Origin of the sequence: Shinella sp. G-2 (assembly GCF_050172695.1) — a bacterium.
Taxonomy (GTDB): Bacteria; Pseudomonadota; Alphaproteobacteria; order Rhizobiales; family Rhizobiaceae; genus Shinella.
Genome location: NZ_JBBEYH010000031.1, coordinates 1 through 54,567 on the forward strand (window position 1 = coordinate 1; position 54,567 = coordinate 54,567).

54 protein-coding genes and 2 pseudogenes are annotated in these 54,567 nt (G+C 60.5%); 34 read left to right on the forward strand and 22 right to left on the reverse strand.

The genetic code is table 11. The annotated features are described in order from the left end of the window. The 15 genes and pseudogenes from V8U06_RS26345 to V8U06_RS26415 form a co-directional block, all read left to right on the forward strand. Positions 1-1,183: NAD(P)(+) transhydrogenase (Re/Si-specific) subunit beta (locus V8U06_RS26345; protein ID WP_427143197.1), on the forward strand; the 1,183-nt coding region annotated here is incomplete at its 5' end. A gap of 417 nt (positions 1,184-1,600) precedes the next feature. Continuing rightward, entirely contained in the window at positions 1,601-1,801 is a 201-nt protein-coding gene (locus V8U06_RS26350; RefSeq protein WP_427143198.1) for a LuxR C-terminal-related transcriptional regulator, read from the forward strand. A 286-nt stretch (positions 1,802-2,087) separates the two neighbouring features. Next, a complete protein-coding gene (locus V8U06_RS26355) occupies positions 2,088-2,264 on the forward strand; it encodes a hypothetical protein (protein ID WP_183940258.1) in 177 nt (58 codons plus the stop codon). Positions 2,265-2,436: 172 nt separating this feature from the next. Continuing rightward, positions 2,437-3,441: a DUF3991 and toprim domain-containing protein gene (locus V8U06_RS26360; protein ID WP_427143199.1), complete on the forward strand. Its 1,005-nt coding sequence runs from the start codon at positions 2,437-2,439 to the stop codon at positions 3,439-3,441. 122 nt (positions 3,442-3,563) lie between these two features. Further along, positions 3,564-4,169, forward strand: coding sequence for a DUF1419 domain-containing protein (locus tag V8U06_RS26365; RefSeq protein ID WP_427143200.1), 606 nt, complete (start codon positions 3,564-3,566; stop codon positions 4,167-4,169). 11 nt (positions 4,170-4,180) lie between these two features. Next, entirely contained in the window at positions 4,181-4,582 is a 402-nt protein-coding gene (locus V8U06_RS26370) for a DUF3085 domain-containing protein (RefSeq protein ID WP_427143201.1), read from the forward strand. A 116-nt stretch (positions 4,583-4,698) separates the two neighbouring features. Then, positions 4,699-6,477 (forward strand): annotated as a pseudogene (locus V8U06_RS26375) (lactate dehydrogenase); the annotation flags it as partial. Continuing rightward, a pseudogene (locus V8U06_RS26380) lies at positions 6,476-7,447 on the forward strand (lactate dehydrogenase); the annotation flags it as partial. The pseudogenes V8U06_RS26375 and V8U06_RS26380, both read left to right, overlap by 2 nt. Before the next feature lie 536 nt (positions 7,448-7,983). Beyond that, complete coding sequence (locus V8U06_RS26385) at positions 7,984-9,735, forward strand: ParB N-terminal domain-containing protein (protein ID WP_427143202.1); 1,752 nt, start codon at positions 7,984-7,986, stop codon at positions 9,733-9,735. Positions 9,736-9,830: 95 nt separating this feature from the next. Continuing rightward, positions 9,831-10,307: a hypothetical protein gene (locus V8U06_RS26390; protein WP_427143203.1), complete on the forward strand. Its 477-nt coding sequence runs from the start codon at positions 9,831-9,833 to the stop codon at positions 10,305-10,307. Beyond that, entirely contained in the window at positions 10,304-11,188 is an 885-nt protein-coding gene (locus V8U06_RS26395) for a DUF7007 domain-containing protein (RefSeq protein ID WP_427143204.1), read from the forward strand. Before V8U06_RS26390 ends, V8U06_RS26395 begins: the two co-directional genes overlap by 4 nt. Next, positions 11,188-11,550 carry a hypothetical protein gene (locus V8U06_RS26400; protein ID WP_427143205.1) on the forward strand — a complete coding sequence of 121 codons (363 nt, stop codon included), beginning with the start codon at positions 11,188-11,190 and terminating at the stop codon, positions 11,548-11,550. The genes V8U06_RS26395 and V8U06_RS26400 overlap by 1 nt, the downstream gene beginning before the upstream one ends. Further along, positions 11,547-11,996, forward strand: a complete 450-nt coding sequence (locus tag V8U06_RS26405) for a hypothetical protein (protein ID WP_427143206.1) — start codon at positions 11,547-11,549, stop codon at positions 11,994-11,996. The genes V8U06_RS26400 and V8U06_RS26405 overlap by 4 nt, the downstream gene beginning before the upstream one ends. Positions 11,997-12,474: 478 nt before the next feature. Beyond that, positions 12,475-13,062 carry a hypothetical protein gene (locus V8U06_RS26410; protein ID WP_427143207.1) on the forward strand — a complete coding sequence of 196 codons (588 nt, stop codon included), beginning with the start codon at positions 12,475-12,477 and terminating at the stop codon, positions 13,060-13,062. A gap of 293 nt (positions 13,063-13,355) precedes the next feature. Continuing rightward, positions 13,356-14,282 (forward strand): ArdC family protein, encoded by a 927-nt coding sequence (locus V8U06_RS26415; RefSeq protein ID WP_427143208.1) that lies wholly within the window; start codon positions 13,356-13,358, stop codon positions 14,280-14,282. Positions 14,283-14,285: 3 nt separating this feature from the next. Here the strand turns inward: V8U06_RS26415 and V8U06_RS26420 are convergent, their stop codons facing one another. Next, a complete protein-coding gene (locus tag V8U06_RS26420; protein ID WP_427143209.1) occupies positions 14,286-14,462 on the reverse strand; it encodes a hypothetical protein in 177 nt (58 codons plus the stop codon). A 490-nt stretch (positions 14,463-14,952) separates the two neighbouring features. Between V8U06_RS26420 and V8U06_RS26425 the strand changes: the two genes are divergently transcribed. The 4 genes from V8U06_RS26425 (at position 14,953) to V8U06_RS26440 (ending at position 17,035) form a co-directional block, all read left to right on the forward strand. Then, positions 14,953-15,261: a DUF736 domain-containing protein gene (locus V8U06_RS26425; protein WP_011427435.1), complete on the forward strand. Its 309-nt coding sequence runs from the start codon at positions 14,953-14,955 to the stop codon at positions 15,259-15,261. Between the two features lie 322 nt (positions 15,262-15,583). Beyond that, complete coding sequence (locus tag V8U06_RS26430; RefSeq protein WP_427143210.1) at positions 15,584-15,748, forward strand: hypothetical protein; 165 nt, start codon at positions 15,584-15,586, stop codon at positions 15,746-15,748. 334 nt (positions 15,749-16,082) lie between these two features. Beyond that, a complete protein-coding gene (locus V8U06_RS26435; RefSeq protein ID WP_427143211.1) occupies positions 16,083-16,574 on the forward strand; it encodes a hypothetical protein in 492 nt (163 codons plus the stop codon). Positions 16,575-16,861: 287 nt separating this feature from the next. Next, positions 16,862-17,035, forward strand: coding sequence for a hypothetical protein (locus V8U06_RS26440; protein WP_427143212.1), 174 nt, complete (start codon positions 16,862-16,864; stop codon positions 17,033-17,035). A gap of 33 nt (positions 17,036-17,068) precedes the next feature. On the opposite strand, the gene V8U06_RS26445 is transcribed toward V8U06_RS26440, so the two are convergent. The 3 genes from V8U06_RS26445 to V8U06_RS26455 all read right to left on the reverse strand — a co-directional run bounded on the left by V8U06_RS26445 (position 17,069) and on the right by V8U06_RS26455 (position 19,240). After that, positions 17,069-17,326, reverse strand: coding sequence for a WGR domain-containing protein (locus tag V8U06_RS26445; protein WP_427143242.1), 258 nt, complete (start codon positions 17,324-17,326; stop codon positions 17,069-17,071). 200 nt (positions 17,327-17,526) lie between these two features. After that, complete coding sequence (locus tag V8U06_RS26450) at positions 17,527-18,108, reverse strand: thermonuclease family protein (RefSeq protein ID WP_427143213.1); 582 nt, start codon at positions 18,106-18,108, stop codon at positions 17,527-17,529. A 391-nt stretch (positions 18,109-18,499) separates the two neighbouring features. Continuing rightward, positions 18,500-19,240 carry a carbonic anhydrase gene (locus tag V8U06_RS26455; RefSeq protein WP_427143214.1) on the reverse strand — a complete coding sequence of 247 codons (741 nt, stop codon included), beginning with the start codon at positions 19,238-19,240 and terminating at the stop codon, positions 18,500-18,502. A gap of 379 nt (positions 19,241-19,619) precedes the next feature. On the opposite strand from V8U06_RS26455, the gene V8U06_RS26460 reads away from it, so the two are divergent. The 3 genes from V8U06_RS26460 to V8U06_RS26470 are packed head-to-tail and all read left to right on the forward strand — an operon-like array spanning position 19,620 to position 21,611. Continuing rightward, positions 19,620-20,630 (forward strand): TerC family protein, encoded by a 1,011-nt coding sequence (locus V8U06_RS26460; protein ID WP_427143243.1) that lies wholly within the window; start codon positions 19,620-19,622, stop codon positions 20,628-20,630. A gap of 58 nt (positions 20,631-20,688) precedes the next feature. Further along, a complete protein-coding gene (locus V8U06_RS26465; protein WP_427143215.1) occupies positions 20,689-20,997 on the forward strand; it encodes a hypothetical protein in 309 nt (102 codons plus the stop codon). Further along, positions 20,994-21,611, forward strand: a complete 618-nt coding sequence (locus V8U06_RS26470) for an exopolysaccharide biosynthesis protein (RefSeq protein ID WP_427143216.1) — start codon at positions 20,994-20,996, stop codon at positions 21,609-21,611. Before V8U06_RS26465 ends, V8U06_RS26470 begins: the two co-directional genes overlap by 4 nt. A 100-nt stretch (positions 21,612-21,711) precedes the next feature. Here the strand turns inward: V8U06_RS26470 and traG are convergent, their stop codons facing one another. The 3 genes from traG to traC are packed head-to-tail and all read right to left on the reverse strand — an operon-like array spanning position 21,712 to position 24,137. Then, positions 21,712-23,628, reverse strand: a complete 1,917-nt coding sequence (gene traG, locus V8U06_RS26475; protein ID WP_427143217.1) for a Ti-type conjugative transfer system protein TraG — start codon at positions 23,626-23,628, stop codon at positions 21,712-21,714. Beyond that, positions 23,621-23,836 (reverse strand): type IV conjugative transfer system coupling protein TraD, encoded by a 216-nt coding sequence (gene traD, locus V8U06_RS26480; RefSeq protein WP_427143218.1) that lies wholly within the window; start codon positions 23,834-23,836, stop codon positions 23,621-23,623. The genes traG and traD overlap by 8 nt, the downstream gene beginning before the upstream one ends. Positions 23,837-23,840: 4 nt before the next feature. After that, positions 23,841-24,137: a conjugal transfer protein TraC gene (gene traC / locus V8U06_RS26485; protein WP_427143219.1), complete on the reverse strand. Its 297-nt coding sequence runs from the start codon at positions 24,135-24,137 to the stop codon at positions 23,841-23,843. Positions 24,138-24,391: 254 nt separating this feature from the next. Between traC and traA the strand changes: the two genes are divergently transcribed. From traA to V8U06_RS26515, 6 genes are all read left to right on the forward strand, one after another. Then, positions 24,392-27,703, forward strand: coding sequence for a Ti-type conjugative transfer relaxase TraA (gene traA / locus V8U06_RS26490; RefSeq protein WP_427143244.1), 3,312 nt, complete (start codon positions 24,392-24,394; stop codon positions 27,701-27,703). A 23-nt stretch (positions 27,704-27,726) separates the two neighbouring features. Further along, on the forward strand, positions 27,727-28,266 hold the full coding sequence (traF, locus tag V8U06_RS26495) for a conjugative transfer signal peptidase TraF (RefSeq protein WP_427143245.1): 540 nt from the start codon (positions 27,727-27,729) through the stop codon (positions 28,264-28,266). Continuing rightward, positions 28,256-29,419 carry a conjugal transfer protein TraB gene (locus tag V8U06_RS26500; RefSeq protein ID WP_427143220.1) on the forward strand — a complete coding sequence of 388 codons (1,164 nt, stop codon included), beginning with the start codon at positions 28,256-28,258 and terminating at the stop codon, positions 29,417-29,419. The genes traF and V8U06_RS26500 overlap by 11 nt, the downstream gene beginning before the upstream one ends. Before the next feature lie 17 nt (positions 29,420-29,436). Then, entirely contained in the window at positions 29,437-30,048 is a 612-nt protein-coding gene (locus V8U06_RS26505; protein ID WP_427143221.1) for a TraH family protein, read from the forward strand. 248 nt (positions 30,049-30,296) lie between these two features. Next, positions 30,297-30,713: a DUF6088 family protein gene (locus tag V8U06_RS26510; protein WP_427143222.1), complete on the forward strand. Its 417-nt coding sequence runs from the start codon at positions 30,297-30,299 to the stop codon at positions 30,711-30,713. Beyond that, the gene (locus tag V8U06_RS26515; protein WP_427143223.1) at positions 30,703-31,614 is read left to right on the forward strand and encodes a nucleotidyl transferase AbiEii/AbiGii toxin family protein; all 912 of its coding nucleotides are present in this window, start codon (positions 30,703-30,705) and stop codon (positions 31,612-31,614) included. The genes V8U06_RS26510 and V8U06_RS26515 overlap by 11 nt, the downstream gene beginning before the upstream one ends. A gap of 308 nt (positions 31,615-31,922) precedes the next feature. Here the strand turns inward: V8U06_RS26515 and V8U06_RS26520 are convergent, their stop codons facing one another. Next, positions 31,923-32,141, reverse strand: coding sequence for a helix-turn-helix domain-containing protein (locus V8U06_RS26520; protein ID WP_025582042.1), 219 nt, complete (start codon positions 32,139-32,141; stop codon positions 31,923-31,925). Positions 32,142-32,326: 185 nt separating this feature from the next. On the opposite strand from V8U06_RS26520, the gene V8U06_RS26525 reads away from it, so the two are divergent. Continuing rightward, a complete protein-coding gene (locus V8U06_RS26525) occupies positions 32,327-32,647 on the forward strand; it encodes a transcriptional repressor TraM (RefSeq protein ID WP_427143224.1) in 321 nt (106 codons plus the stop codon). Here the strand turns inward: V8U06_RS26525 and V8U06_RS26530 are convergent. The 13 genes from V8U06_RS26530 to traI form a co-directional block, all read right to left on the reverse strand. Then, the gene (locus tag V8U06_RS26530; RefSeq protein WP_427143246.1) at positions 32,640-33,353 is read right to left on the reverse strand and encodes an autoinducer binding domain-containing protein; all 714 of its coding nucleotides are present in this window, start codon (positions 33,351-33,353) and stop codon (positions 32,640-32,642) included. The two genes, V8U06_RS26525 and V8U06_RS26530, sit on opposite strands and share 8 nt — an antisense overlap. A 321-nt stretch (positions 33,354-33,674) precedes the next feature. Next, positions 33,675-34,970 carry an IncP-type conjugal transfer protein TrbI gene (gene trbI / locus V8U06_RS26535; RefSeq protein ID WP_427143225.1) on the reverse strand — a complete coding sequence of 432 codons (1,296 nt, stop codon included), beginning with the start codon at positions 34,968-34,970 and terminating at the stop codon, positions 33,675-33,677. A 12-nt stretch (positions 34,971-34,982) separates the two neighbouring features. Further along, the gene (gene trbH, locus V8U06_RS26540; protein ID WP_427143226.1) at positions 34,983-35,420 is read right to left on the reverse strand and encodes a conjugal transfer protein TrbH; all 438 of its coding nucleotides are present in this window, start codon (positions 35,418-35,420) and stop codon (positions 34,983-34,985) included. 3 nt (positions 35,421-35,423) lie between these two features. Next, positions 35,424-36,236 (reverse strand): P-type conjugative transfer protein TrbG, encoded by an 813-nt coding sequence (gene trbG, locus V8U06_RS26545; protein ID WP_427143227.1) that lies wholly within the window; start codon positions 36,234-36,236, stop codon positions 35,424-35,426. Positions 36,237-36,255: 19 nt separating this feature from the next. Further along, on the reverse strand, positions 36,256-36,918 hold the full coding sequence (locus V8U06_RS26550; RefSeq protein ID WP_427143228.1) for a conjugal transfer protein TrbF: 663 nt from the start codon (positions 36,916-36,918) through the stop codon (positions 36,256-36,258). 24 nt (positions 36,919-36,942) lie between these two features. Next, complete coding sequence (gene trbL, locus V8U06_RS26555; protein WP_427143229.1) at positions 36,943-38,121, reverse strand: P-type conjugative transfer protein TrbL; 1,179 nt, start codon at positions 38,119-38,121, stop codon at positions 36,943-36,945. Between the two features lie 4 nt (positions 38,122-38,125). Further along, positions 38,126-38,302, reverse strand: a complete 177-nt coding sequence (gene trbK, locus V8U06_RS26560) for an entry exclusion protein TrbK (protein WP_427143230.1) — start codon at positions 38,300-38,302, stop codon at positions 38,126-38,128. Beyond that, positions 38,296-39,099 carry a P-type conjugative transfer protein TrbJ gene (trbJ, locus tag V8U06_RS26565; protein ID WP_427143231.1) on the reverse strand — a complete coding sequence of 268 codons (804 nt, stop codon included), beginning with the start codon at positions 39,097-39,099 and terminating at the stop codon, positions 38,296-38,298. Before trbJ ends, trbK begins: the two co-directional genes overlap by 7 nt. Beyond that, positions 39,071-41,527: a conjugal transfer protein TrbE gene (locus tag V8U06_RS26570; protein WP_427143232.1), complete on the reverse strand. Its 2,457-nt coding sequence runs from the start codon at positions 41,525-41,527 to the stop codon at positions 39,071-39,073. Before V8U06_RS26570 ends, trbJ begins: the two co-directional genes overlap by 29 nt. Positions 41,528-41,535: 8 nt before the next feature. Next, the gene (locus tag V8U06_RS26575; RefSeq protein ID WP_427143233.1) at positions 41,536-41,835 is read right to left on the reverse strand and encodes a conjugal transfer protein TrbD; all 300 of its coding nucleotides are present in this window, start codon (positions 41,833-41,835) and stop codon (positions 41,536-41,538) included. Beyond that, positions 41,828-42,211, reverse strand: coding sequence for a TrbC/VirB2 family protein (locus V8U06_RS26580; RefSeq protein WP_427143234.1), 384 nt, complete (start codon positions 42,209-42,211; stop codon positions 41,828-41,830). The genes V8U06_RS26575 and V8U06_RS26580 overlap by 8 nt, the downstream gene beginning before the upstream one ends. Beyond that, the gene (gene trbB / locus V8U06_RS26585) at positions 42,201-43,178 is read right to left on the reverse strand and encodes a P-type conjugative transfer ATPase TrbB (protein ID WP_113334007.1); all 978 of its coding nucleotides are present in this window, start codon (positions 43,176-43,178) and stop codon (positions 42,201-42,203) included. Before trbB ends, V8U06_RS26580 begins: the two co-directional genes overlap by 11 nt. A 10-nt stretch (positions 43,179-43,188) precedes the next feature. Further along, on the reverse strand, positions 43,189-43,815 hold the full coding sequence (gene traI / locus V8U06_RS26590; RefSeq protein ID WP_427143235.1) for an acyl-homoserine-lactone synthase TraI: 627 nt from the start codon (positions 43,813-43,815) through the stop codon (positions 43,189-43,191). 359 nt (positions 43,816-44,174) lie between these two features. On the opposite strand from traI, the gene repA reads away from it, so the two are divergent. The 4 genes from repA to V8U06_RS26610 all read left to right on the forward strand — a co-directional run bounded on the left by repA (position 44,175) and on the right by V8U06_RS26610 (position 51,868). Further along, positions 44,175-45,407 carry a plasmid partitioning protein RepA gene (gene repA / locus V8U06_RS26595; protein ID WP_427143236.1) on the forward strand — a complete coding sequence of 411 codons (1,233 nt, stop codon included), beginning with the start codon at positions 44,175-44,177 and terminating at the stop codon, positions 45,405-45,407. 97 nt (positions 45,408-45,504) lie between these two features. Beyond that, positions 45,505-46,512, forward strand: a complete 1,008-nt coding sequence (repB, locus tag V8U06_RS26600) for a plasmid partitioning protein RepB (protein ID WP_427143237.1) — start codon at positions 45,505-45,507, stop codon at positions 46,510-46,512. Positions 46,513-46,698: 186 nt separating this feature from the next. Then, the gene (gene repC, locus V8U06_RS26605; RefSeq protein ID WP_427143238.1) at positions 46,699-47,913 is read left to right on the forward strand and encodes a plasmid replication protein RepC; all 1,215 of its coding nucleotides are present in this window, start codon (positions 46,699-46,701) and stop codon (positions 47,911-47,913) included. A 205-nt stretch (positions 47,914-48,118) separates the two neighbouring features. Next, positions 48,119-51,868 carry a hypothetical protein gene (locus tag V8U06_RS26610; RefSeq protein ID WP_427143239.1) on the forward strand — a complete coding sequence of 1,250 codons (3,750 nt, stop codon included), beginning with the start codon at positions 48,119-48,121 and terminating at the stop codon, positions 51,866-51,868. A 117-nt stretch (positions 51,869-51,985) separates the two neighbouring features. Here V8U06_RS26610 and V8U06_RS26615 read toward each other — a convergent pair whose 3' ends face one another. After that, on the reverse strand, positions 51,986-52,903 hold the full coding sequence (locus V8U06_RS26615) for a recombinase family protein (protein WP_427143240.1): 918 nt from the start codon (positions 52,901-52,903) through the stop codon (positions 51,986-51,988). Between the two features lie 518 nt (positions 52,904-53,421). Between V8U06_RS26615 and V8U06_RS26620 the strand changes: the two genes are divergently transcribed. After that, the gene (locus tag V8U06_RS26620; protein ID WP_427143241.1) at positions 53,422-54,552 is read left to right on the forward strand and encodes an RHE_PE00001 family protein; all 1,131 of its coding nucleotides are present in this window, start codon (positions 53,422-53,424) and stop codon (positions 54,550-54,552) included. Positions 54,553-54,567 lie beyond the last annotated feature (15 nt).

The window sequence follows — 54,567 nt, forward strand, 5'->3', positions numbered from 1 at the left end:
GCAGCTCGTCGCGGCGCTCCATTCCTTCGTCGGCCTTGCCGCCGTCTTCATCGGCTTCAACGCCCATATCGAGGCGGCGCATGTCGCCGGTCTCGATGAGGCCGCCCGCTCCGCGCTGACCGGGTTTGCGGCGATCCTCGCCCACAAGGAACCGGTCGAATTGTCGATCATGAAGGTCGAGGTCTTCCTCGGCGTCTTCATCGGCGCCGTCACCTTCACCGGCTCGGTCATCGCCTTCGGCAAACTCGCCGGCAAGGTGGACGGCAAGGCGAAGAAGCTGCCCGGCGGCCATGCGCTCAATGCCGGGGCGGCCCTTCTTTCGCTCGTGCTGCTGGTGCTCTACGTCAATGGCGCCGGAACCTGGACGCTGCTGGTCATGACGCTCGCCGCCTTCTTCATCGGCTACCACCTGATCATGGGCATCGGCGGCGCCGACATGCCGGTGGTCGTGTCGATGCTCAACTCCTACTCCGGCTGGGCGGCCGCCGCCATCGGCTTCACGCTCGGAAACGACCTGTTGATCGTCACCGGTGCGCTCGTCGGCTCCTCGGGTGCGATCCTCTCCTACATCATGTGCAAGGCGATGAACCGCTCTTTCGTGTCGGTCATTCTCGGCGGCTTCGGCGCAACCACGGGTCCGGCCATGGAAATCACCGGCGAGCAGATCGCCATCGATGCCGATGGCGTGGCCGCAGCCCTCAACGACGCCGACAGCGTCATCATCGTGCCGGGCTACGGCATGGCGGTGGCGCAGGCCCAACAGTCGGTCTCGGAACTGACCCGCAAGCTGCGGGCTGCCGGCAAGAATGTGCGTTTCGCCATTCACCCGGTTGCCGGTCGTCTGCCGGGCCACATGAACGTGCTGCTTGCCGAGGCCAAGGTTCCCTACGACATCGTGCTGGAGATGGACGAGATCAACGAGGACTTCCACGAAACGGATGTCGTCATCGTCATCGGCTCCAACGACATCGTCAATCCGGCGGCCCTGGAGGATCCGAACTCGCCGATATCAGGCATGCCGGTGCTCGAAGTCTGGAAGGCCAAGCAGGTGTTCGTCTCCAAACGCGGGCAAGGCACCGGTTACTCCGGCATCGAGAACCCGCTGTTCTACAAGGACAACACTCGCATGTTCTATGGCGACGCCAAGAAGAGTATCGACCAGCTGCTGCCGGCGCTGGCATGAGCGGGGAATTCGCGATGAAAAAAGGGATCCCCGAAAAGTTGGAGCTCGATACGACCGCCTTGTGGCAGGAAAGGCCCGCGCCAAACAATGCAAGCGCGGCACGCACCTCCAACGGGATCGCTCCCGCCACCTAGGCCATCTCGCTCGCGTCGTAGCCGCCCGCTACGGGCAGAGTCGAATATGAAGTTCAGAGGTTTTGGCAGTGAAACTTGGTGAGTGACTGAAAACTGCGCTTTGAAAGACGATGCTTCGACGAACTAGTTCGTTTGATTGGCCGTTGCAATTCCGAAAATGGGCTGTGTGTTACATTTTTGCTTTTGTGAGATCAGTTGTAGGCAAAGCAACACTGCTCAAATCACCGTCCAGTTCCATAAACTTGATTATGCGATATGATATAACATAACATGTGGATGATTGATGAAAGCAAGTATGCTTCCCCCTTTTGAAAAGGCCTGCCTTCGGTGGGTGGCTCAAGGAAAGACACTCGCCGAAATCGCCTTGCTTGAGGGCAAGAGCATCTCTGAGATCGAGCTTTCCCTTGAGCGCGCCCTTGTGTCGCTTGAGGCAAAATCAATTGCGGAAGCCCTTAGGAAAGCAAACCTTTCTGAGTCCGATTGATTTGACAGGATCGCGATGTGGGTACCGCGTGAATGTGGGGATTGCCTCAGGTCTGTAAGCGCGAAAGCCGTGCGGCGAAGGTTGGGTCCCAAACGGAAGCAAGCCAATCCCGCTCCCTTTTGATGGCGTCCTGGCCCGGTTCCGGATCTTCCACGATCAACCCACGAGGGGTCCGCTAGCAAGCTGCGGCCGCTTCCGCTTCGCGTCGCGGTGATCGCGCCCGGACCCCGTGCCTTTTGAGGAGCCATCGAGCGGGAATTGGCCCGCTCCCGAAGGAGCCTCTCACATGTCGCACGATCTCTCTCTCGCCCAGTCCCACGCCTTCCAGCTCTCCCGTGACCTAATGGTCCCGGTGACCCTCTTCGAGGTCGACGGCGAATACGGCGTCCTTCCGTCCGACGAGATCGACGCCGACGACGACCTGGCGGTCGTGCATGAGTACATGCCCTGGCCGGCCCATTGAGCCGGCTTTACGCCCTTGGCGTGCCGCTTGCGAGCGGCAGGCCGCAAGGGAAGCTCCGCCGCGGCCGAGCGCTGGCTTGCATGATCCGACAATTGCATGCCCGCGCCCTTGCGGTCTTTGCTCTTCGCGGCCTGCCGAAAGGCGTCGGTGAACCAACGGGCAGGCAAGGATTATGGAGGCCGATCGCTGGGCGATCGGAAGAAAGATGAAGAGAAGAGAGATTGAAGCGCTGCGCGAGCAGGTCAGTTGTGCGGCGGTGCTTGAGCATGCCGGGTTTGCAATAGACGCGAAGGAGAGCACGCGGCGGGCGGTCAAGTTCCGGCGCGGCGGCGAGATCATTATCGTCACCTATGAAGGGCGCGGATGGTTCGACCCTCTGTCCGAAGCGAAGGGCGATGTGTTCCGGCTCGTCGAACACCTCGATCATGTCGGTTTTCTCGAAGGCGCCGGGCGGGTTGCAGATCTCGTCGGGTTTCAGATCACGGAGCCGGAGTGGCAGCCCGGAAGGGATGGCGAAAGATGTGACCTCTCGCTTCCCGATCGTTGGCAAGCTCGCCGCCGTCCCTGGCCGGATTCATCGACATGGCGCTACCTCAACGCTGAGCGTTACCTTCCAACCTTTTTGCTCAAAGCGGCGATCAAAGCGAACCTGCTGCGGGAAGGTCCACAAGGCAGCATGTGGGCGGCGCACAGAGACCATGCCGGGGTTCTGACCGGCTGGGAGTCGCGCGGTCGGCAATACCGGGGTTTTGCCTCCGGAGGAATGCAGGTCCTTTTCCGTCTCGGTTCAGACAGCGCATTACGCCTGGCTGTCACGGAAGCCGCAATCGACGCCATGAGCCTCGCGGCGATCGAAGGTTTGCGGGAGGGCACACTTTATCTCAGCACTGGTGGCGGCTGGTCGCCGACCACGGAGGCGGCGATGCGGGAGTTGGCTGCAAGGCCTGGCGTCCAGATGGTTGCGGCGACCGACGCCAATCCTCAGGGCGACATGTTTGCCGAGCGACTGCGGGCGCTCGCCGAGGATGCAGGCTGCGACTGGGCGCGGCTTCGGCCGCCCGAGGAGGATTGGAATGAAACCCTGAAGATCAGGGAGGAGGAAAAGAGGGAAAGGAAAGAAGGAGAAGGCGTGCCGGATTCGCGCCGCCCGCGTCAAGGGAGGCTGCGCCCGGCTTAAGCCGGCCCTTGACCCCGGCAGCTGCGATGCCGGCGGCCCGGAAGTGGTCATGAAGGACTGAAGAGGATGGCAAGGTCGTAAGGACAGTGCTGCGCTTCGGTCCGCCTCCGAAGGAGCCGCAGATGAACCCCTCTCCCGCAGTCCGAAAAGTCTTCCAGGGCACCGCAAATCGTTCGCAGATGTTCCGCATGTTCGACCGTCATCACCAACGGCCCAACCGCTGGGACGACGACGCCACGCCGCTCTATGCCGGCGAGTGGTTCGAGATCGGCGAGGCCGAGCACGACTATATGTTCGAAATCCTGCCGCCGCTCTGGATCCGCGGTTCGATGTTCGCGATGCGCGAGTTCCTCACCGGCTCGGTCACGAGTGTCTTCTTTGCACTCCGGATTGACGAAGCGATCCGCTATTTCCACGGCTATTGCGACCTTGCCGATCAAGCCTCCGTCGAGGCCATGCGCGTTGCGATTATCGAGCGCGAGAGCCGCCCGGTCCGGGCCATGACGCGCGAGGAACGGCTCGAGCATATCTGGAGCAGCACGGCGGACGACTATCGCGGCTATGCCGGCGAGCGCTGGCCGGAGGCCTCGCGCGGCAAACGCACGGTGATGCTCTACGGCGGGAAAGGCGGCACGTTTCTGAAGCTGCTGGAAGACCTCAGCGACGACGAGATCGCCGCGAAGCTGCCGGTGCAACTGCGCCACCTCCCCGCGCCGATCGCGGCTTGAGAGGAGCAACCATGCTCACCTTTCCGGTTGCATCCGTGCGCGAGGTGATCGCGCGTGGCCGCGCCGATGCCGAAGCCAATGGCGGCTTTCGCAACCCCTATTATGGACTGAAGCCTGGCAAGGACGAACAGCCGGGCGTCTTTCTGGTCGGAGATCAGGGGGTCTATCTCCTCTCGAACGGCAAGCTTGCCGGCGGCCAGAAGCCCTTCGTCGTCTATGCCGAGGAATGCAATCCTGCCACCAACGACGACTGGTTCGAGGTCAAGCGCCGGACGTTCGGTGGCGACGACGGTGTCGATTTCCTCGACGCCGGCCAGCTAGAGGCGATGATTGCGGCAAGCCCCAATGCCACGCATCTCCGCATCGCTTTCGTGGCCGACACCATGCAGCTGTTCTTGATCGGGCGCGACTAGCACTCGGTCGACCATAGCCGCGCCGCCCATGCAGGCGGCGGCACCTTCCACCTCTTCGCGTTCCCTCGACCGTCCCTTGCGGCGGCTCGATGACGCTCGCTCACAAGGAGCTTTCGATGAGCAACGATCCCTTCGGTCTCGATATATCAGGCAGCAGCGCATTGTCATCAGGCCTTGGTCTTGGCGTCACCGCGTTCGGCGGTTTTGCCGCCAATGACGACGAGCCCGATCCGACGCCGCCCTCTCCTACGCCTGCGCGGGCTCTGCCGGCGGCCAACCGGCCGCTCCCGCGAAAGCAGGGCCAGCGCGCCAACTTCTATCTCGACGACGGTGATCGCAAACTTGCCGCGACCTGGAAGGAAAGGGCGCGCATCAACGTTGCCGCGATCCTCACGGCACACGAACTCGAGAACCTGGACTTGCCCGCAACTCCGGAAGCCCAAGTGAGGCTGATCCGGTTCACCGGCTTCGGCGCCGGCGAACTGGCAAACGGCATGTTCCGGCGGCCGGGGGAAACCGACTTCCGTGACGGTTGGGACGATCTTGGTACATCGCTAGAATCGGCCGTCAGCGAGGGCGAATACGCGTCGCTTGCCCGATGCACGCAATATGCCCACTTCACGCCCGAGTTCATCATTCGCGCGATCTGGGCGGGCTTGCAGCGGCTAGGCTGGCGTGGCGGCCGCGTACTGGAACCGGGGATCGGAACAGGCCTGTTTCCGGCGCTGATGCCGAAAGAGTACCGCGGGTTGAGCTACGTCACCGGTGTCGAGCTCGATCCCGTCACCGCGCGCATCGTCAAACTGCTGCAGCCGAAGGCGCGCATCATCAATGGCGATTTCGCGCGTACCGACCTCAATGCGATTTACGATCTTGCCATCGGCAATCCGCCTTTCTCCGATCGGACGGTTCGCTCCGACCGGCACTATCGTTCGCTCGGTCTACGCCTCCACGACTACTTCATCGCTCGGTCGATCGATCTCCTGAAACCGGGAGCCCTGGCCGCCTTCGTCACCAGCGCCGGCACGCTGGACAAGGTGGATAGCACCGCACGCGAGCACATCGTCAAGTCCGCTGACCTGGTCGCCGCGATCCGACTGCCCGAAGGCAGTTTTCGGCGTGAGGCCGGTACGGATGTCGTGGTCGACATCCTCTTCTTCCGCAAGCGAAAGGCAGGCGAGCCGGAAGGTGACCTCTCCTGGCTCGACCTGCAGGAGGTCCGGCCAGCGATCGAGGACGAGGATGCAATCCGCGTAAACCGATGGTTCGCCCAGCATCCGGAGTTGGTGCTCGGCGATCACGCCCTGACCTCCGGCCCATTCGGCGAGACCTATACGTGCCGGCCACGCTCCGGCGAGGTGCTCGACGCGGCGCTGACGGCAGCGATCGCTCTTCTCCCGGAAGACCTCTATGACGGCGAGCCGACCGCCATCGACATCGATCTGGAGGACGAGCTTGCCGAGATCGTCGATCTGCGCCCCGACAATGCCAAGGTGCGCGAAGGCAGCTATTTCGTCGATGTCAGGCATGGCCTCATGCAGGTCGTTGACGGCGCACCGGTCGCGACGCATGTGCGCAAGGCTCGAAGCGCCGAGGGACTTTCGGAAAAGCACGTCCGCATCATTCGCAAGCTCATCCCGATCCGCGATGCGGTGCGCGAGGTCCTGAAAGCCCAGGAACTGGATCGCCCATGGCGCGACTGCCAAGTGCGGCTGCGGATCGCCTGGTCGAACTTTGTCCGCGACTTCGGGCCGATCAACCACACGACCGTTTCGGTGACCGAGGATCCCGAAACCGGAGAGGTGCGCGAAACGCATCGCCAGCCGAACCTGCAGCCATTTCGCGATGATCCCGATTGCTGGCTGGTCGCCTCCATCGAGGACTATGACCTCGAATGCGCAGCTCCGGCTCAAGGCGTTGCATCATCTCGATGTCCCATGGCTGCCCTCTCACATCGAGCAGCGCGAGGGCCGGATCGTGCGCCAGGGCAATCAGCACGATGAAGTCGATATCTTCGCCTATGCCACGCAAGGCTCGCTCGACGCTTCGATGTGGCAAAACAACGAACGCAAGGCCCGCTTCATTGCGGCAGCACTTTCCGGCGACACCTCGATCCGGCGGCTTGAGGATCTCGGCGAAGGGGCGGCCAATCAATTCGCGATGGCCAAGGCGATTGCCTCCGGCGACGAGCGGTTGATGCTGAAGGCAGGTCTCGAGGCGGACATTGCCCGGCTCGAACGACTGCGCGCCGCCCATGACGACGATCAATATGCGGTTCGCCGGCAGATCCGTGACGCCGAACGCGATATCGAGATCTCGGAGCGACGGATTGCGGAAGTCGGCAAGGACATCGATCGCCTTGTTCCGACGGCGGCCGACGCCTTTGCCATGACTGTCATCGGTGGGCTCTTCGACGAGCGGAAGGCCGCCGGTCGCGCCTTGATGAAGGAAATCCTCACGCTGGTCCAACTTCAGCAGGAGGGCGAAATCGCCATAGCCGCGATCGGCGGCTTCGATCTGGTCTATTCCGGCGAACGCTTCGGTAAGGGCGATGGCTATCGCTACACGACCTTGCTTCAGCGGACGGGCGCCGATTACGAGATCGATCTGGCAGTCACGGTGACGCCGCTTGGCGCGATCTCCCGCCTCGAACACGCGCTCGACGGATTTGAGGAAGAGCGGCAGCGTTATCGTCATCGACTGGACGAAGCCCACAGGCGGCTGGCTTCCTATCGCTCCCGCGAGGGCGGCGTGTTCGCCTTCGCCGAAGAACTTGCCGAGAAGCGCCGGCAGCTTCGGGAGGTCGAGGCCGCGCTTGCCGCGGAAGCGCGCAGTAGCGCCGAGCAAGACGCGCAGGCTGCGTGAGGGCAACGCGACCACCAAGAAGATCGGGGATCTGGGTGCAGTGCAGCATGTGCATGGCTGCATTGCACAATAAATGTTTCCCCTCTGATCAATAATCAGGCATTGTGCATATAGCTGATGCACATGGCGGTTTTCCTCCCAGTGCCGCCGCACCAGCTGTTCCCCTCTGGAGGTTTATTGACCTTCACACTTCATGGGCCGCGGTTTCCGCTGGCCCATTTTTTTTTGTCCTATCCATCCAGCGCTGACGCGCTCATTTCCGTTCGCGACGCGAGAGGAAGGGAGAAAAGAAGGGGAGGAACCCGGTCGCAGATCGGTCCACCGGTCGCCGCTTCCGCTCAACCGCCGTCTCCGCATCCCGGCCACTCGTCCTTCGCAAGGCGCTTCGCACCCCGCTTGTCCTTCGCAGCCGGGATGCTCGACCGCAGTTGCACCCGGCCGCCCGCTCCGCGGTCCGGAAGGTGTCTTCAGGAAAGAATGAAGACTGGAAGGACCGGCAGGAGCCGCGTCCCAAATCCCGGAAAAAGGAGCATCCCATGTATCTCATGAAGGTCGATCCGCGTGCGCTGAAGGACAATCCCGACAACACGCGCCAGTCGAAGTCGACGCCGCAGGCGGACGCCCTGCTGCTGGCGACGATCAGGGCCGTCGGCATCATCCAGCCGCCCGTCGTCTTCCCGGAGCGCGACGGCGGCAATGGTTTCATCATCGAGGCGGGGCATCGCCGCCGGCGTCAGGCGGTTGCCGCGGGCATCGACGAGATCGAGGTCCTGGTGGTCGAGGCCGCCAACGACAACGGCGCCATGCGTTCGATGGTCGAGAATATCGCCCGCGAGCCGCTCAACCCGGTCGACCAATGGCGGGGGATCGAGCGTCTCGTCGCGCTCGACTGGACCGAGGAGGCCATTGCGGTCGCCCTGACCCTGCCGGTGCGTCAGATCCGCAAGCTCCGGCTCCTCGCCAACGTCCTGCCGGCCATGCTGGATCATATGGCGAAGGGCGATATGCCGTCGGAACCGCAGTTGCGCACCATCGCCGCTGCCGCGCTCGATGAGCAGAAGGAAGTGTGGAAGGCGCACAAGCCGAAGAAGGGCGATACGGCGTCGTGGTGGTCGGTTGCCAACGCGCTTTCGAAGAAGCGGATGTACGCCAGGGATGCCAGCTTCGGTGACGACCTGCGAGAAGCCTACGGCATTGAGTGGGTGGAAGACCTCTTCGCCCCGGCCGACGAGGACAGCCGCTACACCACCAATGTCGAGGCTTTCCTCGGCGCGCAGCAGGAGTGGATGACGATCAATCTGCCGAAGAAGGGCGCGATTGTCGAGGTCAACAACTATGGCCAGCCCGACCTGCCCAAGAAGGCCGAACGCGTCTATGGCAAACCCGGCAAGGGCGACAGCACCGCCATGTATCTCGATCGCGAGGGCAAGGTTCAGTCGGTGCACTACCGGATGCCGGAAGCCCGGAAGCCGAATGGGCAGACCGGCTCGTCTGCCGACGGTTCGACAGGGGCCGATGATGAGGAAATCTCGGTCTTGAAGACGCGTCCTGACGTCACGCAGAAGGGCCAGGACATGATCGGCGATTTCCGCACCGATGCGCTTCACGAAGCACTCGGCCGCGCGCCGATCGAGGACGACATGCTGATGGCCTTGCTCGTGCTCGCCTTCTCCGGCCAAAACGTTCGTGTCGATTCCGGCGCCAACGATACTGTGTTCGGGGCCAAGCGCATGCAGCGCCACGCTGCCCGGCTCTTCTCCGAAGACGGCAGGCTCTCGTTCGACATGGAGACGGTTCGCGTCGCTGCCCGGTCCATCCTGGTCGAGGTCCTGTCGTGCCGGCGCAACATTTCGAACAGCGGCGTGGTCTCGCGCATCGCCGGCGAGGCGATCGGCGCCGATGGCTTCCTGCCGAACATGGGCACAGAGGATTTTCTCGTGTGCCTGTCGCGGCAGGCGCTCGAGGCGGCGGCAAAGGAGGCGAATGTGTATCCCCGTCCGCGGGTGCGCGAAACCCGTGCGGCCCTTGTCGATCATTTCAAGGACGTCCAGTTCGTGCATCCGGCGGCTCTCTTTTCGCCCGATGCGAAGGACGTTGCCGAATTGGTCAAGCATGCCGACCATCTCGACGATGATCGCGATGGTGATCCCGCGGGTGGCTCAGACACCGATGACGGTATCTCCTCGTCCAACGTTGCTGATCCGGATGCCGAGCAGTTCGAAGAGCCGGCAGACGGGTCCGAGAACACAGACGCGGACGAAACCGCCTATGGCATCGCGGCGGAATAGCCGCATTTCCACATCCAGCTTCACCGATCCCGCCGCCGGCCATCACCGGCGGCGCTTTCGTTTTCACAATCCGCAAAACCTGAAGGAGAAAGCGCATGTCTGCGTCCTTGATCTATGATCTCGCCCCAATTGGCTCCATCGTCGCCTGGTCGGACGGCACGCCGCGCCCGCCGGAACGCCACAAGAAAAAGCTGGCAGCCTGGGAGAACCGTAACAGCAAGGGTCGCTTGATCCGCAAGCAGGGCAAGCGCGGCATCGGCAATGTCAGCCTGTCGCCGGATTTTACCCTTCATGAAGGCGGCTTTGGCGCGGGCGGCGTGATTGCCATCCGCATTCACCGGACCTTCTCGCTCGACAGCGATCTCGCCTTCAAGGTGATCGAGCGGCCCGCGCTGGGATCCGTCCGTGTGTTCGACCGCGCTGGTGCAAACGCGGAACTCGTCCATCTGGCGGACAATCGGCAGGCAGCCGAGGCATGGCTGAGCCGGCATGGCTATCCCAATGCCGTGCTCGAGGAGGTGACCGCCGACGAGGTTGCCGCCGATCATGTCGAAGGGAGGGCCGCGGCATGAATACGCTCGTCTCCCAATCCTCCGAACTCTCCACCCCTGAACCTTCAGGGGTGGAGTTTGGTCGAAGTGCCGATGGCTTGCCTGTTGCGCGCATCGGCGATCTCGTCTTCGCGATGGTGCCGGCGCGTGACGGCCACTATTTCCTCGCCAGCGCCTGGCGCATGACGCGGCCTCTCTCCGACCTAAAGCGCGACGACTTCCATTCGCACCACGGCTCAGTCGAGGATGAAACCGCCTTCCGAGACCGCATGGTTGAGCAGGCGGAACATTGCCGTGAGTTTCGGGCGCTTGCTCGCCAGTCCGTCCGAATGAATTGCAGCACGCCCTGGGGCTCTTCCCAAGGGGCCACTATCTATGCCGACGGGATTGTCTCCCACACCACGGCCGGACATGGCGGCTTCAAGTTGTCCGCCCCCCACAACGCCTCGGTCCACCCGACGCTGCGGGCGGATGATGGCTGGTACGAGGAAGACGCCGCGTGGGCGATCGTGGCGCTGACCTTTCCGGATTTGTTCACGCGCTATGAGCGGAAGTGCGCTGACAAGACGGTCCGGGACACCTGGCCGGACGCTTGGGAAGCGATCCATGGTCGCTCGCTCCTGCCTGGCGAATCTCACGAGAAAGACGGCCAGGCATTCGTGCAGGTGCATGCCGGGGACTGGATCGTTATCTCGGCACTTCGTTCCGACCATCATCCCGGCATGACCGAGGTAATTGCCACCATTGGCGGTAAGCGCGACGAACGGGCGGAAGAAGGCCGTTTCCTGGTGCCGAGCGACGATTACGCTGTCGGCCGGTTTGGTTTCGTCATCGATGAGACGAAGCATGCTGCCTATGATGGCCCATCCAGCTTCGCCAGCTGGCGTGGGAGGGCCGCGTAATGTTCGGTTTCGCAAAACACGCCTCACAGCTCACCCGCATGGAAGCGGCGCGGCGGCAGACGCAGCATCAACTGGAACTGATCGATCGCCAGATCACGCGCCGAATGACCGCGCTCCTTCCGCTGCTTGGCCGGCGTCACGCGGGCTACCGTCGAGGCAAGCCGCCAGAGCCAGCTGCTTTCCTCGAACGCTACCGGTCGAACCTGGCGGCGCTGACCGCCGAGCGTCAACCGGAGGTCGATGCGCTCACGCGCAAACTTGTCCGGCAGGACGCCGCCATCGCGGCCATGCGGGCGCGCCGTCGGCTGCCCTTGCATCGGGTACGGGGTGGGAGTGTCCCAAGAGGAGGTGACCGCCCATGAGCACGATTGGCGAACTCGAGCGAAGGGCCGGTATCGGCTCCTCGCCTGAAGATCGGACAGCGTTCTGGATCCGCTTCCATCATCTCGAAGGGGCTGAATGCCTGAGGGCCGGTGTGGCGGAGCTCAACAGGCTGATTGCCGAGAAGGAGGCAACGCCGGTCGCGGCAAGCAATGGCACTGCGACGCGACACAAGAGGGAGAGGCTTCCGCCCTTGACCGAAGGGGAGGAGGAGGCGCTTCAGGCTTATGCCGCCAAGCACGGCCGGCGATGGAAGAGCGTTCTCAACCATGTCTGGATGGGTGGCGCTCCATATGACGACGGGGGCACGTTGCGCCGCCTGCGCAATTCGCACGGTCCGTCCTGGCTTCACTCCTATCGTCTGCCGAAGCCGCGCCCCGGCGAAAAGGCGGGTTCAGAGCCCCAGCCGGACGTGCCGGAAACATGATTCGCCGGTCAGTGTGCAGGGCTCCGGCGTCCAGCCCAGCCCCTGCAATACTCAATGCCGCGACCGCCTCTCTGGCAGTTGTGAGCCGGGTCCGCGGGGTGGCACTCCTCGAGCGGCTGCCTGCTTCAGGTGGGATCCGAGGGCTGCGGCTCGCTGAGGGCTTCCTGTTCAACGACGTCCATCGCCGGACCAGTTCCTTGCCGGCCTCCCTTCGGTTTTGTTGCGGTCTGAACCGGCGGCCGTCAGTTTCAAGGCCGCTATCGCGCCGCGGGGCGGCCGGACCACGCCGTCTTCTTCAAAGCAGGGCCGCGCGCCGCGCGAGGTCAATTTGACCTGCTTGCGCGCAGCCCGGCTCTGCTCGTCCTGGCGGGTCCGGACCCTGAAACGCCCGTCTTCTGCCGGCTCCTTTTGACCGCACCGAAGGGCAGACCGGCAAGGGCCGGAACCGCTTCGGAGGACAGCATGAAAGGAACAGCCCATGGCAAAGCCCGCAACCCAATCCCGCCACTCCGCCCGCGTCGTGCCGCTTCGAAAGGGCGCCACACTCGAAATGGTCCGGCTCACCTGCCCTGACGCCGCCCAGGCGATGGCGATCGCCGAAAGCTTCGGCACGGCCGTGATCGACGGCGACGGGATCCGCGACCTGCACGAACGCCTGATCATCGAAACTGCCGAGAGCCTCTCGGAAGGCCTTGGCGAACGGGCGATGCAGATCCACCTCCAGCGCATCGTCGGCGCCTATGTCGGATCCGCCCATGGCGCCGGACAATTCTATTCCCGTGCCGTCAGCGAGGCACGCGACGCCACCGCCAAGGCAGCTAATGACGCACGCGACGAGGATCTCGATGGTCCGGTTGGCTACGACAGCGCCGCCCAGCGCAAGCGCGAATTCGCAGCCGACATGGGCGTCCAGGCCCATTCCCTTCGGATGGCCGCGGAAGGTGCCGTTGCCGCCTACGAGCAGATCGTTGGAGAGGTCTGGAAGCCCTTCGATCGCCCGGTTGAAAATCCCGGCGCATCGCTCGACCGCAAGGCGGCATCCGCACAGTTGGCGGCCTTCGACTGACCGCAACGGCGGGGCTTTGGCCCCGCCTCCTCTTCTCTTTCCGATCGACAGCTGGTCCGCCCGGGCCAGCCTTTCGCATGTCGAAGGCAAAGAAAGAAGATGATCAGCTTGCCCGCCATCACGGACCCGTCCGGCTTCGGTCCTGCCGGGGTCGGGGGATTGAGCCGCAAGGGCTTCGCCCTCCTCCACATACGTTCCGGCGCGTTCGCGTGCGCCCTCCCCTCGGCCCCGGCCCTTGGACCGCCGTAACGGGGCCGCGATCGGCGCGGCCCGGAAAATGGAGGTATGGAAAAATGAGCAGGGTACCAGACGCGCAACGTGTGGACATCTATGGCCGGATCACCGACCGGATTGTCGAGGACCTGGCCCATGGCGTCAAGCCGTGGATGAAGCCATGGCACGACCGCAACATGAGAGAGCGGATCACCCGTCCGCTCCGGCACAACGGGCAGCCCTACTCGGGCATGAATGTACTGCTGCTGTGGTCGGAAGGCATGGCGCGCGGCTTCTCGTCGCCGATGTGGATGACGTTCAAGCAGGCGCTTGAGCTCGGCGCGGCCGTCCGCAAAGGCGAGACCGGGTCGACCGTCGTTTTCGCCAGCCGCTTTACCAAGACCGAAGCCGATGGCAGCGGCGGTGAGGTCGACCGGGAAATCCCGTTCTTGAAAGCGTACACGGTCTTCAATGTCGAACAAATCGATGGTCTGCCCGACCATTATCACCATCGACCGGCGCCTGTTGCCGATCCTGTCCAACGGATCGAAAATGCAGATCGCTTCTTTCGCAACACGGGTGCCGTTATCCGCCACGGCGGCACACAGGCATATTATTCACCGGTTACGGATCACATCCAGATGCCGCCATTCGAGAGCTTTCGGGACGCGGAATCATACGTTGCCACGGTCAGCCATGAAAGTTGCCATTGGACTGCGCATCCCGATCGTGTCGGCCGCGATCTCAGCCGTTATGCTAAGGACAAAACGGAGCGCGCCCGAGAGGAGCTGATCGCCGAGCTCGGCAGCTGCTTCCTAAGCGCCGACCTCGGCATTGTACCGGAGCTCGAGCCACGGCCCGATCACGCGTCTTACCTCGCCTCGTGGTTGACCGTGCTTTCCGAAGACAGGCGAGCGATTTTTCAGGCGGCCGCTCATGCGCAGCGGGCAGTCAACTTCCTGCACGGTCTGCAGCCGGATGCTGCCGAGGAGAAAGTCGCGGCCTAGAAATCAGAGTCGGTCGTTGTCGCCGCCAACGGCCGACATCTCTCTCGGCTCTCTATCCGTTGGCGTTCCCTGTTCTGGTGTCAGGTCCAGCTTGCCCCAGATCGAGGTTTTGCGGTCAGTCGATTTGAGCTTTCGCGATTGCTTGATTTCGATGGTAAACGGCTTTGTCTGCTGATGCATATATCCTCCAGGCGACGAATCGCGCGCACACGATACCGGGTTGTTTATTGGAGGCAACTCCCAGGCCGGCCGGTCCGTCGTCGCCGAACTAACGGCCCGGACATTGGGAGAGAGCAACGGTCTCACCACAGCAATGGTCCGCTTGGGTGGGGCGGTGGCACGTTGCCATCGCCGCGTTCCTCGGATCCATCGGCATAGGCCACGTCCTCCGCGGGCTCGATGAGGCATGTCTGATCGGAGAGCGGCTTCGCCTCGATCGTCTTACCGCAACGGCCATCCAAAACTTTCTTCCCCTGCCGGAACCCACCCCACTCGACAAATCGAGTGGGGACCCCAGGTCGCCGCCATTCCTCGCGCGGCAACAAAGTTTCTCCCGGCCGCCCTCCATTCCATTCCGGCCCTGCGGGTGCGGTCCGATCGTCCCCGATCCTTGCGACAGCCATCGAGGCCGCGAAGGGCGCGGCCCGAAACCAACGAAAGGAACACCACAATGGCAACCATCGGCACCTTCACCTCCACCGAAACCGGCTTCAACGGCTCGATCCGCACGCTCGCCCTCAACGTCAAGGCCCGCATCGCCCGCATCGAAAACCCCTCCGACAAGGGCCCGCACTACCGCATCTACGCCGGCAACGTCGAGCTCGGTGCGGCCTGGCAGAAGCGCTCCGAGCAGGACCGCGATTACCTCTCGGTCAAGCTGGACGACCCGAGCTTCCCCGCTCCGATCTACGCAACCCTCACCGAAGTCGAAGGCGAGGACGGCTACCAGCTGATCTGGTCCCGCCCCAACCGGGACTGAGATCCGGAACGGCCCCGCCCGCGAGGCGGGGCCAATCGGCCGAATTGAGAAACCGGAAGCGGGCGTCGAGCCCGCTTCCGGTTTTCCTGGTGCCATACGGGACCGGAAATGTCTGTTCAGATCGCTTCAGTGTGCCGTGCCGGCATGGCGGCCTCAAGGACGAGTGGTCAACCCCCAATTTTGCCTCCGCTGCGGTTCCCGCCGCTCCAACAAAATCGGCTCCCCCACCCGCCGCCGCTGGCGGTCGCGTACGCGATCCCTGACCCCGCCATCCCGTCCCGCCCCGCATCGTCGTCTTTCACGAACTCAAGGAGATGAGACGATGACGATCGAACAGCACATCGAGGAGCTGCGGCTGGAATTGAAGAACGCATGGGACGTGGCCGAGCGGCGCCAGATCGAGACGGAGCTGCAACTCGCCGAGGCTGATCTCGCCGTCATGCTTGCGGAACAGGAGGGTGCCGTCGACGTCGAGCCGCCATTCTGAGGCGGCTCATTTGTCCTCTTATCTGAGCCGGTCCGCCGGATCGACCGGCCTCCCGGCTGTCAGGGATTTCACCCCTCAACGCTCCCCTCCGGCTCCCGCCGGATACGGTCGCGGCCCCTGCGGGTCCGCGGGTCTGTTCTCTTTCTTCCGTCCTAATTTACTCCAGCAAATCCGGCGTCAAGGACGGCGCGGTCTCCCCCAATTTTTCCGCCGCTCCCGTTGCACTTCTCTTCAGAAAAATCGGCTCCCCCGCTTGCTAGTCGCGTACCACGATCCTTGACCCCTCTTTGCTACAGAGTGGCCGATCTCCGTCATCAACGAAGGAGATCACATTATGACAACCGATCAGAACCTCATGCTCTACACCAAGCTTGCCGGTTTCCGGCTCGTCGTCCTCGCAAACCGGTTCGGCTGCGACAGCGAGTTCTCGCGAGACCTTAATGACCGCCTGGTTGAAGGGCTGGAGGCAGCAATTGGCCGCGTGCGGATCATCATGTCGTTGGAGCGGAGCGTTCTCGCCGGAGAGGACGAGTTCGCCGAGTATCAGTTGGATGGGGAGACCGAAATATTCGGGCGCTTTCGCATCAGCTTGCTGGACGATCTCGAAATCGATTTCGACACGTACGAATACCGCATCAACGGCGGCGATTGGGCGATCGCTTTGACGGCGGACTATACCGGCGTCGACATCGACTATCCGGAGCTGATCGCACTCACCGACGACGAACTCGGCTCACTTGCGCCGATCATCGAGGGTATCACGTCGGAAACCGGGATCGCGGTGAATGCGTCCCGTGCCAGCTACATCAGGTGCGGGGGATCCTGATCGGTCCTTCGGTGCGGTCTCGATAATCCGAGGAGCGCGAGGGCAGCGTCTCAGTTGAGACTCTTCCTTTCGACTCGGCTGTCATCTCTCATCGGGGATGTTGCAGCCCGTCCGTCACGACGCAACCTGCCGCCGCCAGAATTTTCCCCGCCGCGGCGCGGCTCCTCGCGAAACAAAATTCAGTCGACGCCACGTCCTCCACTTCGTTGCGGCCCCTCGGGGTGCGTCCCTCCTTTCCGGTCTGCCGGCTATCCCCGCGATGACCGCAATTCGAAAGGAGAAATACCATGCAACAGCTCGCCCAATTCCTCGCCGCCACCGGCCGCCGGCTCCGCACCCTCGGCAAGGTGCTCAGCCACTTCTTCCGCAAGGGAAAGCTCGGCCTCAAGCTCGCGATCAAGATCCCGTTCCTCGTCGAGATTGAAGTATCGTTCGAGACTGACTGGAACCGGCGCCGCTGAGGCGCTTTCGAAGCCCGCTTCGGCGGGCTTCTCTCATTTCGACATCGAAGCGCGCGGACGATAGCCGCGTTTTCGCTTTTGTCGGAGCAGGTCGAGAAACAGTCGGACTGCTTCTTCTTCCCGACCGAAATGGTGGACCATCATCTGTCCCTTGGTGCCAATGCGGCCCCACTTGCGCAGCAGGCAGACGTCTCCGAAGAGGTTGGGTTCGATTGACATGGCGTAGTAGCGGGCCATGTTCTTCGAGGCGTCCGAGCGTTCGACATAGAGATGATAAGGCTGCGAGATCATGGGCGAAGAATCGCTGATCGCGGAAAGCCCGTCCAACGACACTTATGAATCAATCGCCATGGATCGATTCACATCGGTGATGATACCGGAAAAGCCGTAACAGGCTTGGGCGAGTCGCCTTCGCGCACGGCTCTACTCGCTCACGCTCCCCGAACCCGCCGGGCGGTTTCGGCCATTCGGTGACGATCCTCTCGCTGTTCTCAGCCGCACCATCCGTGTCTGGCACCGTCCCAGCGCCTGGCGAGGCCCTCGTCGACGAGACTGGCTCCGAGCGAACGCCCTGCTCGCATCACCGTGCGAAGCTTGCGGCCGTACTTATCCCCGTCACGCAGGCCGGCCGACAGCGAGAACTTGCCGTCATTGAGCAGCGCCAGCAGGCGTGCTTTCGCTGCCTCGCCTTTGATCCTTTCTGCCTCGCACCGCGGTGGGCTGAGCTCCGGCGTGTCGATATCCGCGATGCGGATTTTCTCGCCGTCAAACCAGAAGGTATCGCCGTCGACGATGCAATCCACCCGGCGATCGGCGCCACAGAACGAAAACGCGGCCGACAGGGAATCTGATGTCGTTGTCCTGGCCGCAGCCAGGAGTCCGGACAGGTTGCCGCCGCCATTGAAGGCAAGCCAGCCGCCCGCAGCAATGAGCACGACGCAGAGGATTGCAGCCAGTGGTTTGCGCGGGCGACTCGGTCCCGATCGGGGTGACCTTCCCTGCCAGCGATGTCGATCGTTCTTGCTGCCGGGCTTGCCCGGCTTTCTGAACGGAACCACGTTCGATTTCGCCACCCTCGGTCCTCTCCTGTTCGCCTCAAACTATCTCGCCGTCGGTTTCATCTGCGTTTACGGGCGGGGATTTCAGTGGGAGTGCGAGATGCGAGGCGCAGTCGATCCCGCCTCCCCTGGCGGGCCGCTATGCTGAGGCTCCTGCGGCTGCGCTTTCACCCGCTCCTCGCACGACGAGAATTCCCGAAATCCCGCCCTTTCGTGCGGCCGCTATGCTGATTTCTCCGATGCTCTTCATTGTCCCCGATCGCCCTTGCTTGCTGCGCTGCGCGCCGGCTCGACCAGGGCGTTCAGTTGTGCTTCTCGACTTGTGAACCTATTCTCTCCTACACACGCCTTCCCAGATGAGGCACAAACAGGGAGCCGCGTGGGTCGTCACGCGGCTCATTTGCATTTATGCCTGATCGAAGAATTCGACGGCGCCGGTGTCGAGATGGTAGTACGCGCCGACGATCTTGATGCGGCCTTCCGCCAGCGGTTTGAGCAGGAGGGGATCGCTCTCCTCGCGCAGATTGCGCACGACGCGGCGAACATCCTGTTTGACGGCGTTTTCGAGTGCATCACCCTGCTGGCCACGTGCCTCCAGGACCGCTGGAATGATAGGCTCGATCATATTGTCGATCTGGCCGGGGAAGCGCGCATTCGTTTCGACCACTAACATGGCGGCCTTTACCGCGCCGCAGCTTTCATGCCCCATGACGACGATCAGCGGTACGCCGAGTTCTGCCACGGCATATTCGATCGAACCCATCGCCACCGTATCAACGGTATTGCCCGCGTTGCGAATGATGAACAATTCACCGAGGCCACGCCCGAACAGCAGTTCCGGCGGGACCCGGCTGTCTGAGCAAGAGACGTAGGCGCAGAACGGCGCCTGACCCTTGGCCAGCTCAAGACGGCGCGCCTCGCTTCTATCGGGCAGGACGATCTCGTCACGCAGGAAGGCTTCGTTGCCACGCTTGAGGAGGTCGAGTGCTCCATCAGGCGTCAAGGCTGACTTGCCGTCCTTGACGGGCGCGGGTTCAAGGGGCGTTGTTTTGCCGCTCGTCGTTTGAGCGTGCGCGGCGGCAGGCAGCACAGCGACGGCGGAAGCGGCAGTCGCTGTCATAAACAGGCGGCGGGATACATTACACATCGATAGATACTCTCCGTTAGACGGCGCAGTCGCCGTCAGGGTTGAAAAATCAACGAGCATGTTCGGAGAGACGGAAGTTTAACCCCAAGACTGCACCGAGCACGCTCGATGCGGTCCGACATCAAAAAGGCAAGCCTTGATCAGAGGGGCCCGGTCCGCAACCACGATGTAGGGAGTGGGAATAGCGTTTCAATAGCCGTCAGCCGAAACGGAGCTTCCAAAAAACCGACGTCGGGCGGCATTTTAAAAAGCGGAAAATTTTGGATGCAAGGCTCTTGAAGGGGCAGGGCGGCGTTCCCAATTGTCGATCAACCCGCTGGTCCGGGCCCCTCTGGTGAGAGCCGTCGGCGCTTTCATGATGTCGGACCCTTCCGACATCATGCGCCGACAGAGGTTCTGTTTCTTGGAAACATCGTTGTTCTTCGTGGAGTGGCTGGGCAAGCCGCTCTGGATGTGGGCTGGCTTTCTCGGCCTCGTGATCGCAATTCTGTCGTTCGATCTCGGCGTGCTCCATAAGGAAAATAAGGAAATTGGTGTCGGCGAAAGCATCAAGCTTTCCGTGCTCTACATCTCGCTCGGCCTCGCCTTCGGCGGCTGGGTATGGTGGTATCTTGGAGCGGAATCCGGCCTTGCCTACATGACGGGCTTCGTCGTCGAAAAGACCTTGGCCCTCGACAACGTCTTCGTCATTGCCCTCATCTTCTCCTTCTTCGCCGTGCCGCGCCTGTATCAGCACCGCGTGCTCTTTTGGGGCATTCTGGGTGTCATTCTCTTGCGCGCCATCATGATCGGCGTCGGCGCGACGCTGGTCGCCGAGTTCTCCTGGCTGCTTTACGTCTTTGCCGCGTTCCTGATCGCGACCGGCATCAAGATGCTTGTCATGAAGGATGCCGAACCGGACGTGTCGAAAAACCCGCTCGTTCGCTTCATGCGCAGTCGCTTCAACGTCAGCGACAGCCATCACGGAGAACGATTTTTCGTGAAGCAGGCGCATCCGCAAACCGGCAAAATGGTCTGGTTCATCACGCCCCTGTTCATGGCCCTGGTCCTGATTGAAGTCGCCGACGTCATCTTCGCCGTGGACTCGGTTCCCGCGATCTTTGCGATCACGACCGACCCGTTCATCGTCTACACGTCGAATATCTTTGCGATCCTCGGTTTGCGCGCCCTCTACTTCGCGTTGGCAGCAATGATCCACCGCTTCAAATATCTGAAGCCGGCCCTTGCGATCGTCCTCGTGTTCATCGGCTCGAAGATCTTCGTCGCTGACATGCTGGGTCTGGAAAAATTCCCGGCCGCTCTCTCCCTCGGCGTCACCTTTGCGATCATCGCGAGCGGTGTCGTCTGGAGCCTGCTCAAAACCCGCGCCAAGCCACAGCCTTCCCGCTGATCTGCCCGGCACACCGCTCGGCCACCTCACAACTCAACGAACCTGAAGGAGCACATCCATGTTCTCAGAAATTGTCGCTGCGATTTTTTCAATGTTTTTCATCGAACCGCTGCAAGCCGAAATAGCGGAGCGTGTGGCGGCGGCCAAGGCGCCCACCGAGATCGTGCGCGCCTCGCAAGATTGCCTGGCGGCAGAGGCGCCCCGCCTTCTCGATCGCGCAACGAGGGACATGGGTTGGGCGGTTTCCAATGCCGTCAGCGTTTCGCTTGGCTGGAGTGATCCATTCGATCTCTTGGACAGGAGCGCGCCGGGTTGCGCAGCATTGGTGACGACTCTGAAACAGAAGGCGGAAGATAGCGCAGTATGACGGGACGGAGCGAACAGCGGCCGCAGAGCGAAGGGATTGCATCCACCCGCCTCCGCGAATTGGCCGCTATTGGCCAAGCTGAAGGCAGCATTGAAATCGGAAAGGCTTTGTCCCTCATGGGGCAAGCCGGCACTGCCCTCATCATCCTGCTTCTGACGCTGCCGGCGCTGTCGCCCATTCCAGGACCGTTCGGGATGATCTTTGGAACGGCGCTTGCGCTGGTGGCGCTTCAGATTGCTTCCGGATGCGAGACCATCTGGCTACCGATAAGCCTTAAAAGACGCCGACTGTCATCAAGCACGATCGATGTCACCCTTCGCTACGCGGGTCCTTTGATCGCTTGGGCGGAGAAAATCATGCGCCGCGACCGGCTTGCTGTTCTGACCAGCAAACCAGTCCAGATGTTGTTGGGCTTCCCCATTTTCCTGCTGGCAATCGCCATCGCCCTGCCCATACCCTTTGGAAATTTCCTGCCGGCCTTCGCCTTGATCGTCATTGCCGTTGCCCTCTTGGAACGCGATGGGCTCGTCACGCTGATCGGGCTGATCTTGTCTGTCGCAGCTTTGGCGGCAACGGCGGCTTTGGCATATGGCGTCCTTGCCGTACTTCCTTGAAGGGGAGACCTGAAACCCTGAACTGAAGACGCCAAAAAAACGAAAGTCACAAGTTTTGCTGCAACACGATCACAGCACTGGGAAGGTACTCGGAGAAAGTTCACTGTTGTTCGAGCTTATGAAACCTGTTCGTTCCGACACAGGCCTTCATGTCGTCACGCCGAAACCAGATCGCTCGCCCGCATCTGAGCGGCGCGTTCCCCGCTGTGAAGACGATCTGCTCATCGGCGCGCATGCGAAGCACCTCGTGTGGCTGGATCAACGGTCGTGCGGCCAACTGCTTCGATCGCGTCCGCGACGATCCTTTCATTTGCGAACTACGGCTGACCTGGTCGATCTCGACTGTCGTCATGCCGCAGCGGCGGGAAATGTAGTCCGCCGTTTCCGGGTCGTTGATCGCCGCGAAACTGATCCAGCTCGCGCTCTCGAACCATTTGCTTGAGGCGTCCCGCCCCCCATAGGTTTCGCGCATCTGGCCGATCGACTGATAGATCATGGTCAGCGTGATGCCATACTTCCGGCCGGCGTCGCGCGCAGTTTCCAGGATCCGCATATAGCCAAGCCGCGCGACCTCATCGAGAAGAAACAGTGCTCGGCCGGGCATCACCCCATTTCGGTTGTAGATTGCGTTGAGGAACGAGCCGATAATGACGCGCGCGAGGCCCGCATGTGTCTCCAGAGTCTTCAGATCGATGTTGATGAAGACGTCGGTGTTTCCCTCGGCAAGATCCCCCGTCGAAAACGTCTTTCCGGAAACCAGCGCGGCATAGTTCGGATAGGACAGCCAATGGGTTTCCTTGATCGCATTGGCGTAGACGCCGGAGAAGGTTTCGGGCGTCATGTTCACGAAGGCCGCGACGTTCTCCTTGACGAAATCCGAGTCCGAATTGTCGTAGATTTCCTGCAGACGTTGGCGCAACTGCGGCTCGGGCTCGGAGAGATTGGCGCGAACCTGGCGAAGCGTCTGGTTCTGTTTCTCCGTATGGCCGGACAGGCAAACGTCAGCGATCATCGCCGTCAGCAACTGCAAGGCGGAAGCACGGAAGAAGTCGTCGCGAACACCGCGCGTGCCGCCGCTATCGCTCATGATCCATGAGGCGACGGAGGCGATATCCTCTTCCTTGGTGCCGCCGAATTGTCCGATCCAATCAAGCGCATTGAAGCCAGTCTCCGGCTTCTTCGGGTCAAGGACGAACAGATCCCGGTTCGCGCTGCCTCGGTGCACTGACACCATAGGGGCAACTTCGTTCGACGGGTCCAGGACGATTAGCGAGCCGCCCCATTTCAACGCCGTCGGGATCGTCACCGACGTTGTTTTAAAGCCGCCCGAACCCGCAAACACGATGCCGTGCGACGAACCGAACGAGCCGTCGAAGCACAGCAGCGGCGACTGGCCACCGATACCCCATGTGTCGGGATCGTCAGCGCGAAACGCGCGCGTTCCTACGCTGTCTTTGTCGACGCGATATCGTTCGCCGATGACTATGCCGCCGGCGTCCGAAAACAGGTTCGCCGCCTCCTGCATGTTCATCCAGTCGGCCTCGCCGTGCAGCGCCCGTTTGCCGCGTATGCGTTTGGGTTCAGCACTGGCGAAGGCCGCGTTGCCGGCGAGCGCGACACGTAGGGCGAAGCAGGCGGACATCGCTACCGCCGCCGCGCCGATCAGCATCGCGGGATCGACATAGGAGAGGATCGACTTGCCGACCGGAACATGGCTCCCGAATGCCGACAGCCTGATCGCCTCGCGAGCGATGGCGACAATGATTGTCGCTACACCGCCGGCAACGACGCCCCATCCTGCTGTCTTGATCCTGATCGCGCCGGCGCTCGCAAAGAGGAAGACAATGCCGATTGAGGCCGCGGCGACATACGGCAGGGCAATGCCCGCGCGACCGAGCGTCTGCCGAGCAGCCTCCGTCTTGCCAAAGCCGGACAGCCAGTGTTCGACCCCGGTCAATCCGATCGTGACCAGGAACATCAGCGCGACAGGCGCGATGAAAAGAATGATCCTATTCATCGCTGTTGCCAAAGGCCTCCGCGCCGATCGCCATTAGGCGCGAGCGTTCGGTGTTGTCGGATTTGAGCCGTTGGCTCAGCTCGATCAGCGCGCCGAGCAGAAGCGCTCGCTTCTCGTAGCGAAGACCGGCTTTGACGATCAAACCGCCGAGCTCGATCTTTTCCCGCGTATCTTGTCTGCGGGCGTCGGATGTGGTCGTGCGCGCCATCCGCTCAAGCCTCAGCAGACCCGCCCGCAGCCGCGCCAAACGCGTCCTGCGTGGACGATGCGCTGCTTTCGCCGGCGTTACCTCCCCTTTTCCCTCCGGTCGTGGCGGCCTTTCCTCCACGAAACCGTTTGGCCAAATCCTCGAAGGCCGCCTGCAACACTGCCTCGTCGACCTCGATCTCGCCAAGACCGGCCTTAAGGGCGATCCGGCCGATACGCTCGGCCTCACGGGTCTCGGCGGCCTTGAGCTGCTCCTGGAGTTTGGCGATTTCGTCGCGGATTCTTGAGGACGGCTTCTTCATTTCCTGATGTCTCCTTGATGAGAATTCGCGTGATACGGAGCTCAGTCTTTCCGATCGGCGTGCGGAACGCACTAGGTGGATCATGCAATCGCCAGCGGCGATGCTTTCGTGAATGATCCCGGCCGTTCCGAAGGAGCGGATCCGAAGGGCGCAATTATACGTCGCTGATGCGACGCTCTGCTTTGGCCTTGGGCCGAGGCCTTCCGCTTCTGACGAACCTGTTGATTTCGTTCGCAACCGGGAAAGAACTCGCCGTGGCCGTCCCTCACTTCTCCGTCAGCGTTGTCGCCCGTGGCTCCGGCCGCAGCGCCGTCCTGTCGGCGGCCTATCGGCACTGCGCCAAGATGGACTACGAGCGCGAGGCCCGCACGATCGACTACACCCGCAAGCAGGGATTGCTCCACGAAGAGTTCGTTATTCCCACCGACGCTCCCGAATGGCTGCGGACGATGATCGCGGATCGTTCAGTCGCCGGCGCCTCCGAAGCCTTCTGGAACAAGGTCGAAGATTTCGAGAAGCGCTCCGATGCGCAGCTTGCCAAGGACGTCACCATTGCTCTGCCGCTCGAACTGACGGCCGAGCAGAATATCGCGCTCGTGCGGGATTTCGTCGACCAGCACATTACCTCGAAGGGCATAGTTGCCGACTGGGTCTATCATGATGCGCCGGGCAATCCGCATGTCCATCTCATGACCACCTTGCGGCCGCTGACCGAGGACGGTTTCGGCGCCAAGAAGGTCGCGGTGACAGGACCGGACGGCAATCCGATCCGCAACGATTCCGGCAAAATCGTCTATGAGCTCTGGGCCGGCAGCATCGACGATTTCAACGCGTTTCGCGACGGATGGTTTGCTTGTCAGAACCGGCATCTGATGCTGGCCGGTCTTGACCTTCGCGTCGATGGACGGTCCTTCGAAAAGCAGGGGATCGATCTCGAACCGACTATCCACCTTGGCGTCGGGACCAAAGCGATCGAACGGAAATCGGACGGGGCCTCGAAGCCGATCGAGCTTGAGCGCATCGACCTGCAGGACGCGCGGAGAGCCGAGAACGCGAAACGGATCGACCGGAGTCCGAAACTCGTCATCGACATGATCATGCGCGAGAAGAGCGTCTTCGACGAGCGTGACGTCGCCAAGATCCTCCACCGCTACATCGACGACCCGGACCTGTTCCAAAGCCTCATGGTCCGGATCATCCTGCACCCGGAGACCTTGCGTCTTGAACGCGAGCGGATCGACCTCGCCACCGGCTCCAGGCTGCCCGCCAAATACACGACACGCGAAATGATCCGGCTCGAAGCGGAGATGTCCAATCGCGCGATCTGGCTCTCTCAGCGTTCGTCGCATGGCGTTCGCGACGCAGTGCTCGCCGCGACTTTTGCCCGTCATGACCGCCTGTCGGAAGAGCAGAAAACCGCGATCGAGCATGTGGCAGGACCCGAGCGGATTGCGGCCGTGATCGGCCGCGCCGGCGCCGGCAAGACGACGATGATGAAGGCCGCGCGCGAAGCCTGGGAAGCTGCCGGCTATAGCGTTGTCGGCGGCGCACTTGCCGGCAAGGCGGCCGAGGGACTGGAGAAGGAAGCCGGGATCATCTCTCGGACACTTGCGTCGTGGGAGCTTCGCTGGAACCAAGGCCGTGATCAGCTCGATGGTAAGACGGTGTTCGTTCTCGACGAGGCCGGCATGGTGTCATCGCGGCAGATGTCGCTGTTCGTCGAAGCGGTGACGAAAACCGGCGCCAAGATCATTCTCGTCGGCGATCCCGAGCAGCTTCAACCGATCGAGGCAGGAGCCGCCTTCCGCGCCATCGCCGATCGTATCGGCTATGCCGAACTCGAAACCATCTACCGCCAGCGCCAGCAATGGATGCGGGATGCCTCGCTTGATCTTGCCCGTGGCAAGGTCGGCAAGGCGGTCGAAGCCTACCGCGCCAATGGCAGGATAATCGGGTCGGACCTGAAGGCCTACGCGGTCGACAACCTCATCGCCGCCTGGGACCGCGATTACGATCCAGCGAAGACTTCGCTGATCCTCGCTCATCTGCGCCGGGACGTGCGCATGCTCAACCAGATGGCGCGCATCAAACTCATCGAACGCGGGATTCTCGATCAGGGGTCCACGTTCAAGACCACCGACGGCGAACGTAACTTCGCCGTCAGCGACCAGATCGTGTTCCTGAAGAACGAGGGATCACTGGGCGTTAAGAACGGCATGCTGGCCAAGGTCGTCGAGGTGGGACCAGGACGGATCACCGCGCGGATCGGCGATGGGGAGAATGCCCGCCATGTGCTGGTCGAACAGCGCTTCTACAACAACCTCGATTATGGCTATGCCACGACGGTCCACAAGAGCCAGGGTGCGACAGTTGATCGGGTCAAGGTGCTGGCGTCATTGTCGCTCGATCGACATCTCACCTATGTCGCCATGACGCGTCATCGCGAGGACCTGGCCGTCTATTACGGCCGCCGATCCTTCGCCAAGGCCGGCGGCCTGATCCCGATCCTGTCGCGCAGGAACGCCAAGGAAACAACGCTCGATTACGAGAAAGGCAGCTTTTACCGGCAAGCCCTACGCTTCGCCGAGGCTCGGGGCCTCAATCTCGTCAACGTGGCCCGCACGCTCCTTCGCGATCGGCTGGAATGGACGATCGGGCAAAAGCAAAAGCTCATCGATCTTGGTGCGCGCTTGGCCGCGGTTGCCGGCAAGCTCGGGCTGATCATCGGCTCTGTGAAATCTCCACTCCAGGACACTGTCAGGAAGGCAAAACCCATGGTTTCCGGCATCACCACCTTCGCAAAATCAGTCGACCAGGCGGTCGAGGACAAGGTCGCGGCCGATCCCGGCTTGAAGAAACAGTGGGAGGAGGTTTCGACCCGTTTCCACCTCGTCTATGCGCAGCCGGAAAGCGCGTTCAAGGCTATCAACGTCGACGCGATGTTGAGGGACGAGGGCGTTGCGAAATCCACCGTTACAAACATCGCATCGAACCCTGAACACTTCGGCGCGCTGAAAGGCAAGACCGGGATCCTCGCCAGCCGCGCCGAGAAGCAGGAGCGAGAGAAGGCTGAGACCAACGCGCCGGCACTGGCCCGCAATCTCGAGCGCTATCTGCGTCAGCGTGCCGAAGCCGAGCGCAAGTTCGAGGTCGAGGAGCGGGCGATCCGCCTCAAGATCTCGATCGACATTCCGGCGCTCTCGGCAAACGCAAAGCACACCCTCGAACGAGTGCGCGATGCGATCGACCGGAACGACCTGCCGGCCGGTCTCGAATATGCGCTTGCCGACAAGATGGTGAAGGCCGAGCTCGAAGGTTTCGCCAAGGCTGTATCGGAGCGTTTCGGCGAGCGGACCTTCCTGTCTCTGGCCGCCAAGGACTCCAACGGACAGACCTTCAATGCGGTTACGTCAGGGATGACGGCCGGACAAAAGGCCGAAGTGCAATCGGCATGGAATTCGATGCGGACGGTGCAGCAGCTGGCCGCGCATGAGCGCACGACGGAGGCGTTGAAACAGGCCGAAACCCTGCGTCAGACGAAGAGCCAGGGGCTCTCTCTTAAATGACGGCGCAACTGTCTGTACGTCGGATGGGACCTGCGCAAAGATCGAATGCCATCCTGCTCTTGCTGGTGGCGACAACCATCCTCGGGGGCGGTGTTGCTGCGGCCATCATCGGCGGCTACCGCATCAACCTGACACCGAGCGAACCCCTCGGGCTCTGGCGCATCGCCGCGCTTGATCGAGTGGTGTCCGCAGGCGACCTCGTCTTCATTTGCCCGCCGCAAACGCTCGTCATGCGAGAGGCGAGACGGCGGGGCTATCTTCGCTTCGGAACCTGCCCGGGCGGGGTCGCGCCGCTCATCAAGACGGTCATCGCGCTTCCCGGGCAACACGTCGCAATCGGTGCGAGCGTAACGATCGACGGGCGCCCGATAGCATTCTCCGACCTGGCTCAGCGCGACGGCAAGGGTCGGCCGATGATGCCTCATTCCGGCGGCGTCTTGCCGGCACAAAGCGTCTTCCTCCATTCACCGTTCAGGAGCTCCTATGACTCCCGCTACTTCGGACCCCTTCCCGTCTCGGGCATCCTCGGCCTGGCGCAACCGGTGCTCACCTATGCACCGTGAGCACATTCGGCCGATCCTGTTGATTACCGATTCAATAATTGCCGGAACGGTTGCTTGGAGCGGTCAAGTCCTTCTCCTTCCGCTCGCATTCACGTTTCCGACCCTCTGGGCGCTTGCGCGAACGAGACGGACGGCTGCGTGTGTCTCAGCCGGCTACTTTCTCGCTGCATCACGGGGTCTGCCGCAGGGCGTTGCGACTTTCTATTCCTCGGACCTCTGGCCTGGATTATTGCTTTGGCTATGTGCGTCCACCGGCTTCGTCATCGTGCACACCGTCCTTTGGACCAAGAGGGAGGGTGCTCGTCCGCGTCGCTATCTCCTGGCAGCGGTTCTCATGGCCATTCCGCCATTGGGCATTACCGGCTGGGCGCATCCGATCACTGCCGCGGGCGTGCTGTTTCCAGGATGGGAATGGTGGGGCCTGGCTGCCGCGACAGCCGGCCTTATGGGCCTCGTATCCCGCATGTGGCCAGCTGTCGCGATTGTCCTGGCAGGCTTTTGGATCTGGTCCGCCGCAACCTGGGACGAGCCGACGCTACCCCAACGCTGGCAAGGCGTCGACCTTGAAATGGGCGGATCACTGGGGCGCGACGCCAGCATGCAGCGCCACCGTGATCTGATTGCCACTGTGACAGATCGGGCATCGGGCGGCGCTGGCATGATTGTTCTTCCCGAAAGCTCTCTGGGCTTCTGGACGCCGACCGTCGAACGGCTCTGGGTGCGAGTTATGCGGGGGACTGACATTTCCGTTATCGCCGGCGCGGCAGTTGTCGATGCGGAGGGATACGACAATGTTCTGATCGCCATCTCCGGCGACGGCGCTCGGCTACTTTATCGCGAGCGCATGCCGGTGCCGGGCTCGATGTGGCAACCTTGGCGTCCCTTGCTCGGTGAGAGCGGCGGCGCGCGGGCGCACTTCTTCGCGAATCCGGTCGTGACCGTTGCCGGCGATCGGGTCGCACCGCTGATCTGCTACGAGCAGCTGATCGTCTGGCCCGTCCTGCAGTCCATGCTCCACGATCCGGACGTCGTCGTTGCTGTCGGCAACGGCTGGTGGACCAAGGGCACATCCATCGTGGCAATCCAGCGCACCAGCACGCAAGCCTGGGCGCGCCTGTTCGACAGGCCCGTCGTTTTCTCCTTCAACATCTGATTTCCCAGGAGCCCAACATGCTCGATGCCGCCCTGATTCAACAATGCGCCGACCCTTCACTGAAGCCCGCGATCGTTGAGCAGTTCGTGACCGCTGCGGGCGCGAATGATCCACTTGCTGTCACTGTCAAATCGGGTGGTCGATTGATCCTTGTTCCGAAGGCGACGTCGCCGGACGAGGCAATGGCGATCATCCGGCAGTATGTCGGCCAGGCGGTGGTGCGTGTCGGCCTGACGCAGTTTCCGGCTGGCGTCGGTGTGAAGGACGCGGCTGATTTGAAGCCCGATCTCGTCGATCCTTGCGAAAGCCTCCGCAAGGGAACGGCGATGTTCGCAAAAGTCTTGCGAATTGTGGCCAAGTGGTACGGCAATCCGAAGAGCGCAGATGTCTTCCCCCAGATCTTCGAGGATGCCGTCTATGCCTGGAAGACTGGCGAGTTCGAGGGCGTGAGCGTGTTCCAGGCAGAAGATCCAGGTGGCCCAGTCGTCAATCAGCGCGAGCCGATCGACAGCGAGACTGATGCAGCGCCTGAAGACGCGTCCCCGCCAGCCGATGCCGAACGTCAAGATGAGAGGGAAGTTGGCACAGCGGGAATGCGGATCGATCTGTCGCGGATCGGTGGAAAATGACCAATTTGAGCCAAGGCCATACCCTCGGAAGTAAATATGGGTGAGGCCGCCAATTCGACAACGCTTTGGCCTACCTGCAGTCCACACGTAAATCGTTCGCGGCCAACGGTTTTGGACACTACCGCGAGGCCTCTCAGGATGGCAAATTAAACTGACTGAAAGAGCGTTCCAGGTCTTCGCCGACCTCTTGTCTCGTGTCGGGTTTTTGCATATATTGCGTGTCGGGTGTTTGTAGAAAGATGAGTGCCATGCACCAGCCGAAGACATTGAAACAGAAAATCCAGAACCGAGTCGCCAGAACAAAGAAGACCGACGTCTTTCTTCCGCGAGATTTCGCTGACCTCAGTGGCGAGGATCAGGTTTTGCGCGCTCTCAGGTCCCTGGTTCACGATGGGGCTCTGATGCGGCTGGGTTACGGTGTCTACGCCCGCGCGGTACGATCGCGCATTTCAGGCCGGCTGATGGTCTCTAGTTCCAACGGCTTTCACAGCGCGGCACTGCAGGCGCTTAACAAGCTTGGTGTGCCTTGGGAGCAAACCGAAAGCACCAAAGCCTATAATGAAGGCCGTTCCACTCAGATCCCGGTAAACCCGACAGTCAAAGTCAAGGCGCGGTTCAACCGACGGCTTTCCGATGGCCGCACGGAGCTTCGCGTTGAACGATAAGCCAGACCAGAAAACTCTTCTGGAAGTACAGGAATATTTTGGCCTTCCTTCACCAGCTCTGGTCGAGAAGGACTGGTTTGTCGTTCGCGCCTTGGCTGCGATACACGATGCGCAGGTCGATGGGCTGTCTCTGGCGTTCGGCGGCGGAACAGCACTGGGGCGCGCCTATCGCCTGCTCGAACGGATGTCCGAGGACATCGATCTGCGTATTATTGGCGAAAAGGCCAACTCACGCAGCGCGCTCAAGCGTCTGCGCGGCGAGGTGAATGATCGGCTTCAGGCGGCCGGTTTTGCGGTAGAAGGCCACTACGCCGTTAAGCAAAACGACCGATATGTCCGCTACGATCTGCCCTATGAACCCATAGCAAAAGGAGAGGGCGTCTTGCGCCCGGAGATCAAGATTGAGATCTCCGCTTTTCCCATTTGTACATCCCCCGAACCGCGTTCGGTCTCATCCTTTGTGACGGAAGCGAAAGGCGCTGATGCCGAGGCAACAGACGTCGCGTGCGTGAGACTGGTAGAAACAGCGGCGGACAAGTTCGTTGCGCTCGGGCGCCGAGCCGGTTTTGCTTTAACGGGGCTCGGAGACTTGGACCCCACCCTTGTTCGCCATGTCTATGATTTGTCACGCATGGACGGACACTATGATGCGGATGAGGCTGCCGCGATCGCTCTCCAAACGATGGTGGCTGAAGCGGAAGGGCGTGCTGACGACTATCCTGCCTACAAGGCGGACCCGAGGGGCGAAACCCTTCGCACGTTTGAAGTGATGGGCAAGGATGAGAAGTTCGCTCAGGGCTACGCAAAATTGCTCGGTGACATGGTTTACGGCCAAAAACCTGAATTTGCAGCAGCCTTCGAAGCGGTGCAACGCTTCGCTGATCGGGTCCGGGATGCCTAGAATTCCTTCAGGCGGGTGAAGATGTCGCCCCGGCCTTGGTTAAGGCCGTTATCGAGAAATACGCACCTGATCTTGATGACGCGGAAGTCATTGAGATTGGGCGCGACCGTTCCTGATTGCTTACGCAATGGCGCATCTGCTGAGCGGACCGTCGTGACGGTCGAAGCGTCAAAGCTCACCGCGAGGCAAGCATCGCCGCATCCCGGACGTCTGATCTCGATGTTAGGTGGTGCAATAGCTCCGAAATGACGACGGCCCTGAATTTCACGACGGGTTACCGATCCGGAATCTGATACGCGTCGACACCGTCAGGTCGGGCTTGTTTTCGCCAGGAACTCCCTTGGATCAACATCCAGCGCTTCAGAAATCTGGCCAAGGACCGTGAGGGTTGCCGACATCTCGGCACGCTCGATGGCACCGATATGGCGTGTGCTCAGGCCCGTGCGATGCGCCAGTTCCTCCTGCGTCAGTTTCTTGCCATGACGTATTCGACGCAAATTACTCGCCATGACCTCGTTGAGATCCATGACGCCAGCGGAACCAGAATCGGAACTATTGTTCTAGGAACTATAGTTCCGATTCGTCCAAGCCTGTGATATTGCCGGATGATCAGATGTTTACTCTTCAGAGGATCGTCTGACATAGGAGACAAGAGACGCGAACGCGAATATCAAACGGTCGTGCCAATCTATCGTTCTGGGAAGGACAAGAAATGGAAGATGCGGGCTCCTCGCAAACCGAAGGAGATCAGAGGAAACCTCGGTACGATCTGATGGATAAGGCGGAATTGGAGACGCTCACTGTGTCCGCCATTCGCGAACATCGCCGTCTCCTCGCCGCCGACCAGGCCGTGTACGACGAATGGACACGCGCAAGCGAGGATCCTTCAATCGCCAATTCGGTCGTGGAGACCCTTCAGGAAGAGCATTTCGCGCGCCAAAAAAGGGCGGCAGCTCAGCAGGACGAGCTTTCGGATATGCTAGACGTACTCGGTTTCGTGCCGGAAGTACCGGTCGACGATGAGGCTAGCTAGGAGGCAGCAAACCACGATCCTTGGCGATCGCTACCAGTTGTGGCACCGACTCGGCGCCGAGTTTCCCACGGGCCTTATCGAGATGATGCTGCACGGTTCGGAAAGCGATGCCGACCAGATTGGCGGTTGTGAGTGTACTCTTCCCCTTGGCAGCCCAGATCAAGCAGTCCATTTCACGAGGCGACAACGCCTGCTTCGGATTGAGTGCGGTTTTGCCGCCGATCATCATTAGCCGGTAATGGATCATCATCACCAATTGCACTGCTCTCTTCGGGTCGAAGGCGACCGGTAGGTCCACTTTCCTTTCGGAGGATGCGAAGGTCAGCATCATCGATGTGCCGTAGCTGCCTTCAACTGGAATAGTCATGCCGCAACGGATCCCATGCTCGATGGACCCATGGCGGAACCTTCTGAGCTCAGACGAGCCGCGCGCCCTCCAATCGTCCGCCGTCCAAAAAAATATGTCGCCTTTCCGTTTCGCCTGCGTCACCACTGGATCGATATTGGAGTAGTCGGCCGAGAGATAAATGCGTTCCCATGGCTTTGGATAGGTGTTGAAGGTCTTGATCTGAGCGCCTTCCTTTTGAAGATAGGCAAACCGCTCGTACCCGCAGGACCGCGCGAAGCGCTTCATGGCACCTTTGATCGTGAGCTCGTCCTGCGCCGCTTCCAACATGTCCACGAGTGAGCGAAATTCTCCATCCAACAGCGTTTCTCCTGTCTTATCGACCTGTAGGTCGGCCATGATCTTGCACGTCGAGACACTCAAACCGCCTTGCCGCCTGGCGGCCAAGCCATGGCAGTGTCAGCCACAGGCGTCTCGACGCAACCCACGCTACGGGAGCAACAAGCAGCAGTCCCTCTAGCCGTGTACGTCTAGCACTACCTGCGAAAAGCCAAGTTGCAAGTCTCCCTGAACTAAAAAGATGACAAACTCAGAAAAGTTATTGCGGGGGATAGCAATGTTGCACCGGCCCGCCGCGGCGGGCCGGTGAACTGATATGCGGCAAAAGCCGGGCGCTGTTCGTCAGTTTCTGCCGTAGGTCGACGGGAATATAATATCCTGGTCAACGAGCACATTGAACTTGTAGCCGGGGCGGATCTGGATGGTCGGCTGCACATTCAGGTTCTTGGAAATGGTTTGCTCGGCGACTCTGCCGAAGGATTCCGCGAAGTTGCGCCGAGCCGCATCCGAGGCGGTTTCCTGTGTTGCGAGCGTCGAGCTTTGCGGCATCGACATGTCGATCCCGGCCCCGATCAGTGCGATGAGTGCCGCAGAACTCCACGTGTGCCAGAGATGGCGATCGACCTTATCCTTGAAACCGCCATAGCCTTCGGCATCGGTACCGGCCATGCCGCCAATCTGCAGGGTTGATCCATTCGGGAAGATAAGGTCGGTCCAGACAACGAGGACACGCTCCTGCCCGAACGAGACTTTGGAATCGTAGCGGCCAAAGAGCTTGGCCCCCTGCGGGATCAGGAGCCGGTAACCGGTGGCGCTGTCATAGACGTTCTGACTGACCTGCGCAGTGATCCGTCCGGGAAGGTCGGAGTTGAGACCGGTGATCAGGGTGGCGGGAATGACGGAGCCACGCTTGAGTTCGTAGGCAGACATCTGCGGCACGACCCGGTTCGGCAGGTAGCCAAGGTCCTTGATGTCCTGATTGAAGAAATCTTCCTTCGAGGTTTGAGCGTTTGGATCAACGTTCTGGCCCATCAGACCGGACTTCATGGCGGCGGCATAGAGGTCCGAGGTGCTGTTGGCAGTCGTCGTCTGCCGGTCCATGTCTGCAGAGTTATTGACGGCCTTGTCGACGTCGGAAATATCCACCTTCAACGGCGAGTCCAAAGCCGTCGCCCGCGCCTGTAGCCGAGCCATGCGCTGCCGTTGCACTTCACGGATATACTGTTCGTCCTGCTCCCGTTTCAGGCGCGCTTTCCATTCCGCTTCAGATTCAAGCCTCGAGCGCGGCTCCTCTCGCTGTTCGGGCGTCCGATCGACAACGGCGGTTTCCTTCGTGACCTTCTGTTCGACGGCGGGCGTCGGCTGGAACACTTCGCGTTGTTCCGGATCACCAATAATGCCATCGGTGACACCACGCTTGAGCTGGTCGCCGAAGTTCGTCGCGGGAGCATTTGATGTGCTGTCGAGATCGTTGTTTCGATTGAAAGGGAGCCCGCGCCATGAAAGTCCGATGACGACCACGCCGACAAAGATCGCGACGATTACGATGGCAATGATCATCGGCAGCCGGTTCAGACGGCGCATGCCCTTCTGATCGTCGACCTGGCTGGCGGTGCCCAGTTGCAGAGATTGGACCATGCTCGCCTCCCCTCAATTGCGCTGCATGATCGAGAGCGGGCTTGCGGGCACAGCACCCGCAGCCGTCGCCGTGTAGGCCCGGCCAAGCGCGATGGATGGCGTCGAGAGCCTCGCGAGTACCTGGCCGTCGACGCCGTCGATCGAATAGGCGAGCTCGACGGGTTTCACGTCCTTTCCGGCTTTGCCGTCGGTGATGACCGTATAGCCCCATCCTTTCAGCGCCGCCTCGAGTGCCGCCGCATAGTCCGATGAGTCCTTCTCCATCTTGATGGTTGTCGTGCCTGAAGGACCGATCTGCTCGGCAAGCCGGCTTGCCATGTCGCCCGCAATCGCGCTTGCGGCCGGACCTGTGACGGTGGTGGGAGTCGAATTGGTGATTAGCCCGTCCTCGGCTGTCTGGCAACCGGAAAGCATGGCGGTGGCGATGATGATGGCAATACGCTTGCGCATGATTCAGCCTCCCCGCCGGATTGTGATTTTCTGCTGGCGCCAGCCGACGCCGGAGACGAGGATCGCTTTTTCGACAGCATAGTCGACGATCATCATGTCGTTCTTCATCCGATAATTTACGATGCGGTTCTGGCCGCCGCTGACGACGAAAAGAACCGGCGCATCCTGGCTCGAGACCGATTTCGAGAACTGGATGTAGGTCTTGGCGCCATCCGAATAGACCCTCTTCGGCTTCCAGGGCGCGCTGCCGCTTATCAAATAGGAAAAGTTCAGCTTGTCGGGCGCGGCGCCAGGAATGCCTGCGGTCTCCAGTCGCGAGTTGATATCGGCCAGCTTGGTTGACACGTCCTCGGGATACTCGAAACCAATGCGGGCCATGTATTGGCTCGGATGCGATTTCAGCTGGATGTGATAGGTGCGCCGCGAAGTCGTGACGACCATGGAAGTGACGAGCCCCGGTTCCGATGGCTTGACGATCAGGTGGATGGCCTGCCCGCCCGTAGCGCCGGAGGTTGCCGGCTCCACCTTCCAGCGAACGGTATCGCCAACTAGAACATCGCGAACGATTTCGCCACCCTGGAGCTCGATATCGCAGACTTGCAGCGGTGAGCAGACGACCGACGGCTGCGTCTCGCCGAAGAGGAAGATGACCTTGCCGTCCGGGCCGGTCGTGACCAGGCCAGGTGTACCGCGCCACTTCCTCGAAATGTTGGTACCCTTCACCTCGTTGTTCGTCATGCTCTGCGCCGCAGCGCCGCTGACAAAGGCGAGTCCGGCCAGGCAGCCCGCGGCTGCGATCAATCCTATTCTTTTCATGTAGGTGAATTCCCTGCCCTTAAAGCTGTGCTGTCCAGTCGAAGTCCCGGACATAGAGACCGATGGGGTTGAGACGGATGGTTGCCTCGTCCTGCGGTGCGGTGAGCGTGACTGTCGCGATCCCGCGGAACCGGCGCGTGCCGATTTCCTTGCCCTTCCGGTCGCGTTCGTACTCTGTCCAGTCGATCTGATAGGTCTGGTTCGAGAGCGCCACGATGTTGTTGACCTCGATGGCAACCGTCGACGATTTCGCTTTCTCGAACGGCGAGTTGCTCCGGAACCAGTCGTTGATCTTCTGCGTCGACGGATCGGAGGTCCGAAGCAGCGCGTAGGTCCGGTCGATGTATTGCTTCTGCACCACCGCGTCCGGCGTGATCGAACGGAAGCTGGTGACGAAATTGCCGAGCGTGGCGCGCACAACTCGGACGTCGGCATATTCGATCTGTTCGGGGAAACCGGCGGTTACTGCGGTACCGAGTTTATCGACCTGGACAATATAGGGCACCAGCTTGACCTGGGTGCTGAGATACATCGCATATGCGAAGCCAATCACTGCCATAGTCAAACCAAGGATGCCGACGAGCCGCCACGCGGCGGCGGACTGCACATACGAACCATATCGCTCGTTCCATTCCTGACGCGCGGCAAGGTAGGGGTTTTCGGGGGCGCGGTTCGCTGCCATCGATCGATCACTTTCTGATTGCTGTTAGTCTTTGCGTTCGGGAGGTGATTTTGGTCCGCTGTTCCCACTGCGCGCCTGATCGAGCTTGGAATTGGCGAGACCCAGGATAGACCCGGCATAGGCGCCGGGAGAGCCGATGGCCTTCTCCTTGGCAGCTGAGCCGGCAGCTTTTCCCGCCGACCCGATCCCTGCACCGAAGCCACGAAGAGCGGCACCTGCGACGGATGAACCCGCCGCTCGCGCGGCCTGGGCAGCCGCAAAGCCTGCACCCGCTGCACCCGCTGCGAGAAAGCCGGCACCCGTGGCGAAAGATGCCGCTTGGCCGCCATGCCGGATCGCTTCCATGCCGCCTGAGACGGATGCGCCCTGGACGACCCCTTGCATGATGTTCGGGACGTAGATCGCGATGATGAAGACGACCACAGCAATGCCGGCGATCGCGAGTGCCGTTTGGAACTGGTCGCCAATGTCGGGCTGGTTTGCCAGTCCGATCAGAACTTCCGATCCGATCCGCGAGATCATGACGAGTGCCATGAGCTTCATTCCGACCGAGAAGGCATAGACCAAATATCGGACCGCAAAGTCCTTGGTGTAGGACGAACCGCCCAGGCCAAGCATGATCATACCGGCGAGCAGGCCAATATACATTTCCACCATGACCGAAACGAAGATTGCGGCGACGAGCGAGAAGGAAATAACCACCACGACCATGGCAAAAGCGGCCGAGATCGCCAGCGCGTTGTCCTCAAACAGACCGAACTGAATCTTCTCCGACATTTTCGTTGCAACAGCGAGCCCAGCATTAAAGACGTCGGCCGGCGAGGCCGTGCCGCCGCCAGCGCCAATCTGGAACAGGCTATCGACCACGGCCTTCGCGAAGGTCGGTCCCTGCGCCAGCACAAAAGCGAAGAAGCCGACGAACATGATCCGCCGTACGAGTTCGGCGAACCAACTGTCGAGCGATGCGGCCTGGATCGCGAGCCAGACTGCAGCAATGCCGATCTCGATCGTCGCCAGGATCCAGAACAGCGATTTCGCCGCATCCATTACCGTGGTCTCCCAACCCTTTGCGGCCGTGGTGATCTGGCTTTGCAGTGAGGTGAGCACCGAACCTTCCTGCGCGAGGACCGGCTGCGCCACCAGCACGCCCAAGGCAGTAAGCAGCATGGCGGATCGAAGTCGGTGAAGAGATATCGCTGTCATGCCGCTACCACTCGACTTTCATCTTTTCGCCGCCGGAGGTCGGGTACTTCTGCGACGAGCCGAAGAACGTTTCACGGCGCTGCTGCGCAGCCTGCTTCTCAGAAATGAGAAGCCAAATACCAGCACTGCCGGCCGCCATGAACGCTGCAGTCGCGAGGAGGATCAATTTCGTGCTCACCATTCCACCTTCATTTTCTCGCCGCCGGACGTGGACGGCGCTGTCGCGCCGAAGAACTTCTCGCGCCGCGCCTGGGCAAGGTCCTTGTCGGTTTGTTCGGTCTGAAGCCAGGTTCCCATCATCGTCATCTGCTGGGAGACGAGGCCGCGAAGCTTTTGCATTTGCGCGACCTGCTGCGCTGCAATCTCGTGACCCACCTGCAGGGCCTTCATTTGGCCGTCGGCGGTCTCAGACATCGACCGCAGAGAGGACATTGTGCCCTCTTCACTATCGAACTGGTCGGCGGTCAGACTCGCCGCTTTCAACGTGCTGGCGATCGTATCCCTGTTCGTATCGGACCACGTTTGGTAGCTCGAAGAAAAGCTTGTCGCGTCCGGCAGGTTGGTCTTGAGGCGCGAATAGCTTTGGAAGCGCTGCTGCAACACGTCGTCAGCATTGCCCATCGAAAACGAGATGCTTTGACCCTGATCGACGATCCTGCGCAGCTCATTGAGGTCGCTTTCGACCTGACCCCACATATGCGACGGGAGCGTCGCGGTGTTCTGCAGCAAGTTTTGATAGATGTTCAGCTGCGTTTCGATCTGTTGCGCCAACTGGCTGATCTGGGTGAGCTGGTTCTGGACTTGCTCGCCGGACTTCCCGACCAAAGCGACCAACTCACCGTTGTTCAGGACCTGCGTCCACTCCGTTGCGGCGCCAGTTGCGGTGCCCGCTGATGCTGGCGACATAGTGCCGGTCATCAATGCAACTGCCGCCAGACCAGCGAGCAATCTATTCGAAGTTGAGCAGGGCTTCGGCATCGTGAACTCCTCTCGTTTGAAGCCAGTGGATTGGCCAGTCGCGGCCATGTTCGGAATTGAGCGCGCGGATACGCTTCAAGTGTTCCTTGCCCGATGCGCCGACGAAGCTGAGCGCCACAGGGCCGAGCGACATGTCGAACAGCCGCCGGCCCTCTGGGGTAACGACGTAACATTCGCACTTGGGGATCGCGTTCGAAACGATCTCGATCTGCCGCTCGTTAAAGCCGATCCGCTCGTAGAATTCGCGCGTCCCTGGTTCCCGCGCGGCGCCGTTCGGAAGGCAGATCTTGGTCGGGCAGGATTCCTTCAGGACATCGATAATTCCGGAACGCTCGGCGTCCGAGATCGATTGAGTGGCGAGGACGACCGCGCAGTTCGCCTTGCGTAAAACCTTCAGCCATTCTCTGATCTTGTTGCGGAAGACTGGATGGCCGAGCATCAACCAGGCCTCGTCGAGGATGATCAGGCTGGGCGAGCCGACAAGGCGCTTCTCGATCCGGCGGAACAGATAGGTGAGTACGGGCACGAGATTGCGCTCGCCCATATTCATCAAATGTTCGACCTCGAACGTCTGAAACGCACCGAGGGTCAAACCGTCCTGTTCGGCGTCGAGCAGTTGACCCATTGGTCCGTCGACCGTGTAGTGGTGCAGCGCGTCCTTGATCTCGCGCATCTGCACTCCACTGACAAAGTCTGACAACGATCGACCGGATGCGCTCGCCATCAGCCCCACCTGGCGAGAGATAGCATTGCGATGATCAGGGGTAATTGTGACACCCTGCAGCGCCACGAGCATTTCGATCCATTCCGTCGCCCATGCGCGATCACTATCGCTCGCGAGGTCCGAGAGTGGGCAGAAGGCCAGAACCCTCCCTTTGTCTCCAGCGTCACCGCCGATCTCATAATGATCGCCACCCGCCGCGAGCGTCAGCGGCAAGAGCGAGCTTCCCTTGTCGAAGGCGAAGATCTGCGCCTCGCGATAGCGCCGGAACTGCGCCGCAATCAGTGCAAGCAGTGTGGACTTGCCCGAGCCGGTCGGCCCGAAGATCAGGGTGTGGCCAACATCGTCAACATGCAGGTTCAGCCGGAACGGCGTGGAGCCGCTTGCTACCTGCATCAGCGGAGGCGAACTCGGTGGATAAAATGGGCACGGGGCGACGGGGTTGCCCGACCAGACAGAGTTGAGCGGGATGAGATCGGCAAGATTGCTGGTGTTGATCAGGGGCTCCCGGATATTGCAATACCAATTGCCCGGCAGGCTACCGAGAAAAGCGTCGGTGGCGTTGAGCGTTTCGATCCGCGCGCCGAAACCCTCTGCCTGGATCAGCCGGCGGATCGCCTCTGCCTTTTCCTGCAGCGCCTCGCGATCGTGATCGAAGAGAACGATGACGGGCGTGTAATAGCCGTATGCCACCAGTTGCGAGGACGCCTGGGCGATGGCGTCTTCCGTCTCGGCCACCATGGTCATGGCATCCTGGTCGACCGAACGGCTCTGCGTCTGAAAGAGCTGGTCGAAGAATGGCCGCACCTTCTGCTGCCATTTCTTGCGGGTCCGCTCCAGTTTCTGCCTTGCTTCCTGCGCATCGAGGAAAATGAAGCGCGAAGACCAGCGATAGGTGAGGGGCATCAAGTCGAGGCTGTTGAGGATCCCCGGCCAGCTCTCAGCCGGCAGACCGTCTATCGCGACAACGCCGAGGAAGCGGCTTTCAACCTTTGGGGTCAGGCCATGCTCGAGCTCAGCCGTCGCGATCCAGTCGAGATACATCGGCGCATCGGGCAGTCGGATCGGATGGTTCTCACCAGTGATGCAGAAGCGAACGAATTGCAGCAGTTCGTCGTAGCGGGCGAGCCGCTCCCCTCCCCTTTCGACGACCTCGCGTGTTTCCATCCGGCGAATCGAAAGGGTGTTGGCGAGGTACTGCTCGATCTCGCGCACAGCGTTCTTGAAGACGAACAGTACCGTGTCGGCATAGCTCTTCTTACGGCTCTCCTCGTCCGAGTAGATGTATTTGCTGAGCGCCGTTTTCTTGGACTCGAGCGGCCGATATGTGAGGACGAGCGCGTGTTTGCTCTCGAAATGTCCCTGCTCGCGCCCGAAATGCGCGCGCCGCTCGGCGTCGATCGCGCGGGTAATCGGATCGGGGAAATGGCATCGATCATCCGACGGATAGTCGAATGTCGGGATGCGCACTGCCTCGACCTGGATCATCCAGCCGCTTCCGAGCCTCGACAGGATCGTATTGATCTGGCGAGAGAGTTCGTTGCGCTCCAGGTCAGTCGCGCTTTCGGAGTCCGGCCCGGCAAAATACCAGCCTGCCATTAGACTCCCGTCCTTCAATAGAAGGACGCCATTGTCGACCAGACCGGCATAAGGGACGAGATCCGCAAAGGATGGGCCGGTGGCCCGGAAGCGTTTGAGAGCGACCATGTCTTCCCTCAATACCGGCGCCATGGCGAGGAGGTCGCCTTGTAGTAATGCTTGTAGGAGATGTGGCGAATATAGACCTGCCGCATCAGCGGGTCCGCCTTTGCCATCATTCTCAAGAAACCAACGATGACGATCCAGATGGCAACGCCGAACAAGGCGGAGTATGCCGTCAGCACCACGAAAATCAGAATGACAGAAGCAAGCCCAGTGAGCAGCACAAGTTCCCTGTCCGCCCCCATCAACAGGTTCGGGCGTGACAGGGCACGATGAATGCGGTTGCGTTGCAGTCCCGATGAGGACTCAGCCATGAGCCCCCTCCCCTTCTCCGCTTGGATCGATGGAGGTGGCTCGCACGTCGGAGAGCCCGATAGAGGCGCCGGTGGCGCCGAATAGGCCGACGATGGTGGTGGCGCCGAGCAGAATGCCGGCGACGAGCACGACATAAACCAGTCGCCGCGCGAAATCGTTGAGTTCGCCCCCAAATATCAGCATGCCGCCGGCGATCGCTACTGCTGCAAGTGCGATGGCACCGGCAACCGGGCCGGTAATCGACTCCTGGATTTGTTGCAGCGGACCTTCCCATGGGAGGCCGCCGCCGGAGCTCGCGAGTGCCGGGGCGACTGACGCTAAGATGATGGGCGCTGCAAGGAGTGCTGCGGCGATAACAGCGTTCTTACGCGACATGGCGGGCCTCCTGTTCTTCCGTGAGCTCATCAGACTCGATTTCGTATTCACCGTGGGCGTAGCGCTCGACCTGTATGACGTCGCGAACCCGCCGACCCCTTGCCGTTCGCTCGATCGAGATGATGAGATCGACCGCTTCTCCGATCACATCCTGCATCGGCTGCTGACTGGCTTCAGCTGTCAGTTGCTCGAGACGGCGGAGCGCCGACATGGCGGTGTTCGAGTGAATCGTGGCAACGCCTCCTGGATGGCCAGTATTCCAGGCCTTGAGCAGTGTAAGCGCAGCGCCGTCACGGACCTCGCCGACGACGATCCGGTCGGGACGCAGGCGCATCGTGCTTTTCAACAGCCGCGCCATGTCGACTGTATCGCTTGTGTGGAGAAGGACGGCGTTCTCGGCTGTGCACTGGATCTCTGCTGTGTCCTCGAGGATGACGAGGCGGTCGTCAGGCGCCGACTTGACGATCTCGTTGATGACGGCGTTCGCGAGCGTCGTCTTGCCGGAGCCGGTCCCACCGGAGATGATGATGTTGAGCCGGGACGAAATTGCGCTGCGGATCGTCAACGCTTGCTGTTCGCTCATCACGCCGGAACGCACATAATCCTCAAGCGGAATCAAGCGCGAGGCGCGACGGCGAATGGTGAAAGCCGGCTTCGAGACGACGGGCGGCAAAAGACCCTCGAAGCGATGGCCTCCGATCGGCAACTCGCCTGAGACGATCGGCTGCTCGGTATCGACCTCGGATTGGAGCGCATGCGCCACCGTTCCAATCACCATTTCCGCCGCCGCGGACGACATTTCTCCGGCGGGTGCCACGCCATGGCCGAGCCGTTCGATGAACAGTTTGCCATCTGGATTGAGCATGATTTCGACCACGGTCGAATCATCGAGAGCGACGCAGAGCTGATCGCCGAGCGCCTCCTGAAGCTTGCGGACGAGTCGAGGATGAGAGCGAAGCTGGTTCACGGCTTTTTCCTTAGGCTGCCTGGCCCAGAGGGCCGGTGAATTGAGAGCGATAGCTGGACGGACGCAGCCTCTGGAACGCTTCCGCGTTCGCCTGAAGGATTCCCGCTACGGCTATGGTCACTCCGATACGGCTCGGCTCGCCAATGCGCCCAAGCGGCCAGCCGACACGGCTGAGAATGCGTTCGAACCGCAGGTCGGTCACGGTAACGATCTCGGTGATGGCGTTTGCGAGGCACCACTCGATTATGCCCGCAAACATGGTCAGCGTTACCTCATGCACCGAGCCCGATCCCCTGCCTTCCTCAAGGCTGGTATCAACGCAGAAGCGGGAGCTCTCCACCATCGCCGGGTGTGCGCTAAGCCCGTCCTTCGGTAGAAGCGACGGAAAGACGCTCGTCACCATCGTCGGGCCAACGGCCGGCAGGAGCCGTGCGCAACCACTCACATCGCCGGCGTTGGAAACCGCCAACACGTAGGTTGGATCAAGAGTGTCGAACCCATCCGATTCCTGACCGTCTACAACGTTGACCTCCCAACCCAGCCGCTCAGCGAAGACGCGAGCGCGTAGTTGGTGATGTTGCTGGATGAGCCGAGCTTCGTGAACATTCCGCGGTTTGGTGAGCGCGAAAACCTGCATGAATTTCTCCGTCGTCGTTTAATCGGCGGAGAAGTCAGCATGGAATGGAATTGAGCGGTAGTTGGAGGATCCTGCAATGGTGGGCGAGTGAGTCGCAGCGCGGTGCTCGCCGAGTTTGGGGAGATCAGGTCGTTTCACGCCCAACGTGGGTAGAGCGGTTTGCAGGATTCACAGATAAACAGATCGAGAACGCGAAAGCGCGAATGATCGGGTAACTCTCGGAAATGTTTCGGAAAACAGGCCTACGATCTCGATTTCATCTAGCTTAGGTTAACCAGCCGTTAACCATTAAGTCCTTGCCAACCAAAGGGTTTTGAGTATCGTCACGGTAAATCTGCCGTTCTGGCAAAAATTCCGTGATGAGAGATTCTAACGTGAGCTTCGCGACAAACTCGAACCGTAAGGCTTTGCCCAGCGTTGATGAAACCATTGGTGAGCAGGCCGATTTGCTGAGCTCGCACCTTCAGTCGATGAGCGAAGCGCTCTTTCCCCCAACCTCTCAAAAGGTTCTACGCAAGTTTACGTCCGGCGAAGCCGCGCGATTGATGGGTGTATCTGATTCCACGCTGAGAAAAATGACTTTGGCTGGCGAAGGCCCTCAGCCGGAAACTACGAGCAACGGTCGACGGCTCTATACTCTCTCCGACATCAATCAAATTCGGCATCTGTTGGCACAATCGACCCGCGGACGCGGAAGCATCGAGTTCGTCCCCCATCGCCGTCCAGGCGAGCATCTTCAAGTCCTCGCAGTCACCAATTTCAAGGGCGGGTCAGGCAAAACGACAACGTCTGCTCATCTTGCGCAACATCTGGCACTTCAGGGCTATCGGGTTCTTGCTGTGGATCTGGACCCGCAAGCGAGTTTATCCGCCCTGCTCGGCGTTCTCCCGGAACTGGATGTCGCGTCCAACCAGACTCTCTACGCTGCAATCCGATATGATCAGGAGCGCCGCGCTTTATCTGAGGTTATTCGCCCTACCTATTTCGACGGGCTCGACCTGGTGCCTGGTAATCTCGAGCTTATGGAGTTTGAGCACACGACTCCCAAGGCGCTGAGTGCTGGCGGTAGCGGTGAAACGCTTTTCTTCGCGCGGGTCGCAGAAGCACTCGACGGTGTTGCCGACAATTACGATATGGTCGTGATTGATTGTCCGCCCCAGCTGGGCTTCCTTACGCTGAGCGGGCTGTGCGCCGCGACAGCAATGATCGTGACTGTACACCCACAGATGCTCGACATCTCGTCGATGAGCCAGTTTCTGCTGATGACCCGAGACCTTCTCGGTGTCGTTCGGGAGGCAGGGGGCGACCTCAAATATGACTTCGTTCGATATCTTCTGACGAGGTTCGAGCCACAGGATGCGCCCCAAACAAAGGTCGCAGCCCTCCTTCGCAACCTGTTCGACGATCACGTCCTCACCAACCCCATGGTCAAGTCGGCGGCCGTATCGGATGCCGGGCTTACGAAGCAAACGCTTTACGAGATCGGGCGCGAAAATCTCACCCGATCAACCTATGACAGGGCGATGGAAGCGCTGGACGCCGTCAATGTCGAGATCGAGACCCTCATTAAGCAGGCCTGGGGCCGCGCGTGATGGACATTCTCACCGGCATATTCCCCTGCCGGCCTGCTTGTTGGGAGCTCCCAACAACGAGCGAAACTCCGGGTCGGATTAGAATAGGAGAGGAAATGTGAGCAGGAAGGATTCTATCGACTCTCTCTTCCTGAAGAAGCCGGTCGCTACCGCTTCATCAGCCTCCAAGTCAGCCGACCGCGTGCGCACCGGCGCAATCTCGGCGATGGGTTCGTCGCTCCATGAGATGGCTGAAAACGCCAAACAGGCGTCCAAACTACAGCAGCAGCTTGCCGAAGGTGAAGCGGTCATCTCGATCGAACCGGCGTCAATTGATACGTCCAAGATCATTGATCGGATTCCGATCGAAGTCGATCCTGCGTTCGACGCTCTTGTCGAGAGCATCGCAGAACATGGCCAGCAGGTTCCGATACTTGTGCGGCCAAACCCACAGGCGGCAGGGCGATTCCAAATCGCATATGGTCGCCGCCGCCTGAAAGCAGCAGAAAAGCTCGGCCGTCCCGTCCGTGCGATCGTCCGAAACTTGTCGGACAGCCAGCTCTATGTCGCCCAAGGCCGAGAAAATCTCGACCGGAAAGACCTGTCGTTCATCGAGAAGGCTTTCTTTGCGAAGAACCTGGAAGACGACGGATGCGACCGGCCAACGATCATCGCGGCTCTGGTCTCTGACAAAGCGGACGTGAGCCGCTACGTTGCCATCGCGCGCCAGGTCCCCCAGGAGCTGGTTAAATTAATCGGTCCCGCACCGAAAGCCGGACGCGCTCGCTGGATGACCCTCGTCGAACATCTCGCTTCCCCCGCCAAGCTTGAGACCGCACGTGAGCTGCTCGCTGGCTTAGCGGAGCAGAGGCTGGAAAGCGACGGGCGTTTTGACGCGTTGTTGCGCGCGCTTAGCGAGCCAAGCAGGAAAGAGCGTGCCAAGAGCTCGGACCTCTGGAAAACACCCCTCGGGAAGCGCGGAGCACGCGTCGAGGCGCGTGAAGGCAAGACGACTATCACCTTCGAGGAGAAGGTCGTCCCTGCTTTTGGGCAGTTCGTCTCGACGAAGCTGGATCAGCTTTACAGGGAATTCCAAGAACTTAACAGTAATGGAGAAGAGCGATGAGCTAAGCGTGTGTTCGGTGAACAGGCCAAACTCACACGGCAAAGAAAAAGGCCCCCGAAACAGATCCCGGAAGCCCTTCTCAATTAGTTCGCACCTAGAGAATCGCATTTCCCGGAATCCACGTCAAGAGTCTTTGGCATCGTTTTGGTGAACGTTTTTCTGTTGCCTTTCGAAAGGTAATGAAAAATGCAGACTGATCGCATAGCGACGCCCTTCGGGCGGCGGCCGATGACGCTTGCCTTGGTGAAGGCTCAATTCGAGTCCGCGACCATCAAAAAGCACAAGTCAGCCGACAAGTGGAAGATCTACCGAGACGTATGCGATGCGCGGACCCTACTTGGGCTGCGCGATCGTGCGTTGGCTGTACTCAACGCACTGCTGTCTTTTTACCCCGGAAGCGACCTGACTGTAGGCGCCAATCTCATCGTGTTTCCGTCAAACGCGCAGTTGTCGGCTCGCGCTAATGGAATCGCCGGCACGACACTTCGGGAGAACCTGGCGCTTCTCGTGGAGGCCGGTCTGATCTATCGAAATGATAGTCCGAACGGCAAGCGCTACGCGCGAAAGGGGCGGGACGGTACTATCGAAACCGCTTTTGGCTTCAATTTGGCTCCGCTGCTTGCTCGATCAGAAGAGCTCGCGGTCATGGCCCAGCGGGTGGCTGATGAAAACCAGCGCCTTAAGGTGATGAAGGAAAAGATCACGATCGAGCGCCGGGATATCCGGAAGCTCATTTCCGCTGCAGTAGAGGAGGGCGTTTCGGGTGATTGGCAGGGGATTGAGGACCAGTTTGTTGCCATTGTCGCCCGGCTTCGAAACACCAGGGCGGCTAGGGAACTGGCAGATCTCCTCGACGAATTGACGTTGTTGCGGGAAGGCGTGGTCAACATGTTGGAAGTGCAGGTTCTTTCAGCAAAATCCGATGCCAATGATAGCGAAATCCGTCAGCACATACAGAATTCAAATACCGAATCCATCAATGAACTTGAACCTAGCTCTAGAAATGAGCTCGGGGCAAAACCGAGCCAAGCGCCGAGGCGTCACGGGGAGCCGATGAAATCATTTCCACTTGGTATGGTGGTTCGGGCGTGCCCGCAGATATCGGATTACGCGCCCGGCGGACAAATCGATCAATGGCGCGATATGATGGCCGCTGCTGTGGTGGTTCGTTCCATGCTGGGCGTTTCTCCTTCTGCCTATCAGGAGGCCTGCGAAATCATGGGCCCCGAAAATGCTGCCGCGGTGATTGCCTGCATTCTTGAGAGGGAAGGTCACATCAATTCAGCGGGCGGATATCTCCGCGATCTCACCGCTCGCGCGCAACGGGGTGAGTTTAGCCTCGGCCCGATGTTGATGGCACTCATGCGAGGCGCCGCGTCAACCCAGGCCAAATCGGCGTAGCAATATGCGATAGGAAGCGAGCTGTTGGGAGCTCCCAACAAACAGCAAGAGGCGGAAAAGCAAGGGGTCGATCTGACGCCGCGCTCTCACCACGACGACTCATGATATGAAACCGCCCTGCACAGTCGCATCGCTTCCGGGTTTACCCAAGCAGGGTTTTCGGACGCCCTGCGTTTCGGTTGTTGATGAATAGAAGGTCAGTTTCATGAAGCCATTCGACAACGGCCCTTTCACCGCAGTCGCTGCCACGGTGGCGGACCTGCGTGCGGGTGACGGTGAGTCCGAGGTGAGCGCCCTCTCCCGGCGCCAGACCAAACTGTGCAAACGACTGGCGAAGTTCGATCTGGTTGAGATTGTTGAGATCCTGGCCGGCCTCTTAACCCACCCCGACAACCATTGCGCAACCCCTCGCATTGAAGCCCTCATCCACTTGGCTGTCCTGCACTGCCGGGGAACGCAGAAGCCAACTCTCCTGCAGATCCGTGAATGGCTGAATGATATCCTCTTGAGCGATGCCCTTGGCATCGGCGAAGATCGCGTCGAAGACGTTTTTGCCACTGTCGTTCCCTCACCGAGTGGTAGCGCGATCCTGCTGGAGGGTGCGTGGCGCGATAGCGCTTTCTGCCTTCAAAATATGATGGCTGCCTTGCTCCGGTTGATGGACGAACCCTGGGCGGCGTCCGCGATGGCTAATGTGATGGCCTTACTTCAACTCGCACGCAAGATGGCAGAAAAAGCCGGGATCCAACGCTACGAAATGACAACCGTTGGGCCACAGCAAAAGATCAAGGTGACTCCAGAGCGCGTCGAGTTGACACGACGCGCGGTTCAATTTTCCTTCCAGGACATCATCGCGCTTCACGTGGTTGCCCGCGACATAGCGCCCTTCGTCCTGGATGCCCGGGATTATGGTGTTTTGGCGTCGGAGAACCTTTCCCACAGCAGCCTCGAACGCTACCCGCTCATCCGTAAGGGCAACAATTGGCTGGTTGCTTTGCCAACTGCCATCGGTGTCGCCGCGCGCAGGTTTATCCTGGAGAAAGCGAACGACGCCTCTGCCCTCCCCCGTTATGAAGACGCACTCAGGGCCGTTGAGTTGCAGGAAATTTATCACAGAATCCTACCTGGCTGGGAAATGACAAACGCCTCGGGGCCGGTCGAGCTCAGCCGGAATGTCCATGTGATCGAAACCCAGTTCGATAAGGGCGCCTACGCGCTGATCGTCCATCTTTCCGACGATTTGAACGCAGCGCTCGGCACGGGTCTCAATGGGATGGAGCAAATCTCAGTCGGCATCTGCGAGGCCCTTTCTCGTCTTGAGCGGGAGGTTGCCGCGCGAGCGGACTATCGCCGCGGACTTACCGTATTCGTGCGCGGCGGAGCAGGGCGTGGATATACGATCGACCTCGACCGGTCGCCAATTCCCTGGCATCGCGCCGATCTCGACCTTGGCGACGCGGCCAGGATGGCTCGAGACATCGACTTTACCGGCAAGCGCATCTGGAAGCTCTTGTCACGTAAGGAGGAGATCGCCTCTGAAGGGAACTCGCTTGTCAATTTCGGCGGCTTTCTAAATTTCTACGGTTATCTCCGCAGCCAGCATTTCGATTTTTTGCCGGCAGAGAATACAACTGCGGACATCCTTATTATCCCGGCGGACTTCGAGGGGCAGGAGAGGGCGCGCATTCGAAAGGCCATCGACTACCATCTGACATTTAGCCCGACGGGCCGCACTTTGATCGAAGTCGAACGCCGGTCAACCGCATCGTTCTTCAAGGAAGTTGAGACGCTCCCCTTGTTCATTGCGCCGCAGGAAGCCGTAGACGATATGTTTATGGCTGTCACTGAAACCGCGCGCCGACCTTGGTGGGTGGAGTATCGCAGGACTGACAATGATAGACCCGAGCTTACTTTGCGGATCTGGGATGCTGCGCAGCAATGGCTGGTGCGACTCGCGCGACTTCTTGAGGCGGATCTGGCCTCCCTACCCGATTGGCCGGTTTCCTTCGTGCTGGACTTTCCGGATATTGCCGATCTCGATGACAGTCTGCCCAAGGCCGATGAGAAACCACAGCGGCCGCGTGTCAGGTTGGTCGGAGGTGTTGTTCATATCACGTCCACCGTTCCCGTGCTTCGGGGCTATGTCAATGCCAGCAATATTGCCGAACGCTACCTGATCGCCGCAATGGCAATGGGTGCAAGTGAATTTGCTGGTGTTGAACGCTCGCTGGACTGGGCGGATTTGCTTGCCTCGAGGGTCGTTGGAACGGATGAGGCGAGGTTCGTACACGCCATTCCCGCCGAAGACATACCGCAAATGCTCCTGTCAGCCGTTCCTATGCCCAAGCCGCGCTTCTGGCTTGAGGAAGATCACGCTTGGTCCGTATCTAGACTGGCTCGTCGCGCCGGAACTGACCGCCATGGTGTCGTCCCCGCCGCTGACGTCAAACCGCTGCTTCATTCAACAGTTGCTTTTGTCTGGGCGCGCATAAAAGCACGATTGGAGACGATCAACCGCCGCAGCATTGTCGAACTGGCGATCCTCAATCACGAGGCGATCGACAAGGACCGCTTTGATTGGAAGCAGACGGCGGCCGCACTCCTTTCCTTACACCGCGACCAGGAAAACGTCCTGCTTGTGCATAATGAACGGGAGGCAAAGCGGGCGGCGTCGAGTGTTGCGAGCCGTGCCTTGGCAGAAATGGCAATCTGCACCTCCCCCGTTGACGGCGGTCGTTCTTGCTCCGCTATCGATTTTGACGAACTGCTGGCCGATACATGTGCAATGATCGACTGTGCCACGCAGAGCGATGCCTACTATTACGGGCTTGCCAAAGTACCGCTTGAAATCGCGAGGAACGGCAGCTTCATCTTTGACAGGGGCTTCTTGGAGGAACTCCATCTACCTTACATGTATGCCCAGGGCGACCGCGCATTTCATGATGCTGCGGAAGCCTATGGTGCCGCTTTTGCGCAAGCGGATTCTGACGAAAGCAATGACGATGTGCCGGACGGGCTAGATCCTGATTTGAACGCAGCGATATATGCCGAATTCGGGATGTCCATTGTAAATCTTATCGACCTCTCGCAAGTGGTAGCCGCACGCGGGTTGGAGCAACGCACGCTTTTCCTGGTTCTGCGAAAAAGCGAGACTTTGGCCATCTTGAGAGAAGTTGGTGCTGATGTTGATGCGGAACGCGCATACGAAGCTTTGACACTGCTGCCTCGACCTGTGTGGAACGATCCGCACCCAGTACGCGGATCGGGACGCGACTGGCAGCCTTGGCGGATGAACCGAAGGCTTTCATTGACACGCCGGCCGTGGATCCAGATTACCGAGGACGCTGATCCTGAAATGCTGCTTTTTCCAATTCTCACATCCCGGGTTATCCGAAGAATCTTCGATGTCGTTGATGGGCGGCTGGGCTCGGAAATGTTTGATACAAAGGAGATCGATCGCTGGATCGGTAAGGTCGTGAATGAACGTGGTCATGCCTTCAATCATGCGGTGGCCGCCAGCCTCCGTCGCAACGGTTTTGATGCGCAACCGGACCAACTCATGACCCTTTTTGGCGCGGACAAGAAGGCAGGCGATATCGATGTTCTGGCCTGGAAAACAGAAACGAAGGAAGTCTGGATCATCGAATGCAAGCGCCTTTTACTCGACCGCACCGTCGCAGAAGTCGGCGACCGGCTGGCGGATTACACGACGGCGGGCAAGCGCAACGGAAAGCGTACACCGATCCAGAAGCATCTGGATCGCGTCGCCTTCCTCAAAAAGAACCCTGGTCCTCTTGGAAAACTCACCGGCTTAGATCCGGACAGACTTATTCTGCGTTCGGCGTTGATTACGGACAGGATCGTACCGATGCAATTTGCCAAGTCCGTGGATCAGCTGGTGGACAGGGTGTGCAACTTCCGCAAGATCGATGATGTGTTTGGCCATAATAGATGATCCCTGACGGTCGAAAAGCACTAGGTAGTGGAACTCTTCAATGCCGGGCCTAGAGAACCGGTCGACACTCCTCGGCAGTAAAGAGAACCGAGCGATCGGTCGCTCATCGATGGTGACTCAGCGCCGGATAAGGCCGAACCGGTGGGCTTCGTCCAGCAAGTCCCTGACGGAAGAGGGCTGCCATTTCTTGCCGCCTCGTGCGGGCCGTTCACCCATCTGGTCAAGTTGAGCGCCGATGTCGCGAAGAGATAGAGTTGGATCGGCAATGGTGATTGCTGCTACCAGCTTCATCAGATGGTCCTCGGGCGCGCGGCGAGGGGACCGGGCCAAAAGTTCTTTTTCCGCGAGCTTTTCGCGAACCATGCGATGAACGGCTCGACGAAGGCGCTCAACGGTCCAGTCGTGGCCGCGGCGATTGAGCACCCGCACGACATTGTCCCAACTGTGTTGCGGACGGAGTTGCCGCACCATTGGCAGCCACGTCTGCGCGGACGCAACGAGCTCGTCGAGATAGAGTTTCTCGCGTGCTTTTGATACTGCTTTGATTGCTTCCGGTCGTCGTTCTCGCAGACCCGGGTTTCCAGGAAGCTTGCCGCGTGCCTTCGCCGCCCTGATGCCGGCTTTGGTGCGTTCGGCGATCAGCGCCCGCTCGAGCTGCGCGACAGCACCGAGGACCTGAAGGGAAAACATGCCTTGTGGCGTCGAAGTATCGATCGGGTCCCGTATCGATCGGAAATGCACGCCCCGTTCCTCCAGATCCTCGATCACGGACAAGAGGTGGCTCACGGATCTCGCCAGCCGATCGAGGCGGACGACGACCAGGACGTCGCCCGCGGTGAGTTCGCCGAGCAGCCGCGTCAGGACGGGTCGCGCGCGCGACGCACCGGAACCATGCTCCTGATAGATCCGATCGCAGCCGATGGCTCTCAACTCATCGATTTGGGCATCGTGTAGCTGATCGTCCGTCGACACACGGGCGTAGCCGATCAGCCGCTTTGGGGGCTGCTGGATATTTGCGGTTTGTCGCTTCGCCATGACGCCTCACCAGTCTCGTTTCAAACCGCTTTGTACAAACAAAGAATGCGCGAGAAAATGGTCAGTTGCAAGCGTGTTTTAGGCATTGAATAGCGGCCCATCAGACTCGAAATGCTACCGCGGACGAGCAACGGAGCGTCCGCAGTAGCAAATGCGCGTCAGCGGGCTTCCAGGGCGGAAATGCCCGAAAAACAGCGGCTTTGGTGATGGCTGCGGGAGGAGAAGCCTGCTGAAGGGCGCCGGCGCTCAATTCCGGAAATGAGGACCGGCCATGTGCACCGGCGGCGGTCGCCGAATTTTGCGATGAGTGAATCCGGTCATCCCGGCCGAAATCGCCTTGGAAGCCCGGAAAACCAGGCGTTTCCGGCGATCCAGGGCGACCGACATCGCTGATTTGCGGGCTTCTGGCAATCACTTCCGATAAGCATTACTTATCGATGGTTAGAGCACCAACCGCCAATCATACTATGTGAGGAACCGGAATATTCAGATAGAGTTCTTATAAGAAATCATTTACCATGATTTCAATGGCTTACGATCTCGCGAAAATCTGTATATCCACCTTGATGCGGCCGGCTTTCGACGCCGGTATCGCGCTTACGCGTCTGGATGAGCGCATTGCCTGCTCGCCGGTTGGCCAAGGCTTCCTCGAACGCATGCATTTCACCGACGCCTGTGCCTCACTGTGGATCGACGGCGAACTCGTCCATCTCGAAGACCTCGTCCTCCACGACGCCACGAAGGATATTCGCACACCCACCCATGAGCTGACAATCGCCCGCGACGTGCTGCGAACCCGTCGGCGCATCGCCGGTCAATCCCCGGATTGGGCGTTCTCTGCCGACGGCATCCGCTCGCTGCGGAAAACTTCGGAGATCGGGGCGGGCGGCGCGGACGAGGCTACGACGACCGGAGTTATTCGGCCGGCGATCGCGATCGACGCGGAAGGGGAGGGGGATGACACCGACGACGCCCAAGATCTCCCTGGCGTCGACTATGTTGCTATCGATGCGCTGCTCGCGCGCTCTGACGCTGCGATCGAGCGAGCCAAAAAGCCCGGCCGGGCTCCGGCCGATCCGCTGGTCTATGATCTCGACTGGGATGAGGATGCCCGGCTCGATGAATGGCGTGGCGTGTTGCGTCAGGCCGAAAACTTGCCGGCGATGCTGCAGGCCATCGTCGCCCTGGATGCCTGGAACGAGCTTGCCGTCCTGCAGCATGCACCCTGGCTCGGCCGGCTGCTGGCCGCGCCGATATTGCGCCAGGCAGGCATCACGTCAGGTGCTCATCTCGCTGCCATCAACCTTGGTCTCAAGACCATTCCCGTCGATCGGCGCCGGCATCGCGATCGGGAAACCCGGCTGCTGGCCATCGCCCACGGCCTGATCGCGGCCGCCGAGATTGGCTTGAAAGAGCATGATCGGCTGACGCTGGCAAAGACGATGATGGACCGGAAACTGGAGGGGAGGCGGACGTCTTCAAAGCTGCCGGAACTGGTCGCGTTTGTCATGGCACGGCCACTGGTCTCGGCCGGGATGGTGGCGAAGACGCTCGACGTCACGCCGCAGGCGGCGCGGCGGATTGTTTTGGAGCTTGGCCTGCGCGAGATGACGGGGAGGGGGAGGTTTCGGGCGTGGGGCGTAGTATAATGGTGGCGCCAACGT

Bases quoted from the DNA above. Each gene is read 5' to 3' on its own strand.
- V8U06_RS26350 (WP_427143198.1), top strand. From the start codon at position 1,601: ATGAAAGCAAGTATGCTTCCCCCTTTTGAAAAGGCCTGCCTTCGGTGG.
- V8U06_RS26355 (WP_183940258.1), top strand. From the start codon at position 2,088: ATGTCGCACGATCTCTCTCTCGCCCAGTCCCACGCCTTCCAGCTCTCC.
- V8U06_RS26360 (WP_427143199.1), top strand. From the start codon at position 2,437: ATGGAGGCCGATCGCTGGGCGATCGGAAGAAAGATGAAGAGAAGAGAG.
- V8U06_RS26365 (WP_427143200.1), top strand. From the start codon at position 3,564: ATGAACCCCTCTCCCGCAGTCCGAAAAGTCTTCCAGGGCACCGCAAAT.
- V8U06_RS26370 (WP_427143201.1), top strand. From the start codon at position 4,181: ATGCTCACCTTTCCGGTTGCATCCGTGCGCGAGGTGATCGCGCGTGGC.
- V8U06_RS26385 (WP_427143202.1), top strand. From the start codon at position 7,984: ATGTATCTCATGAAGGTCGATCCGCGTGCGCTGAAGGACAATCCCGAC.
- V8U06_RS26390 (WP_427143203.1), top strand. From the start codon at position 9,831: ATGTCTGCGTCCTTGATCTATGATCTCGCCCCAATTGGCTCCATCGTC.
- V8U06_RS26395 (WP_427143204.1), top strand. From the start codon at position 10,304: ATGAATACGCTCGTCTCCCAATCCTCCGAACTCTCCACCCCTGAACCT.
- V8U06_RS26400 (WP_427143205.1), top strand. From the start codon at position 11,188: ATGTTCGGTTTCGCAAAACACGCCTCACAGCTCACCCGCATGGAAGCG.
- V8U06_RS26405 (WP_427143206.1), top strand. From the start codon at position 11,547: ATGAGCACGATTGGCGAACTCGAGCGAAGGGCCGGTATCGGCTCCTCG.
- V8U06_RS26410 (WP_427143207.1), top strand. From the start codon at position 12,475: ATGGCAAAGCCCGCAACCCAATCCCGCCACTCCGCCCGCGTCGTGCCG.
- V8U06_RS26415 (WP_427143208.1), top strand. From the start codon at position 13,356: ATGAGCAGGGTACCAGACGCGCAACGTGTGGACATCTATGGCCGGATC.
- V8U06_RS26420 (WP_427143209.1), bottom strand. From the start codon at position 14,462: ATGCATCAGCAGACAAAGCCGTTTACCATCGAAATCAAGCAATCGCGA.
- V8U06_RS26425 (WP_011427435.1), top strand. From the start codon at position 14,953: ATGGCAACCATCGGCACCTTCACCTCCACCGAAACCGGCTTCAACGGC.
- V8U06_RS26430 (WP_427143210.1), top strand. From the start codon at position 15,584: ATGACGATCGAACAGCACATCGAGGAGCTGCGGCTGGAATTGAAGAAC.
- V8U06_RS26435 (WP_427143211.1), top strand. From the start codon at position 16,083: ATGACAACCGATCAGAACCTCATGCTCTACACCAAGCTTGCCGGTTTC.
- V8U06_RS26440 (WP_427143212.1), top strand. From the start codon at position 16,862: ATGCAACAGCTCGCCCAATTCCTCGCCGCCACCGGCCGCCGGCTCCGC.
- V8U06_RS26445 (WP_427143242.1), bottom strand. From the start codon at position 17,326: ATGATCTCGCAGCCTTATCATCTCTATGTCGAACGCTCGGACGCCTCG.
- V8U06_RS26455 (WP_427143214.1), bottom strand. From the start codon at position 19,240: ATGTGTAATGTATCCCGCCGCCTGTTTATGACAGCGACTGCCGCTTCC.
- V8U06_RS26460 (WP_427143243.1), top strand. From the start codon at position 19,620: ATGCGCCGACAGAGGTTCTGTTTCTTGGAAACATCGTTGTTCTTCGTG.
- V8U06_RS26465 (WP_427143215.1), top strand. From the start codon at position 20,689: ATGTTCTCAGAAATTGTCGCTGCGATTTTTTCAATGTTTTTCATCGAA.
- V8U06_RS26470 (WP_427143216.1), top strand. From the start codon at position 20,994: ATGACGGGACGGAGCGAACAGCGGCCGCAGAGCGAAGGGATTGCATCC.
- traG (WP_427143217.1), bottom strand. From the start codon at position 23,628: ATGAATAGGATCATTCTTTTCATCGCGCCTGTCGCGCTGATGTTCCTG.
- traD (WP_427143218.1), bottom strand. From the start codon at position 23,836: ATGGCGCGCACGACCACATCCGACGCCCGCAGACAAGATACGCGGGAA.
- traC (WP_427143219.1), bottom strand. From the start codon at position 24,137: ATGAAGAAGCCGTCCTCAAGAATCCGCGACGAAATCGCCAAACTCCAG.
- traF (WP_427143245.1), top strand. From the start codon at position 27,727: ATGGGACCTGCGCAAAGATCGAATGCCATCCTGCTCTTGCTGGTGGCG.
- V8U06_RS26500 (WP_427143220.1), top strand. From the start codon at position 28,256: ATGCACCGTGAGCACATTCGGCCGATCCTGTTGATTACCGATTCAATA.
- V8U06_RS26505 (WP_427143221.1), top strand. From the start codon at position 29,437: ATGCTCGATGCCGCCCTGATTCAACAATGCGCCGACCCTTCACTGAAG.
- V8U06_RS26510 (WP_427143222.1), top strand. From the start codon at position 30,297: ATGCACCAGCCGAAGACATTGAAACAGAAAATCCAGAACCGAGTCGCC.
- V8U06_RS26520 (WP_025582042.1), bottom strand. From the start codon at position 32,141: ATGGATCTCAACGAGGTCATGGCGAGTAATTTGCGTCGAATACGTCAT.
- V8U06_RS26525 (WP_427143224.1), top strand. From the start codon at position 32,327: ATGGAAGATGCGGGCTCCTCGCAAACCGAAGGAGATCAGAGGAAACCT.
- trbI (WP_427143225.1), bottom strand. From the start codon at position 34,970: ATGGTCCAATCTCTGCAACTGGGCACCGCCAGCCAGGTCGACGATCAG.
- trbH (WP_427143226.1), bottom strand. From the start codon at position 35,420: ATGCGCAAGCGTATTGCCATCATCATCGCCACCGCCATGCTTTCCGGT.
- trbG (WP_427143227.1), bottom strand. From the start codon at position 36,236: ATGAAAAGAATAGGATTGATCGCAGCCGCGGGCTGCCTGGCCGGACTC.
- V8U06_RS26550 (WP_427143228.1), bottom strand. From the start codon at position 36,918: ATGGCAGCGAACCGCGCCCCCGAAAACCCCTACCTTGCCGCGCGTCAG.
- trbL (WP_427143229.1), bottom strand. From the start codon at position 38,121: ATGACAGCGATATCTCTTCACCGACTTCGATCCGCCATGCTGCTTACT.
- trbK (WP_427143230.1), bottom strand. From the start codon at position 38,302: ATGGTGAGCACGAAATTGATCCTCCTCGCGACTGCAGCGTTCATGGCG.
- trbJ (WP_427143231.1), bottom strand. From the start codon at position 39,099: ATGCCGAAGCCCTGCTCAACTTCGAATAGATTGCTCGCTGGTCTGGCG.
- V8U06_RS26570 (WP_427143232.1), bottom strand. From the start codon at position 41,527: ATGGTCGCTCTCAAACGCTTCCGGGCCACCGGCCCATCCTTTGCGGAT.
- V8U06_RS26575 (WP_427143233.1), bottom strand. From the start codon at position 41,835: ATGGCTGAGTCCTCATCGGGACTGCAACGCAACCGCATTCATCGTGCC.
- V8U06_RS26580 (WP_427143234.1), bottom strand. From the start codon at position 42,211: ATGTCGCGTAAGAACGCTGTTATCGCCGCAGCACTCCTTGCAGCGCCC.
- traI (WP_427143235.1), bottom strand. From the start codon at position 43,815: ATGCAGGTTTTCGCGCTCACCAAACCGCGGAATGTTCACGAAGCTCGG.
- repA (WP_427143236.1), top strand. From the start codon at position 44,175: ATGAGAGATTCTAACGTGAGCTTCGCGACAAACTCGAACCGTAAGGCT.
- repC (WP_427143238.1), top strand. From the start codon at position 46,699: ATGCAGACTGATCGCATAGCGACGCCCTTCGGGCGGCGGCCGATGACG.
- V8U06_RS26610 (WP_427143239.1), top strand. From the start codon at position 48,119: ATGAAGCCATTCGACAACGGCCCTTTCACCGCAGTCGCTGCCACGGTG.
- V8U06_RS26615 (WP_427143240.1), bottom strand. From the start codon at position 52,903: ATGGCGAAGCGACAAACCGCAAATATCCAGCAGCCCCCAAAGCGGCTG.
- V8U06_RS26620 (WP_427143241.1), top strand. From the start codon at position 53,422: ATGATTTCAATGGCTTACGATCTCGCGAAAATCTGTATATCCACCTTG.